Here is a 56,291-nt window from a genome sequence, read left to right as displayed (position 1 = left end):
GAGTTCGTCGGTGCCCTGGGCGCTGTCCTGGTTCCAGGGGGCGGTCCAGACGAGGCCGGTGGCCGGGTCGACGGCCACCCACGGGACGCCGCCGGGCAGCAGCGCGAGGGGCAGGCGTACGTAACGGCCCGTCCAGCTCAGGTCGTTGGCGGAGTACAGGGCGAGCAGCGGATTCCGGTAGCCGTTGCCGTCCTCGATCGGGGCGACGACGTAGCCCCCGTACACGTCGATGTCCCCGATGTGGTCGGAACCGTAGGCGCCGCTCAACGCACCAGGAATGGCAAGGGCGTTGGAGGCCGTCTCGTGGTTCCCCTCGACCGTCGCCTTGTCGAGGCTGTACGTGCCCGAGTAGTAGAAGTACGTGCCGTCGGTGGCGATGCCCTGCCCGCGCTCCAGGGCGGTGATGCCCGTCCAGGTGGAGTACGCGGGAAGGCGCTGCCAGGTCGTCGCGTACGCCGCCTGCGGCAGCAGCGCCAGGGTGGCCGCGACGGCCACCGTGCTTCCCGCTCGCCAGATCTTCATCAGCCCGAACCTCCATGTCGACCGCTGACAAGGCCAGTTGGCCATCGGCGGCATCCATTGGAGCAGCGGGGCGGCGGACAAGCCCACCGGTGGCGGGTGAACTCTGGCCGAAGGGCAGTCGAGGGCAAGGGCCTTGACTGGCAAGGGCCTTGACTGGCAAGGGCCTTGACGGGCAAGGGTGTTGGCGCCTCGACTGTCCGCCCGGTCACCGCACCGCCCGCTGCCCACGCGCCGCACGGCCCGCACCGCGGCCGATCCGGTGCCGGTCCACGGCGGGGCGTACCGGCGGATGGTCGTACGGACGAACGTCCCGGATCAGGCGCTGGCCACGGTCGTACTCACGCGCGCCGCGCCGCCCACACCGTGCGCTCGGTCCGCACGGTCAGGTCGTCGCGGCGCGCGATGCTGTCCGGGCCCTCGGCGTCGAGGAGCCGGTCGAGCGCGGCGAGGTCTTCCGGCGCCAGGGTCTCGGCGATGCCGCCGCGCATACGGGTCAGGCTGGTGAGCGCGTACCGGCCGACGGCCTCGGCGTGGGGCGGGCCGATGTTCACGGTCACGACGCGCTCGCCCACGACGGTCAGGCCCGCGGCGCTCAGCATGGGCCCCCAGTCGGCGCCGCGGTGCGGCACGTGCTCGGCGTGGTGGTGGTCGAGCGCGGCGTGGCAGCGCTCTTCGAGCCCCGGGCGCTCCGCGGGCGCGTCCTCGGGCAGGAAACGCGGGAAGCCCGCCAACTCGACGACAGCGAAGAGCCCGCCGGGCGCGAGCATGTCGCGGACCTGGCGCACCGTGCGCTCCGGGTCCGCCATGTGGTGCAGGGAGGCCGACGCCCAGACCAGGTCGGGCGTGCCGAGGTCGGGCCACCGCGTGTCGAGGTCCGCCTGGACCGTACGGACGCGCCCGGCGACCCCGGCCGCCTCCGCGTTGCGGCGCAGGCGGTGCAGGTGGTCGGCCGAGGTGTCGACCGCGATGACCTCGGCCTCGGGGAAGCGCCGGAGCAGGGCGAGGGTCCCGGCTCCGGTGCCGCAGCCGAGGTCCACGATGTGGCGGGGGGCGGCTTCGACGGGCAGCCACGCGGTGATCGAGGCGGTGTGCTCGGCGAGGACTTCCGCGTCGAGGTCGAGGATGTCCGCCTGGCTGTCGGCCTCGGCGTCGTGGTGTGAGGCGCTGGCCTTTGGGGTGCCGTGATCGTGGTCATGCGGGGCGTGACCGTGGGCGTCGTGGGCGTCGTGGGTCGCGTGGGGGGCTGCGTGAGTCATGGCGCCCACCGTATGAGGGCCGTGGGCGGGCGGCCCGGTCGCTTTCGGGAACGGCAAGATGGTGGGCGTCCGGGCTGCCGACGGCGCAAGTCGCGCGCCCTGGCCCGCGCGATTCGCGGGCTCCGGCCTGCGCGGGCCTCGACGTACCCGAGTCGCGGGCTCCGACGTACCCGATTCGCCGAACGGGCTCAGACCCCGTCCCCCTCGCCGCCGCTCTTCTCGTCGCCGCGCTGGTGCCCGCGCCGCGCGTCACGGTCGAAGATGCCCAGCAGCTCGCAGGGCCCGCCCTCCGCGCCGATGGCGTGCGGCAGCATCGTCGGGAATTCGGCCGACTGGTTGGTCTCCACGCGGAAGCGCCGATTGCCCAGGAGCAGCACGGCCGTGCCCGACAGGACGACGAGCCATTCGCGCCCGGGGTGGGCGCGCAGCCGGGAGGGGCTGTCCGGCGGCGGATTCGTCAGGCGCTGCCGTACGACCGTCATACCCGGGTCGGCCTTCACGGCCCAGCGCATCGTCTGGTGCGCGGAGTCGATCATCGGACTGGAGATGACGTCCTCCGTGGCCGTCTCGACGAGCTGGTCGAGCGTGGTGTCCATGGCGCGCGCGAGGGTCACGAGCTGGTCCAGCGCGAGGCGGCGCTGACCGTTCTCGATCCGGCTGAGCGTGGAGGGGCTGAGCCGGGCGCGGCCGGCCAGTTCGTCCAGCGACCAGCCCTGCGCCACCCGCAGCGCGCGAATCCGCTTGCGCACCAGGCTGTCGAGATCTTCATCGTCTTGCGTCATAGGCAACATGTTATGCCTCGCGCGCAAAGTCCGCTTAGCGTGGTCGTACCGGGCCCCGGACGGGGCTCCCGCTCATCGCAAGGGCGCAAGCCGACGCGTAGAGAGCCGACACGTATAGAGAGGTACGCCCATGCCCGCGACGCTTCCCGCGCACGTGAAAGATCCGGCCGATCCGGCCGGTGTGACCGATCCCGCCGATGGGGCCGACGCCTTCGCCCCGACCCTCGACGCCGTGGTGATTGGCGGCGGCGCCGCCGGGCTCAACGGCGCCCTCATGCTCGCCCGCTCCCGCCGCTCCGTCGCCGTGGTCGACAGCGGGACCCCCCGCAACGCGCCCGCGGACGGCGTCCACGGCCTCCTCGGCCTCGAAGGCATCCCCCCGGCGGAGCTGCTGCGCCGGGGCCGGGAGGAGGTACGGCGGTACGGCGGCAAGGTGCTGGTCGGCGAGGTGACCGCCGCCGAGGCCGTCCCCGGCGCCGACCCGCGTTTCACGGTCACCCTCGCCGACGGCGCCACCCTTCGCGCCCGCCGCCTCCTGGTCGCCACCGGCCTGCGCGACGTACTCCCCGACATCCCCGGCCTCGCCCGGCACTGGGGGCACGACCTCGTGCACTGCCCGTACTGCCACGGCTGGGAGGTGCGCGACGAGCCCGTTGGCGTACTCGCCGTCGGCCCCGCCTCCGTCCACCACGCCCTGCTCTTCCGGCAGTTGACCGACGACCTGGTCTACTTCACGCGCGGCACCGACCTGGACGACGAGACCCGTACGCGCTTCGCCGCCCGCGCGATCCGGGTCGAGGACACCCCGGTGGCGGCGGTCGAGTCGACCGGGTCCACGGAGGGCGCCGGGCTTACGCGGGCCTCCGGGTCCACGGAGAGCCTTGGGCCCACGGAGGGCTCCGGGTCCGCCGCGGGCGGGCACATCGCGGGCGTACGGCTGACCGACGGCCGGTTCGTACCGCGCCGCGTCCTGGCCGTCGCGACCCGCATGCGGGCCCGTACCGACGGACTGGCCGGGCTCGGTCTGCCGATGGAGGATCTGCCGGGCGGGATGGGCCGCCGCTTCGCCGCCACCGGCCCCGCGGGCACCACGTCGGTGCCGGGCGTGTGGGTCGCGGGCAACGCCACCGACCTGACGGCCCAGGTCGGCGCCTCCGCCGCCGCGGGCGCCCTGGCCGGTGCGCACATCAACGCCGACCTGGCCGCCGCCGACACCGAGGCGGCTCTCGCCGCGGCGGACGCGCCCTAGGAGCGCTCTGACGCGGCGGGGTCCGGCGCCGCCCGTACGTGCGCGCGCTCGCCCTGCTTGCCGACGAGGCTGAGGAATTCCACGGGCCCCGAGCCGGTGGAGCCGAACCAGTGCGGTGTACGGGTGTCGAACTCGGCCGCCTCGCCCGGCTTCAGCACGAGGTCGTGCTCGCCGAGCACCAGCCGGAGCGTGCCGTTGAGCACGTAGATCCAGTCGTAGCCCTCATGGGTGCGCAGGACGGGCTCCACGGGGCCGCGCGGCGGGGCGGGCAGGACGAATTTGTACGCCTGGATGCCGCCGGGCCTGCGGGTCAGCGGCAGCACGGTCGAGCCGTCCTTGCAGGCGATCGGGCGCAGGTTGAGGCGCGGGTTGCCGGTGCGGGGCGCGTCGACCAACTCGTCGATGGTGACGCCGTACACCCTTGCCAGCGGCAGCAGTTGCTCCAGCGTGGGGCGGCGCAGGCCCGCTTCCAGCCGCGACAGCGTGCTGACCGAGACGCCGGTCGCCGCCGCCAGATGCGTCAGCGTCAGGTCCCGGCCGAGCCGCAGATTCTTCAGGCGGGGGCCGACGGCGTCGAGGGTGCGGCCCACTTCGTCGTCGGTGCCGTCGGTGCCGTCGGTGCCGTCGGTGCCGTCGGTGCCGTCCGCGCCAGCCGTGCCGTTCGCGCTAGCCGTGCCGTCAGTGCCGCCCGCGCCAGCCGTGCCGTCCGTGTGATCCATGGAGCCCAGTTTGCCGATCGGCAAACAATTTTGCACATCGGGGCCGGTCGTGGTGACGATCGCTCCCGCGTTTCCCCTGTTGACCGTCCCTGGTGAAAGGTCCGTCCAGATGAGTACGGAGAGTCCGAACCGGCCCGCGCGGGTCAGTGCCGAAGCCGCAGCCGTGGGCGCGGGCGTTGACGTACCGGTCGACGTAACAGCCCCTGACGCGGCGGGTGTTGACGACCCGCGTCGGCGCCGCGCGATCCTGATCTCCGTCTGCGTCGCGCTGATGGCCGTCATCGCCTCGGTGTCCGGCCTCAACGTCGCGCAGCCGGACCTGGCCGTCGCGTTCGACGCCTCGCAGAGCACGATCCTGTGGATCATCAACATCTATACGTTGAGCCTGGCGGCGCTGCTGCTGCCGCTCGGCGCGGTCGGCGACCGATGGGGCCGAAAGCCCGTACTGCTCACGGGACTTGCCGTCTTCGGCGGCGCCAGCGTCGTCGCCGGTCTGGCGACATCGGCCGAGGTCATGATCGCGGCGCGGGTGCTGAGCGGTGTGGGCGCGGCGATGATCATGCCGGTGACGCTCGCCGTCATCACCTCCACCTTCCCGGCCGAGGAGCGCGGGCGGGCGATCGGGGTGTGGACCGGCGTCGCGGGCGGGGGCGGCATCCTGGGCATGTTCCTGTCGGCCGCGCTGGTCGACGTGGCGAGCTGGCGTTATCTCTTCGTCCTGCCCGTGGCGCTCGTGCTCGTGGCCGCCGTGATGACGGTGCGGTCCGTGCCCGACTCGCGCGACGCGGCGACGCACTCCTTCGACACGGTCGGGGCGCTGACCTCGGTGGTCGCGGTGGTCGGGCTGATCTTCGTACTCCAGGAAGGGCCCGAGCGGGGCTGGGCCGCGCCCGTGACCCTGCTCAGCCTGCTGGTCGGCGTCCTGGCCGCCGCCGGCTTCGTGGTCTGGGAGCTGCGGCGGCACGGCCCGCTGCTGGACGTCCGCCTCTTCCGCGAGCGCGGCCTGGCCGGCGGTTCCGTCGCGCTGCTGGCCGTCTTCGGCGTCCAGGCCGGGATCTTCGTCGTCCTCTTCCCGTTCCTCCAGGCCGTGTTGGGCTGGTCGGGCCTGCTGTCCACGCTGGCCCTCATGCCGATGGCCGTCCTGATGATGGCCACCTCGGGCCTCGCGCCGCGTCTCGCCGAACGGGTCGGCAGCCGTCGCACCATGGCCCTCGGCATCCTCCTCGGCGGCGCGGGCCTGGCCCTGATGGCCACCCTCGTCTCCGTGGACGGCGGCTACCTCTCCGTCCTGCCCGGCATGCTCGCCATGGGCATCGGCATGGGCCTCACCATGACCCCCGCCACCGAGGCCATCACCAGCTCACTGCCCAGCGAACGCCAAGGGGTCGCCTCCGCGCTCAACGACGTCACCCGCGAATTCGGCACCGCCCTCGGTGTCGCCCTCCTCGGCGCCCTCCTCTCCTCCGGCTACCGCGGCGCCATCGGCCCCCGCCTCGACGGCGTGCCCCCGGCCACCGCCGCCACCGCCCGCGAAGGCATCGCCAACGCCGTCGAAGCCGCCCATGCCACCGGCGGCCCCACCGCCCCCGCCCTCGTCCGCGCCGCCCAGCAGTCCTTCGTCGACGGCTGGCAACAAGCCATGTGGGCCGGCGTAGCCGTCATGACCCTCCTCCTCGCCTACCTCCTTCTTCCCGGCAACTCCCGCCCCGCCCGGACTCCGTGACCCCGGCCCGACCCGAACCAGGCTGCAAGACTGCTCAGTTCGGGTCGGTCTCCCACGCGCCCGTTCCCGACGGACCCGGTCTACGGGCCGAGTTGGTACAGCAGGTGTGCCCGGGCCGCCGGGTCGGGCACAGCCTCCGCCGCGGCACGGCGTACGTCGTTGGCCAGATACTCCGACAGCGCGAGGGCGGACAACGCACTGGCAGCGGAGGGATCACCGCGTTCAGCGGCCGACTTCGCCGCCCGTAAGCGGAACTCAGGTGTGACACTGTCCTCGTAAGCCAGATGCAGCAGGGCTTCCGCGCGTCCCGCGTCTCCTCGACGATCGGCTTCTCTGGCAGCCGTGAGTCTGGTCGAGTCGGTCAGCGCGCGGTCCCAGCACAGCGCTCGCCATACCTCCCGGACTTCGTGGCCCGGGTAGCCGGTCGTGGGTAACGCCTGCGCCGCTTGGAGCCGGAAGCTTTCGTGCGCGCCTCCGCGCGCGATCCGCTCCAGAGCCTCCGCGCCCAACCGCGGAAAGAAGTCGATCGCCGCCGTCGCGGCTTCCACCGCCATGGCACCGCTGGCTGGAGTCCATGAGTCGGCCAGTCGCACCAAGGCCTCCGCGCCAAGTTGCCGGTGGAACCGGCCTGCCGTCCGCCCCGCCGTGACACGGCCCCGGTCCGACAGGCTCGGGTCGGCGCACAGTCTCAAGAGGGAGCGCAGGGCGGTGTCCTGGCCGAACATGGGGAGCAGCCCTGCCGCCTCGATCCGCCAGGTCTCCTCCGTACCTTGGAGCTGACGATCGTCGACGAGACGGTACGCGGTGCTCACTCCCCGTCCCGCGTCGTACCCCATCAAGGCACGCGCGGCGGCAACGCGCCTCTCGCCACCGAGCCCCCATCTGCCGTTGGCCAGTTCTTCCAGGTAGTTCAGCCCTTCACCGAGGTGACACCGGGTGTAGGCCATGGCCACCCGTAGGGGGTCCGGGCCGTCGGCCGCGGGCCCTACCCTCGTCAACTGCCGGAAGAGCACAAGGCCCCGCGCGGGGTCGTGCCGGTCCACCGCTTCGGCCGCTTCGGCCCGGTGATCCCCCATCGTCTCGTCAGCGGCCAGTACTTCGTGGACGGCGACGGTGTTGTCGGGGGCGTACCGGCCCAGCGTCTTCGCCATGTGCAACCGCACACCGCTGTCCAGGCCGCGGTCCGTGACGACGGCGGACATCAGCCGCAGCCCGAGCGCCCGGTCGTACGCCGCCGCTGTCTCGGCCACCCGCGAGCGGGCGTTGCCGTCCCTGCGGTTCTTGCCGCCGAGCCGTTCCAGGGCGCTGACCAGCTCCTGCTTGTCCAGGAGCGCGAGTTGACGGCACGCCGCCTCCCACTCCTCGGCGGACTGCCCGCGGTCGAAGCGGATCACCACCTCGCGCAGTATCACCGCGGCGCGCCGTAGGATCCGGTCCGGTACGGGGATGCCGTTGGCGACGAGTTCCACGACGAAGCGGTGAGTGCCCCGATCCGGCCACCTCAGCAGCCTGGCCAGCGGCTTTTCCAGCCCCGCAGGGTCGGCTGCCGCCTGGAGACCGGCCAGGAAGACCTTGGTCTCCAGGTCCTCCCACGGCCAACGCCGCCGCTCCAGGTGTCGTCGCGGGCCCCCATGCCCGAACAGGTAGAGCGCGGCCAGATACTCCTCGATCGACGGGTGGAGAAAGCGCAGACTCCCCTCGCGCTGCTCCAGCAGGCCGCTGTGTTCCAGCACGCCGCGCAGGATCTGCCTCCAGGTGTGAGGCGTGACCGACGCGGGACGTGGCACCGCGGACAGAGCTGTCGCCCGGTCCAGCAGATCGCTGCCCGTGCCCCCGAACACCAGCCGGTCGTGAGCCAGCCGTTCCAGCAGCGGCAGCACCTCACGCAGCAGGTCCGTGACACCCTGCTGCGCCTCGGCGTCGCCCTCGTCGATGAGGCTGCGGTGCCGCTGCCGGGCATCCGCCGTATTGCGATGCTGGACGAGGATGTCGATAAACCGCTCGTACAACTCCGAGCGGTTGAAGGGCAGTTGTTTGCCGGGACCCTCGACATCCTCGGCGTAGACCACACACATCATGGTCGCGATCAGGGGAATCCGGGCGAACTCCCGGAGCCGCGGGTTGCGTTCTACCTCCCTGGTGAAGAGGGCGGCGGTCGCGACCGGGTCGGGCTTGCCCACCGCGCGGAACCACTTCTCGGCGAAGGCGGGCAACTCCTCAGGGAGGAAGGGCTCGATGGCGTATGTGGGGTGCTCGTCGTCACCGATCCGGTTCAGGATGCCGTCGGGCAGCGGACGGCTGGCCACCATCACCTGCCAGCCGGGCCGGTCGCGGAGCCTTCCGATGACGTGCAGTACGTCGATACGGCGCCAGGACGGCACCTCGTCCAGGCCGTCGATCAACACCAACCACCTTGTGCCAGCAGGTGGTTCGCGTCGGAACAGCGCGTTCAGTTCATCGGTGCCGAGAGTGGTGCCGCCCAGCTCACGCTGGACCGCGCGGGTGAGCCGGTCGGGAATGCCGCCGGGCTCCGTGATCAGGTCCTCGGCCCGTACCAGGATCGGTAGGACCGTCGGCACCCCCTCGGCGGCGCCGCCGCCTTCGAGCCACTGACGAGCGGAGTCGCCCGCGATGCTGCGCAGCAGACTGGACTTGCCCGCGCCCGGACCGCCGACGACCTGCACGCCGCGGTGGCGGCCGACGAGGCTCTCAGCGGTGACGCGTTCCGTCCCGGGCGGCTCAGTGTCCCCGCCGGCTGCCCGACCCCCGCGCCTGCTGGCCAGCTGTGTCAAATACACCTCGTTCAGCGGCGGTTCCACCAACGAAGGGAAACGGTACGGATGGCGTACGGAGATGTGTCCGGCGTCGTCGAGGTAGCTACGCAAGCGCATGTCCAACTCCCCCTCCCTGGGCAGGTCTTCCCCGGAGGTTGTGGACACGACGTCCACCAACTGCCCGGGGTCCAAGGTCACGTCGACCGATTCCTCAAGGAGGTGCGCGGCGTCTCCGAGCCGCGCGTGCCAGGCGTCGGCACGCAGCACCGCAAGATGGTCCAGCCCGTCGGTCGGATGGTGATGGCCCACGATGCCGATCACGCGGTCACGGCACCACACCGCTGCGCCCGACATGCCTGCCCACGGCGACCGGGTGGGATCCGCGAAGTGCGCCGGCGGCGCGACCCGCAGGTCGAGGGTGCCCTCCTTGCGGTTCGACAGCACGTCGCAGGTGCACTGGGCGTCATGGAATGCGTCCCGGAACGGCGCACCGCCCCACTCGTCACGCACCTTGAACAGCGGAAAGCCCATCACGGCGCACGTCAACCGCGCGCTACGTGCTGACACCCGGGCGTACTCCACCGGCGTGAAGGCCTCCTGGCCCTCCTTGCTCACCGACAGCACGGCTACGTCGACCTCCGCTTCCGCCCAATGGACTTCCGCGTTCAACACGCGCTCAGCGGCCAGGCCGGCATCGAGCCGCACCCGGACCGTGCTCGCCCCCGCGACCACATGCGCGGCCGTCAGTACCCGACCGGCCGCCACCACGTAGCCCGAACCCCTACGTCCCGCTGCCCCGTCCCGTGTCACGAGGATCTCGGCCACCCGGGCGGCGTCGAAACCGCCCGCCACCTCTGTCACCGCTCCCCGGGAATCTCATCCCCGGCAATCAGCGCCGCCCCACCACCGGCGAGCCGTGGCTGAAGTGTCAGCGTGATCTTCTGAACGTCCGAGCGGGCGACTTTTCCGTCGCCTCCGGCCTCGACCACCCAGAACCTGACCTTTCCCTGACCGCCTGCCTCCTTGCCGACGGTCACGGTCGCTTCCACCTCGACCGTCCCCAGCTCGAATCGCAGGCGTTCTCCTTCTCCGTCGGTCATCGCGGAGTCGAGTTCCCGCCGTAATTCCCGAATCATGGCCGACAGCTCGATCACACCGTCCCCCTCATCCACCGCCCCGACCCTTCATCGTAGGCACCGGCCGCCGATACGACCGTCAGTTCGGGAGAGCCGGCCGGTGAGGCTGGGAGGGTCACTGTTGCAAGCGGTGTGCTTGCAAAAGTTAGCGGGGTGGGGGAAGGTGGAGGCATGGCTTCGCTGAAGGTGGGCAACGTCGGGGAGTACCTGCGGGAGCAGCGTCGGGGGGCGCGGCTCAGCCTGCGGCAGTTGGCGGAGGCGGCCGGTGTGTCGAATCCGTATCTGAGCCAGATCGAGCGCGGGCTGCGGAAGCCTAGTGCGGAGATCCTGCAGCAGTTGGCGAAGGCGTTGCGGATCTCGGCGGAGACGCTTTACGTGCAGGCGGGGATGCTCGACGCGCGGGAGCGGGACGAGCTGGAGGTGCCGGCGGTGATCATGTCGGACCCGTCGATCGACGAGCGGCAGAAGCAGGTGCTCATCCAGATCTACGAGTCCTTCAGGAAAGAGAACGCCGCCGCGGAATCGGCCGCCAAGGCCGAGGAAGCCGCACGACAGGCCGAAGAAGAACAGAAGAACGCCGAAGAAGAGCGGAAGAACGTGGAGGCGGATTCGTCTCCGACACTCGTACGGGAGGAATCCGAGAAATGACCATCACCGACGACATCGTCAAGAGCCTGCGCAACCCGACCCCGCTGTACGCGGTCGCGGGTACGGCGGACCTCGCCGCGGCGAAGCTCCGCGAGGTGCCCGCGCTGCTGGAGAAGCTGAAGGACCAGGCGCCCGAGCGGATCGAGAAGATCCGCGGCACCGACCCCAAGGACGTGCAGCAGCGGGTCACCGCGCAGGCCAAGGACGCGTCGACCAAGGCGCAGACGCGGCTGAACGAGACGATCAGCGGCATCGACTTGGACCTGAAGAAGATCGGCGGGTCCGTGCAGGACCTGGCGCTCCAGGGCGTGGGCCGGGCCGCCGAGTACGCGGTCAAGGCGCGCGAGACGTACGACGAGCTGGCCGAGCGCGGCAAGGGCGCGGTCGCTCAGTGGCGCGGCGGCGCGGCCGACGAAATCATGGAGATCCCGCCGGCCGTGAAGCTCGCGGACATCCCGGCCGACGAGCCGCTGACCGAGTCGATCGGCGACCGGCTGGCCGCGAAGCCCGCCGACACGTCCGGCGACAAGCCGGCCGCCCGCAAGACCACGCCCCGCAAGCCGAGTGGCGCGAAGAAGGCGACCGACAAGTCCGCGGAGTGAGGCGAGGGCCGGGCACGCTTTGCGAGCCCGGCCCGTTGTTCGTGCAGGAGCCGGTACGGTTGGGCGGGCGACAAGCGGACGGTCGGCACGGTGCCGGCCGACAGCGACAAGGGCGGTGGACGGCGTGCTGATCACGGGGTTCTTCGGGGTGCTCGGCCTGGTGTCGTGGGCGCTCTTCCTCTTCGCGGCCTTCGCCTTCGTCGACGCGGCGATCCGCCGTGAGGACGCGTACCGGGCGGCGGACAAGAACACCAAGGCGTTCTGGCTGATCATCCTCGGCATCGCGGCCGTGGTGATGAAGCTGTTCTCGGTGCTGTCGTTCCTGCCGGTCATCGGCCTGGTCGCCGTGATCGTGTACATGGTGGACGTACGCCCCGCCGTACGGCAGATCACCGGACCGCGCCGTGGCGGCGGCCTGCGGCGACGCCGCGGCGGTGGCAGCAGCAGCGACGGCCCGTACGGCCCGTACAACGGCTGACGCGTACCCGCCGGGCGTATCCACCGGGGCACATACCCACCGGGCCGTATCCACCGGGCGGGCGGCTCCCCAGCGGACCGGCCTCAGATCCGCTTCGGCCGCTCCAGCAGCACGACCGCCACGTCGTCCGTCAGCTCCCCGCCGTTGAGCTCCCGCGCCTCCGTGAGCGTCGCGTCGAGCAGTTCCTCGCCGCGCAGGCCCTCGGCCAGCAGTCGGGCGGTCATCCGTACCATCCCGTCCTGCCCGAGCCGCTGCGTGCCCTGGCCGATCCGGCCCTCGATCAGGCCGTCGGTGTAGAGCATCAGGCTCCACTCGCCGCGCAGCCGTACCGGTATCCGCTGCCAGCGGGCATCCGGGAGCAGGCCGAGCGCCGGGCCGCCCTCCGTGTACGGCAGCAGTTCCGGCACGCTGCCGGGAGCGCCGGGGGTCGAGAGCAGCGGCGCCGGGTGTCCGGCCAGATGCAGATCGGCGCTGCGCGCGTCCGGCGCGATGTCGACGGTGCAGAGCGTCGCGAAGATCTCGTCGTCCGACCGCTCGTGTTCGAGCACCTGCTGGAGCGTACGCAGCAGCGCGTCGCCGCCGAGCCCGGCGAAGGTCAACGCACGCCAGGCGATGCGGAGTTGGACCCCGAGGGCGGCGGCGTCCGGGCCGTGGCCGCAGACGTCGCCGATCATCGCGTGGACGGTGCCGTCGGGGGCGCGGACGGTGTCGTAGAAGTCGCCGCCGAGCAGGGCGCGGCTGCGCCCCGGGCGGTAACGCGCCGCGAAACGCAGGCTCGCGCCGTCCAGCAGCGGGGTCGGCAGCAGGCCGCGCTCCAGCCGGGAGTTCTCCTGCGCGAGCAGCTTCGTCTCGGTGAGCTGCCGGTGCGCGAGGTCGGCGCGCTTGCGCTCGACGGCGTAGCGGACGGCGCGCGTGACGGTCCCGGCGTCGACCTCGTGCCGCGCGAGGTGGTCCTGGGCGCCGACCCGTACGGCCTCCGCGGCCCGCCCGTCGTCCGCGCCGTCGGTCAGGACGAGTACGGCGGTGCCGGGCGCGAGCCGCAGCACCTGCCGCAGGCCGTCCAGCACGTCGGGCAGGTCGAGGAGGATGCAGTGCACGTCGTCGGTGAGCAGACGGCCGGCCGCGGTGAGATTACGTGCCCGCAGGATACGGATCCGCGGCCCGCCGCCCTCCTGGAACCACGGCGCGGTGAAGGCGTCCGTCGCGTCCTCGCCGATCACCAGCAGCGTGAAGATCGCGGGACCGCTGCCCGGATCCTGCCGCTGCCGGGGCAGCGAGAGGGCGCCGGACTCCGTGTACGGCGCGGTGGACGCCGGTACGGGGACGGACGGCGGTACGGCGGTGGACGCCGGTACGGGAACGGACGGCGGTACGGGGACGGATCCCGGCACGGCGACCGATGTCGGTACGGACGGCGGTACGGAAAGGGGCGAGGGCCCGGCCGTGGAAGCCGTCCCCGAACCGGGTACGGCAGCGGGGCCCTCGGCCCCGCGCGTCTCGTCGGTGGCTGAGGGCCGATCGGTGCCGCGTTGGGCTGCGGACATCAAGCGACTCCTTCCCTCCCCCGAGGATCTCCGGAGACCCTAGTGGCTGGAGGCAAGGTGACGGGAGGGCAGAGAGTGAACCGTCAGCGTCATATGCGGCGGTCAGCAGGGGATTTCGCGGTGGATGTGTTGATCCGCACATGACCAAGGTCACGCGTGGCGGCCACAACCCCGCCCCCGCCACGACCCGCATCCGGACCGCCGCCCGTACGCGTACCCGCCGCCCGTACGCGTACCCGCCCACGTATCCCTCCGCGCCCCACGTCTCCCTTCGTCCAGACGTACGCGAACCGTCATCAACCCGGTCGTACGACCCCCAGGATCGGCATCGAACCGGCCCCCGCCACCACCACGTCCCGCCCCGGGCGCGGCGCGTGGACGATCGCGCCGCCGCCGACGTAGATGCCGACGTGGCTGGCGTCGGAGAAGTAGATGACGAGGTCGCCGGGGCGCATCCGGTCCACGGGCACATGGGGGAGGCGCGCCCACTGCTCCTGCGAGGTGCGCGGGATGGGACGGCCCGCCGCCGCCCACGCCTGGGAGGTGAGCCCGGAGCAGTCGTACGAGGAGGGGCCCGCCGCGCCCCACACGTACGGCTTCCCGATCTGCCGGGTCGCGAAGGCCACGGCGCGGCGGCCCGCGGCGGAGGACGCCGTGGACGCGGCGGTGACCAGGCGTTTCGCGTCACCGGTCGCCAGCCAGTCGCTCTGCGCGCGGTACGCCGCCTCGTCCTCGAGCCGCGCGAGCCGGACGCGCTCCTGTTCCTTGAGCGTGGCCAGCAGCGCGGTGGCCTCGGCGAGCCTGGCCCGTACGCGCTGCCGCGCCGCGGCCGCCGTCCGCTGCGCGTCGACCAGTTGCTGCCACCGCTCGGTGGCGGCGTGCGCGTAGCCGTCCAGCTTCCCGCGCGTGTCGGCCAGCGCGTCGATCGTGGCGCTCGCCGCGCGGGCGCCGCGGGCGGCGAGTCCCGCGTCCGACAGGAAGGTGTCGGGGTCCCCCGACATCGCCAGCCGCAGCGTGTCCGGCACCCCGCCGGCCCGGTACTGCGCGCGGGCCAGCGCCCCCGCCTGCGCGGTGAGCGTGCGCAGGCGGGTCTGCGTACGGTCGATGGCCACCGCCAGCGCCACCAGGTCGTGCTGCTGGGCCCGTACGCGTTCCCCGGCCGCGTTGTACGCGTCCGTCGCCGCCTCCGCCTGCCGGTACAGAGCGTCCACCTCGGCTCTGACCTGCGCCACGGTGCGCGGGGGTGCGGCCTGCGCCGGGGCCGTGGCCGTGGCGGTGGTCAGCGCGACCGTGGCGGTGAGCGCCGTGAGCGCCGTGAGCGCTGCCGCGCAGGCGCCGCTTCGGATTCCGCGGGTCATCCGAGCCTCCCTCACGTCACGGGCGCGGTGGCTGTTCGCGCGGCTCCTCGCGCCCTGAACGCAGGGCTTATCTGACGGGCCGTCACATCTTGGCGGATGGTGGCACGGCGAGCCGTAAAGGGGAAGGGCGAGAGGGCGTTACGCGTGCGGGGCGAGGGCGGGCCAGGCGACCGTGACCTCGCCCTGGCGCCACCGGGCGGGCCCGTCCACGACCGGCCAGCCGTCCGCGCGCAGCGAGGTGACGGCGCGGATCCAGCGCTGGCGCGCGCCCAGGGCGGACAGGGGAGCGGCCGAGGCCCAGGCCCGGTCGAAGGCGGTGAGGAACGCGTGCACAGATTCGCCGGGCACATTCCGGTGGATCAGCGCCTTCGGGAGGCGTTCGGCCAGGTCGGAGGGGCGGTCGAGGGAGCCGAGGCGGGTGGCGAAGGTGACGCTTCGGGGGCCTTCGGGGCCGAGCGCCACCCAGACGTGGCGGCGGCCGATCTCGTCGCAGGTGCCTTCCACGAGGAGGCCGCCGGGGGCGAGCCGGCCGCGCAGCCGGGTCCATACGGCGGCGACCTCGCTTTCGTCGTACTGGCGCAGGACGTTCGCCGCCCTGATCAGGACGGGGCGGCTTCCGTGGGGGAGGGGGACCTCGAAGCCGCCGTGTATGAAGCTCAGGTTGTCGCGCTCGTACGGTTTGGCTGCCGCGACGCGGGCCGGGTCGATCTCGACGCCGACGACCTGGACGTCTTCTCTTACCGCTTGGAGGCGGCTCAGGAGTTCCACCGCTGTCCAGGGGGCGGCGCCGTATCCGAGGTCGACGACGACGGGGTGGTCGGCTCGCCGCAGTTCCGCTTCCAGCGCGGTGGCGATCCACCGGTCCATCCGGCGCAGCCGGTTGGGCCCGGTGGTTCCTCTGGTCACCACCCCCACCATGCCGCGCATTCCTCGACTCTAGTCTTTCCCGCCCGCCCACCCGTGCGGGTGTTTTCTTCGTCTGCGGGTGCCGCTTGTGCCTGGTCGGTGCCGGTCCGGGGCACCTCCTCGAAATGCGGCTACCTGGCCCCGTGTATCCGGTGCCCTTCTTGTCACCGCATTTCTGCGGGGGCACCCCGGCCCGTCCCCTCCCGGTCCGTCGGCGTCCGCCTGTCCGGTGGGGGTTGCCGGGGGAGGGGGGTTCTTTCGGCGAGCCGCCCCGCGTCACCGCCCGGCCCCGGGGGTGCCCTCCAGCTAGTCCGCCGACCCCGCCCGCCCATGCCCTGACTCGCCGCCCCCACGGGTGGGCCACCCCCGCCAGGCTTACCTGCGCCCGCCCTCCTCCCGCCCCGGGTGGACGGTCGGTCGCGCAGGGGCCGCACCCCCTGCCACCCCTCCCTCCTCAGCCACAGCGGACAGGCGGGCGCCGGCGGACCGGAGGGGACGGTGCGGGGTGCCCCCGCAGGGGGACGAACGGGCAAGGGCAGAAGCAGGCGCAGGTGGCCGCAGGTTCGTCGCCCGAGGAGGTGCCCCGGGCCGGGACCGACCAGGCACAGGCGGCACCCGCAGACGAAGAAAGCACCCGCACGGGTGGGCGGGCGGGAAAAAAAGACAAAAAGACCAAGACACCACCCACCCCCCAAGGTCACGCTTCGGCAACAAGGAAATGGAACCGCCAGTTCCGGCGTTCCCCATGGTTGAACGCGGGGGTACGGCCTTCGGAAGGAACGCATGGTGACCCAGCAGACGTCGTCCCGGCTCGCCGCGCTGCGCGGTGCGCAGAAGCACAAGCACGCGCTGGGGATGAGGGGTCGCCGCACCGGAGGCCGCCGCGTACGCCGAGTCGCGATGCTGAGCGTGCACACGTCACCGCTGCACCAGCCGGGCACCGGCGACGCGGGCGGCATGAACGTCTACATCGTGGAGCTGGCCAAGCGCCTCGCCGACCTGAACGTGGAGGTCGAGATCTTCACGCGGGCCACCACGGGGGCGCTGCCCCCGGCGGTCGAGCTGGCCCCCGGTGTGCTGGTGCGGCACGTGGACGCGGGCCCGTACGAGGGCCTGGCCAAGGAAGAGCTGCCCGCGCAACTCTGCGCGTTCACGCACGGGGTGATGCAAGCGTGGGCGGGCCACCGCCCGGGTTACTACGACCTGGTGCACTCGCACTACTGGCTCTCGGGCCACGTCGGCTGGCTGGCGGCGCAGCGCTGGGGCGTGCCGCTGGTGCACGCCATGCACACCATGGCCAAGGTCAAGAATGCGGCGCTGGCCGAGGACGACTGTCCCGAGCCCGCCGCGCGGGTGATCGGCGAGACGCAGGTCGTGGCGGCGGCCGACCGCCTGATTGCCAACACCGCCGAGGAAGCCGACGAGTTGGTGCGGTACTACGAGGCGACCGCCTCGAAGGTCGCGGTCGTGCACCCCGGCGTGAATCTGGACCGCTTCCGCCCGGAGCCGGGCCGCGCGGCGGCCCGTCGGCGCCTCGGGCTGCCGCAGGACGCGGTGATCCCGCTCTTCGCGGGCCGGATACAGCCCCTGAAGGCCCCCGACGTGCTGATCCGCGCCGTCGCGGTGCTGCTGGACGAGGACCCGACGCTGCGCGACCGCCTCCTCGTGCCGATCGTCGGCGGCCCCAGCGGCAGCGGCCTTGCCAAGCCGGAGGCGCTGCACAAGCTGGCCGCGCGGCTCGGCGTGTCCGACGTCGTACGGTTCCAGCCGCCGGTGGACCAGGAGCGGCTCGCGGACTGGTACCGGGCGGCGACCGTCCTGGTCATGCCGTCGTACAACGAGTCCTTCGGGCTGGTCGCGATAGAGGCGCAGGCGTGCGGTACGCCGGTGGTCGCGGCGGCGGTCGGCGGGCTGCCGGTCGCGGTGGCGGACGACCGCACCGGCTTCCTCGTACCGGGGCACGACCCCCGGGACTACGCGCGGGTGCTGCGCCGTTTCATCGACAACCCGGCGCTCGGCGACTCGCTGGGCGCGGCGGCGGCCCGGCACGCGCGGGAGTTCGGCTGGGGGAAGGCCGCGGCCGACACCACCGAGGTGTACGCGGCTGCGCAGGCCGAACACCGCCGTCACCTACGATCGGCGCATGGCTGAGGAGACCCCGGTGGACGTCAACGGTGACACCGACGACGGAGCCCATGACGGTGCCCATGGCGGCGTGGCCCCCGACGCCCCGCGCGGCGACCTCCGGGCGCGAGCCGTCCGCGCGCTCGAACAGGCCCTGCGCGAAGCCGACTTGCCGTGGGAGTCGCCGCGCCCGGACACGTATGTCACCCAACTGCCGGGCACCCGCAAGCTCTCCACCACCTGCTCCTTCCTGGTCGGCGCCCACACCCTGTCGCTGAACGCCTTCGTCGTCCGCCACCCCGACGAGAACCAGGAAGCCTTCTACCGCTGGCTTTTGGAGCGCAACCTCCGCCTGTACGGGGTGAGTTACGCCATCGACCGGCTCGGTGACGTCTACCTCAACGGCCGCCTCCCGCTGGCCGCCGTCACGCCGGAAGAGGTCGACCGGCTGCTCGGCGCGGTCGTGGAGAACGCGGACGGCTCCTTCAACACGCTGCTGGAGCTGGGGTTCGCCACCTCCATCCGCAAGGAGTACGCGTGGCGGGTGTCGCGCGGCGAGTCCACCAGGAATCTGGACGCGTTCACTCACCTGACCGAAGGTCAGTCCTAAGAATCACCGCACGACCCCTTCCCCTTGGTCCGTACCACATGACACCCTCACGTCAGTCGTAGATCTGAACCACGTTCAGATACATGAGAGTGGCCTACGTGTGAAGGGTGGAAGCATGGCGATGAGCCGCAGGAAGCTGCTGACCGCGAGCGTCCAGGTCACCTCGGCGGCGGCAGCCGCGACGGCGCTCGGCGGCACGCCGTTCGGCGGTACGGCGTTCGGCGGTACGGCGAAGGCCGCCGACGCGGCCGTCGACCCGGCCGGGCAGGGGAGCCGCCAACCCCTCACCCTCTGGCGGGAGTTCACCGCGACCCCGTACACCCACCCGCAGATCCCGTACGTCGCCCGCGCCGGTTACGACGGCGGCTCCCGCCGCTTCCGCCGCCACCCCGTCCGCGCGAACGTCCTGCGCTACGGCGCCAAGGCGGACGGCTCGGCCGACGCGGCCCCCGCCATCAACCGCGCCCTGCGCGAGGTCGGCCGGGCGGGCGGCGGCACCGTCCACCTCCCGCCGGGCACGTACCGCATCGACGACGTCATCCGGCTCGGCTGGAGCAACACCACCCTGCGCGGCGCGGGCAGCGGACGCACCGTGCTGTACGCGACCAGGTCGCTGACCGACCTCATCGGCCCGTACGGCAGCCGGTACGGCGGCGACAAGTCGTCGTGGTCCTGGGCGGGCGGCCTGGTCTGGATGTGCCCGGCCGACCGCTACGCCTCCCTGACCGACGCGATCCGCGCCAAGGACTGGCCGTTCGAGGGCTGGACCGGCAACAAGCGTGACCAGTGGCGGACGCTCGCGACCGTCACCGAGGAGGCCGCTCAGGGCAGTTGGAGCGTTATCGTCGACAGTGCCAGCCAACTGCGGCCCGGCGCACGCGTGTTGCTGCAATACGCCGACGACCCCGCGCACGGCCTGCTCGACCACATGGCGGGCGACGTCGACGGCGCGGCCACGTACGACTGGTCCGACAAGAGCAAGCTGCTCTCGTACGTCCCCTACGAATGGCCGGCCCTGATCACCGAAGTCCGGGGACGGCGCGTCACCTTCGACCGGCCGCTGCCGCTGGACACCCGGCTGCTGTGGCGGCCGAGGATCACCACGATGGTCGAGCCGCTGGTCAACTCCGGTGTGGAGGGCCTGACCATCCGGATGACGCCCACACCGCAGTCGCCGCACCTGCTCGACAAGGGGTACAACGGGCTGGTCGCGCAGTGCACTTGGGACTGCTGGGTGGACGACGTGCACGCCGTCGATGTCGACAACGGCTTCCTGATGGTCGCGGCGAAGGCCACCACCTTCCGCCGTACCCGCGTCTCGGGGCGCGGCAGCCACCACCCGTACGCCTGCCGCGAGGGCTCGCACGACAACCTCGTCGAGGACTTCGCGATCGACCGGCGCACCGTGCCCGCCCCGTCCGGCACGCAGCTCCACGGCATCAACGCCGAGGGCCTGTCGTCGTACAACGTCTGGTCGCGCGGCCGGATGGAGATGGGCACCTTCGACACCCACCGCGGCCTGCCGTTCGCCTGCGTCCGTACCGACATCACCGTCTCCAACGACGGTCAGCACGGCGGCGACGCCTCCGCCGGACCGCTGTACGGCGCCCGCTTCACCCACTGGAACGTCACCGTCACCAACGGCCGCGCGGGCTGCGTCAAGATCGACGACATCGCGCCCTACAGCGCGACCGTCGGCATCTCCACGGTGACCCCCTTCGGCCAGATCGACGTCCCCGACTTCGCGGGCCCGCTGCACTCGCGCCTGGAGTCCTACGGCACTCCGGGGATCGACCCGCCGAACCTCTACGAGGCGCAGCGCGCTCTGCGGCTCCGCCGCTGACCGGGGCTTCCGGTCGAGCGCCTTCGTGGCCCTGTCGGCGTCCCGGCTGGTGTCCCGGTCGGCGAACGGCCCGCGGCGCTCAGCCGCCGACCTGTTCCGGGGCGTCGCGGGGAGCCGGGGTCTGGGCCTCGACTCCGGCCGCCACAGGGGCGGTGGGGAGGACCGGGGCGGCCGGACGGCCGCGCAGCAGCAGGTAGTAACCGGCGCCCGCGAGCGTGCCGAGGACGGCGCAGCCCAGCCAGACGGTGGTGCGGCCGAGCTGGTCGAGGGTGACGCCGCCGACCAGGGGACCGGCGAAGGCCGCGGCGGACCAGGACAGGGTGTACATGCCCTGGTAGCGGCCGCGGGCGGTGGCCGGGGCGAGGTCGGCGACCACCGACATCGAGGCGGGGGCGTGCACGATCTCGCCGAGGGTCCATACGACGACGGTCAGCGAGTAGAGGGCGACCGAGCCCGCGAGGACGGTCAGGCCGAAGCCCCACGCCATCAGCAGTGAACCGACGCCCAGCAGCGCCGCGTTGCCGTACCGCCGCACCAGCCGGGTGACGGGGATCTGGAGCAGCACGATCACCAGGCCGTTGATGGCGATGACGACACCGAACTGGCGGGCGGACAGGCCGTGCGCGCCCATGTCGACGGCGAGCGTGGAGTTGGCCTGGTTCATCACCGAGCCGAGCAGGAAGGTCAGGCCGACCAGGGCCATGAAGCGCTGGTCGCGCAGGACGTCGGAGAGCCGGATGTCGGTGGAGTCCGCAGCGCGCCGCGAAGTCGCCTTACGGGGACGGGATTTCGCCGTCGTCCCGCTCGCCGACGTCCCGCTCCCAGCCTTCCCGCTCCCAGCCTTCCCGCTCACCGCCTTCCCGCTCACCGTCCTCCCGTCCACGTACGTCACCTTCGCCGTCACCGGCAGCGTCTCCTGCGCCTTGACGTACACGACCACCGCGCACAGCACGGTCGTCAGCGCGTCGCCGACGAACAGCCACACGTATCCCTCGGAGGCGATGAAGCCCGCGGCGGCGGCCGAGACGCCGAAGCCGATGTTGATCGCCCAGTAGTTGAGGGAGAAGGCGCGCACCCGGTCCTTCGGGGGTACGAGGTCGGCGATCATCGCGGAGAGCGCGGGCCGGGAGGCGCTGCTGGTCAGGCCGACGAGGGTGGCGACGGCGGCGATGGCCAGCGGGTTGGTCACGAAGCCGAGCACCGCGGTGGTGGCGGCGGCGCCGAGCTGGGTGGCGAGCAGCGTGGGGCGGCGGCCGATCCGGTCGGCGAGGACCCCGCCGAGCACCGCGCCCCCGGCGCCGCCGAGCCCGAACAGGGCCGCGACCAGGCCCGCGTACGAGGCGGAGTAGCCGCGCTGCACGGTGAGATAGAGGGCGAGGAACGTCACGACGAAGCCGCCGAGGCGGTTCACCAGGGTGCTGGTCCACAGCCACCAGAACTGGCGGGGAAGACCGCTCACCGTCTCCCGTACCGCCCGACTGAACGCCGTCACCGCGACCCCTTTGTGTAATGACCTCTACCGGCTGGAGAATATTACAGAGGGCGGTCGGGTGGCGCCAGGGGATTTCTATTAGGCTCGGGCCCATGGCTGCTGCTCCGTACCAACTGATCCTGCTCCGCCACGGCGAGAGCGAGTGGAACGCGAAGAATCTGTTCACCGGCTGGGTGGACGTCAATCTCAACGACAAGGGTGAGAAGGAGGCGGTCCGGGGCGGCGAGCTGCTCAAGGACGCCGGTCTCCTCCCCGACGTGGTGCACACCTCCCTCCAGAAGCGCGCGATCCGCACCGCGCAGCTCTCCCTGGAGGCCGCCGACCGCCACTGGGTGCCCGTCCACCGCTCCTGGCGGCTCAACGAGCGGCACTACGGCGCGCTCCAGGGCAAGGACAAGGCGCAGACCCTCGCCGAATTCGGCGAGGAGCAGTTCATGCTGTGGCGCCGCTCGTACGACACCCCGCCGCCGCCCCTGGAGGACGGCGCCGAGTTCTCGCAGAGCGACGACGCGCGGTACGCGAGCATCCCGCCGGAGCTGCGTCCGCGCACCGAGTGCCTCAAGGACGTCGTCCTGCGCATGCTCCCGTACTGGTACGACGGCATCGTCCCCGACCTGCTCGCGGGCCGCACCGTCCTGGTCGCCGCGCACGGCAACTCCCTGCGCGCCCTGGTCAAGCACCTCGACGGCGTCTCCGACGCCGACATCGCCGGCCTCAACATCCCCACCGGCATCCCCCTCTCCTACCAGCTCGACGCCTCCTTCCGCCCCCTCAACCCGGGCGGCACCTACCTCGACCCCGACGCCGCGGCAGCCGCCATCGAGGCGGTCAAGAACCAGGGCAAGAAGTAGTCCTCTCGCACCGCCACGCCCTCCGTCCGCGGGTTTTCCCGCAGACGGGGGGCGTTGTCGTTCACGGGTCGACAGCGGGTCGGCGGCCGAGCAGCCCGTCGGCCGGCAGGACCTCGACGGAGCCCTCCGAGTCGTCACAAGGGCGGTCCGCGGGCGCGGCCGTCGTCGTTGGCCGGGCATGACGACGGCCCGCGTCCGTCAGGAAGCGCGGGCCGTCGTCCGTGTGAACGGTTGGTGCGACGGGACGGTACGGATCAGACGAGTCGGGACGGACGGGGCGTCAGCCGGTGCAGCCTCCGCACTGGCAGGCGCCGCCGGACTGACAGCCACAGCCGCACCCCGAGCCGCAGCCGCACGCGGCGACCAGCGGCAGCGGGGTCCGGAGCGGCCGCGGGGCGTGGTCGGAAGACGGCTGGTCGCGTACGGGAGTTGGCGTGACGGGGGATTCCTGCATCAGTACACCCTCCTCAGGCTTGCCTACCCACCAGTGAACTCCGCGCCGGCCGCGCCCTTCAATAGCGCACCCCCGGCGCACGAGCGCACTCCGGCCTCCCCCGAATGCCTTACGCGCCCTACGCGCGGCGACCGACCCGCGCGCCGCGAAAGCCCTCCGTGCCGCCACCGGCCCGCGCGCCGCGAAAGACCCCCGCCCCCGCGAAAGACCTCCGCGCCGCCACCGGCCCGCGACCCGCCGCCCAAGCCCCCGCCCCGCCGGACGGCGCTACGCGCCCTCCACCGCCGACGGCGTCTGCGGCGTCATCTCGTCCGCGTGCTCACCGGTGACCAGGTAGACGACGCGCTTGGCGACCGACACGGCGTGGTCGGCGAAGCGCTCGTAGTACCGGCCGACCAGCGTCACGTCCACGGCCGTCTCGATGCCGTGCTTCCAGCGGTCGTCCAGCAGGTGCTGGAAGAGCGTGCGGTGCAGCTCGTCCATGCGGTCGTCGTCCGCTTCGAGCTGGAGCGCGTCGTCCACGTCCTTGCTGACGATGACCTCGCCGGCCTTGGCGACCAGGCGCTGCGCGAGCTGGCCCATCTCCAGGATGGTGCTGTGCAGGTCGCGCGGCACGGCCGACTCGGGGAAGCGCAGGCGGGCCAGCTTGGCCACGTGGCGGGCGAGGTCGCCGGACCGCTCCAGGTCCGCGCTCATCCGCAGCGACGTGACCACGATCCGCAGGTCGGTGGCGACCGGCTGCTGCCGGGCCAGCAGGGTGATCGCCCGGTTCTCCAGCTCCCGCTGGATCTCGTCGACCTTCTCGTCGGCGGCGATGACGCTCTCCGCGACCTTCAGGTCCGCGTCGAGCAGCGCGGTGGTGGCGCGGCCGATCGCGGAGCCGACGAGCCGGGCCATCTCGACCAGACCGTCACCGATCGAGTCCAGCTCCTCGTGATATGCGTCCCGCATCGCTTTCCTTCCGTCCGAACAGAGGTTTCTCCTCCACGCTGCCACGCTGATGGGCGTACGCGTACCGACCGCACACCCTGAGTGAACCACTCCCCACGTGAAGGTGAACTCTTGGCAACGAGCATCCGAGAGGTAGCTTCCGGGGTTGTGGACCGCTTGCGCGACCCACCTAACCTGGGGCTATGGACGTGAACGCGGCAGTCGCCGCAGCCAGTGCGATAGCCGGTCTGCTGACCGGTGTGATCGCCGTGCTCGCGTTCCGCTGGAGCGAGCGGGAACAGGCCCGCCCCACCCGTACGGCCATGCGGCCCGACAACATGACCGGCGCGCTGCCGCCGGGCGTGGACACCGTCCTTTCGGTCCTGCGGTCCTCCGCCGTCGTCCTGGACGAGGGCGACACGGTGGTCAAGGCCAGCTCGGCGGCGTACGCCCTCGGGCTGGTACGCGGCGGCCGGCTGGCCGTCGACCAGATGCTGCAGATGGCCCGCGAGACCCGGCGGGACGGCGAGATACGGCAGGTGGAACTGGACCTGCCGCGCCGCGGTGTGAGCCGCGGCGAAGGTCTCGCGGTCTCGGCGCGGGTCGCCCCGCTGGGCTCCCGGCTGGTGCTGCTGCTGGTCGAGGACCTCACCGAGGCCCGGCGGATCGAGGCGGTCCGCCGTGACTTCGTGGCGAATGTCAGCCACGAACTGAAGACCCCCGTGGGGGCGCTCTCCCTGCTGTCGGAGGCCGTCATGGACGCCTCCGACGACCCCGAGGCGGTCATCCGCTTCGCGGGCCGCATGCAGATCGAGGCCACCCGGCTGACCAGCCTGGTCCAGGAGATCATCGACCTCTCCCGGGTCCAGGACGACGACCTGCTCGACGACGCCGAGCCGGTGGCCGTGGACGACCTCGTCGCCGAGGCCGTCGACCGCTGCCGTCACCAGGCCAACACCAAACAGATCACCATGGCTACCGGAACCACCCCTGACCTGCACATATGGGGAAACCGGGGCCAGCTCGCCGCCGCCCTCGGCAATCTCGTCGAGAACGCTGTCAACTACAGTCCGGCCCGTACGCGGGTCGGCATCGCGGGGCGCAGGATCAACGCACCCGGCGGGGATCTCATTGAGATCTCCGTCACCGACCAGGGCATCGGCCTCTCCGAGAAGGACCGCGACCGGGTCTTCGAGCGTTTCTACCGGGTCGACCCGGCGCGCTCGCGGGCCACCGGCGGCACCGGGCTCGGGCTGTCCATCGTCAAACACGTGGCCGCCTCGCACGGCGGGGAGGTCACCGTGTGGAGCGCCGAGGGTCAGGGCTCCACCTTCACACTGCGGCTTCCCGAAGCCGGGATCGCCCGCGACCGCGCACTGCCGCCCGGCACCGATCCCGTGGCCGAGGCGGACGCGGACCCCGACTCCGATCCCGACTCCGACCGCGACTCCGATCTCGATTCCGACCAGGAGTCGCTGGACGAGCCGTCGGACGAACAGCTCTTCCGCTCTCTCCCCGAACACATCCCCGCCCCGGAGGTCCTTCCGTGACACGCGTACTCGTCGTCGAGGACGAAGAGTCCTTCAGCGACGCGCTGTCGTACATGCTCCGCAAGGAGGGCTTCGAGGTCGCCATATCCGCGACCGGGCCCGACGCGCTGGACGAGTTCGAGCGCAATGGCGCCGACCTGGTGCTGCTCGACCTCATGCTGCCGGGCCTGCCCGGCACCGAGGTCTGCCGCCAGCTCCGGCTGAAGTCCAATGTCCCGGTCATCATGGTGACCGCCAAGGACAGTGAGATCGACAAGGTCGTCGGCCTGGAGATAGGCGCGGACGACTATGTGACCAAGCCGTTCTCCTCGCGGGAGCTGGTCGCCCGCATCCGCGCGGTGCTCCGCCGCCGCGGCGAGCCCGAGGAGATCTCCCCGGCCGCCCTGGAGGCCGGTCCGGTCCGGATGGACGTCGACCGGCACGTGGTCACCGTCTCCGGCGGCAAGGTCGACCTCCCGCTCAAGGAGTTCGACCTGCTGGAGATGCTGCTGCGCAACGCGGGCCGCGTCCTGACCCGTATGCAGCTCATCGACCGGGTCTGGGGCGCCGACTACGTCGGTGACACCAAGACCCTCGACGTGCACGTCAAGCGGCTGCGCGCCAAGATCGAGCCCGACCCGGGCGCGCCGCGCTATCTCGTGACGGTCCGCGGCCTGGGCTACAAGTTCGAGCCGTAAACCCGGGTCCGGGCGTTGGACCCGGGCCCTGACACAGCGCGCGGACGGCAGAGCGCGTCCCGGATTCGTATACGGGAAAGGCCCGGTGGCGAGTGTGCCACCGGGCCGTTTCAGGTTGTCCGAAAACCGACCTCAGGAGGTCGGGGTGGCGGTGCCCGTCGGGGTCGCGGTGTCCGTCGGCGTGGCCGAGCCGGTGGGCGTGGCAGAACCGGTCGGCGTGGTGCTCGGCGTCGGCGCCTGGGTGGTCGGCAGCGAGCTGGGACCGAACTGCTGGTAGTCGCCGGTGGCCGGGATCACGTTGAGCTGGATCGCGACGGGCCCGGAGGAGCTGAACTCGAACACGGCGTTCTGCACGTCGCCGTCCCGCAGCGCCTCGGTGCCGCTGTCCACGACGGCGGACGGGTTGCCCTTGCCGCCGAGGAGCACGGTGCCGTGGCCGGGGACGCTGACGGTCTGGCCGCCGTCCTTGTCCGCGAGCGTGACCCTGGTCGAGCCGAGCTGGACGGACTGGAGGGTCTGGGCGTCGTCGCCGTTGTTGAACAGGCGCGCGGAGACCGTCGCGGGTCCGTTGCCGGCGCTCTGGGTGAGCACCACGGCGTTCTGTACCTTGATCACGCCGTGGGTCACGGAGTCGCTGTCCGGTTGGACCTTCAGGGTCTGCGCGTCGTTCCCGGCCGCGCAGGCGGCGAGCGGGGCGAGCGAGAGCGCGAAAACGGCGGCAAGGGCGCCGCGACGGAAGCTGCGGACCACGGCGGCGGCATCTCCTAGATCAGGTTCGGAAGATCTTCCAGCGGCCTTAGATTACCGAGCCGTTGACACGCCCGCGCACCGGGTGGCCCCTGGGAGCCCGGCTCACCCGCGCGGTTCACCCGCCCGGTGGCGGGCCGGGTGCGCGTACCCATTGCATTCCGCATTCCCCCGACGTGATTACCCGACGTCGTTCATGATCGGCGCGGCCGGTTTTCCGCGAGTGTTCCGCCGTTGTTCCACGACTGTGCAAAATTGGATCATCTGCGGGCAGGTTCCCGAACGGAGTAGCGATGATCCACTCGTCCGGGAGCGACAAATAGGGACGTACTGCCCCTTGTTCGGCGGCGGTAGAGCCTGTAACGGCGGCGTTTCAGCCTCCCCGTATACCTGCTCCCACCTGCGGATACCTCGCGCGGGAGGCATGCTCCAGCACGTCCCGGGGGCCGTTGTCAAGCCCTGAGATATGCTCTGACCTGCGAAAACGCCATTCAGATGAGGGCGTTCCCGTGTTACCCTGGATAGCCACGGAAGGGGTACCTGTCACATGACGTTCAAGGTTGGCGACACCGTGGTCTATCCCCATCACGGGGCCGCGCTGATCGAGGCAATCGAAATTCGCCAGATCAAAGGCGTGGACAAGACCTACTTGGTGCTCAAGGTCGCCCAGGGCGACTTGACGGTACGTGTGCCCGCGGACAATGCGGAGTTCGTCGGCGTACGCGACGTGGTCGGTCAGGAGGGTCTGGACCGGGTCTTCGAGGTGCTGCGCGCGCCGTACACCGAGGAGCCCACCAACTGGTCCCGGCGATACAAGGCAAATCTGGAGAAGCTCGCTTCCGGCGATGTCATCAAGGTCGCAGAAGTGGTCCGCGACCTGTGGCGTCGTGAGCGCGAGCGCGGCCTGTCGGCCGGCGAGAAGCGCATGCTCGCCAAGGCCCGGCAGATCCTGGTCAGCGAACTCGCTCTGGCGGAGAACACCAACGAGGACAAGGCCGAGGCGCTGCTCGACGAGGTTCTCGCGTCCTAAGATCCTCGCGCGCGCCCACCACGTGCCATCGAGGTTCTCGTTTCTCGTCTCAATCGGCGTGGCCACGCCGACCGTGACGTACGGCGACGCACTGCCCCCGGAAACACCACCCGAGGGAATTACCGCGGCACCCGGTCGGGCATGACGACCGGGTGCTGCGGCATGCTTGTGCCCGCGTACGGAGACATACGGCCGGAGACATACGGCACCGCTCACCAGGCGGTACCGGGCGTGGCACATCCCCGCGGACTTCACGGAAGGGGTCCGCGGTGAGCGCTTGCCCGGCACTGTCCCCAACCTCGGCTGGGGGTACTCCCAGGCGATACCCACCTCATACAAGGACACAAACCTGCGTACCGCAGCAGTCATTCCCGCCGCCGGCCGTGGACTTCGGCTCGGCCCTGGCGCGCCCAAGGCCCTGCGCACCCTCGGCGGGGTGCCCATCCTGGTGCACGCCGTCCGCGCGATGGCCCGCGCCCGCGCCGTCGACGTGATCGTGGTCGTCGCCCCGCCCGAGGGCGTCCCCGAGGTCAGGGCGCTGCTCGACGCCCACGGCCTGCCCGAGTCCACCGACATACGGGTCGTCCCCGGCGGTGACGTACGGCAGGAGTCGGTACGGCTCGGCCTCGCCGCGCTCCCCGACGACGTGGACGTCGTCCTCGTGCACGACGCGGCCCGCCCGCTGGTGCCGGTGGAGACCGTGGACGGCGTGGTCGAGGCGGTACGCGGCGGCGCCCCCGCCGTCGTCCCCGCGCTGCCGCTGGCCGACACCGTCAAGAGCGTCGACGCGGTCACCCATCTGGTCACCGGCACCCCGGAGCGCGCCCTGCTGCGCGCCGTCCAGACCCCGCAAGGCTTCGACCGCGGCACGCTCGCCAAGGCGCACGCCACCGTCACCCGCGATGTCACCGACGACGCGAGCATGGTCGAACAGCTCGGCGTACCGGTGCTGGTCGTGCCGGGCCACGAAGAGGCGTTCAAGGTCACCCGCCCGCTGGACCTCGTACTCGCCGAGGCCGTACTCGCCCGCAGGAGGGCCACCGATGGCTACTGACGGCCCGCTCGGGCACGGGGTGTCCGGGTCCGATCTGCCCGGTTCCGGTCTGCCCGGCGGCGATCCGTCCGGGTCCCGTCTGCCCGGCGGCGGCCTGTCCGGGTCCGGTCTGCCCGGCTCCGGCCTGCCGCCCGGCTACGTGCTTCCCCAGGTCGGCATCGGCACCGACATCCACGCCTTCGAGGAAGGGCGCGAGCTGTGGTGCGCCGGACTCCTCTGGGAGGGGGAGGGGCCGGGGCTCGCCGGGCACTCCGACGCCGACGTCGTCGCCCACGCGGCCTGCAACGCCCTGTTCTCCGCCGCCGGGCTCGGTGACCTCGGCGCCCACTTCGGCACCGACCGGCCCGAATGGGCGGGCGCCTCCGGGACCGCCCTGCTCACCGAGGCCGCCCGGATCGTGCGCGACGCGGGCTTCGTCATCGGCAACGTGGCGGTCCAGGTCGTCGGCAAACGCCCCAAGATCGGCCGCCGCCGCGACGAGGCCCAGAAGGTCCTGACCTCGGCGGTCGGCGCCCCCGTCTCGGTGAGCGCCGCCACCAGCGACGGCCTGGGCTTCCCCGGCCGCGGCGACGGCCTCGCCGCCGTCGCGACGGCACTGGTGGTCCGCGCTCACCCGCACGAGTGAGCGAGGAAAACCCACGGGCGGGTGGGGGAATTCTCCGCCCGTCCGGCACGTTGCGTAGCCGGAAGATCACCGCCCCGGCATGTGAAAGGACCCGCTCATGGCCGCCCTCCCGGACTCCGCCCGCGCCCTGATCGACGGCAAGAATTTCGCGACCATCGCCACCCTCCAGCCCGACGGCCAGGCCCAGTTGTCCGTCGTGTGGGTGACGCGTGACGGTGACGACGTGCTCGTCTCCACCAAGGAAGGCCGTCGCAAGCACCTCAATCTGCTCAAGGACCCCCGCACCACCGTGCTGGTGACCCCGGTCGACAACCCGTACAAGTACCTGGAGATCCGGGGCACGGCGACCCTCACCCGTGAGGGCGGCGACGACCTGATCAACGCGCTGAGCCGGAAGTACACCGGTGAGGAGTACGGCAACGACGAGCCAGGGGACGTGCGTGTCGTCGTACGGGTGAGCGCGGACCGGATCGTCGAGCACGGCTGAGCCGCGCGGGGCCGCCGTCCGTACAGCCGGGCCGCCGTCCAGCCGGGCGGGGCCGGGGCGCGGGGGTCGCCGTACAGCCGATTGTCACCGTTGTGTGTGCCCTGTGTCAGACCGCACAAGGCACCCGCTCCGGGCCACTACCCTTGTGGAGTGACTATTCGCCTGTACGACACCAACGCGCGCCAGGTCCGTGACTTCGTCCCGCTCACGCCGGGCTGCGTCTCGATCTACCTGTGTGGCGCCACCGTGCAGGCGGCCCCGCACATCGGGCACATCAGGTCCGGGCTCAACTTCGACATCATCCAGCGCTGGTTCCGCTACCGGGGCTACGACGTCACGTTCATCCGCAATGTGACGGACATCGACGACAAGATCCTCGCCAAGGAGGCCGACCAGGGCCGCCCGTGGTGGGCGATCGGGTACGAGAACGAGCGCGCCTTCACCGCGGGCTACGACGCGCTGGGCTGCCAGCCGCCCACGTACGAGCCGCGCGCCACCGGCCACGTACCGGAGATGATCGAGATGATGCGCGGCCTCATCGAGCGCGGGCACGCGTACGAGGCCGACGGGAACGTGTACTTCGACGTGCGCTCGTTCCCCGAGTACCTGGAGCTGTCCAACCAGGAGCTGGACAATCTGCGCCAGCCCGAGGGCGAGGGCGAGACCGGCAAGCGGGACCAGCGGGACTTCGCGATGTGGAAGTCGACCAAGCCCGGCGAGCCGTCGTGGGAGACGCCGTGGGGCCGCGGCCGTCCCGGCTGGCACCTGGAGTGCTCGGCGATGGCCCACAAGTACCTGGGCAGCGTCTTCGACATCCACGGCGGCGGGATCGACCTGATCTTCCCGCACCACGACAACGAGATCGCGCAGGCCAAGGCGTACGGCGACGAGTTCGCCCGCTACTGGGTGCACAACGCCTGGGTCACCATGAGCGGCGAGAAGATGAGCAAGTCGCTCGGCAACTCGGTGCTGGTCTCCGAGATGGTGCAGCGCTGGCGGCCGATCGTGCTGCGCTACTACCTGGGCACCCCGCACTACCGGTCGATGATCGAGTACAGCGAGGAGGCGCTGCGCGAGGCGGAGTCCGCCTTCGCGCGGATCGAGGGCTTCGTGCAGCGGGTCATCGAGAAAGCCGGGCCGGTCGAGCCTGCCGCCGAGGTGCCGCCCGCCTTCGCCGAGGCGATGGACGACGACCTGGGAGTGCCGCAGGCGCTCGCCGTGATCCACACCACCGTCCGGCAGGGCAACAGCGCGCTGACGGCGGACGACAAGGAGACCGCGGTCGCGCGTCTGGCCGAGGTCCGTGCGATGCTCGGAGTGCTGGGCCTCGACCCGCTCGACGCGCACTGGACGGGCGCCGACCGCGGCGACGACCTGCACGGCGTCGTGGACTCCCTGGTCCGGCTGGTCCTCGAACAGCGGCAGTCGGCCCGCGCCCGCAAGGACTACGCGACCGCCGACGCGATCCGCGACCAGCTCGTACAGGCGGGTCTGGAGATCGAGGACACACCGACGGGCTCGCGCTGGACGCTGCGCGGCTGACCGATCCCGCGGCCGACCGCCTCAGCGGCCGACTGCCTCCGTGGCGGACCGCCTCCTGGCGGATCGCCTCCGCGGCTCCGGCCGACGGGCCCGACCCGTCGCCCCGACCCGACCCGACCCGTATATCCGTACGCCGGACCCATGTCCGGCGAGCATGACCGAAGCGAAGTGAGAGTGCCCCATGGCCGGGAACAGCCAGCGCAGGAACCGCCGTACATCCAACAAAAAGGGCGCCACGGTCGGCAGCGGCGGGCAGCGGCGCAGGGGCCTTGAGGGCAAGGGCCCGACGCCGCCCGCGGAGGCGCGCAAGGGCCACAAGAAGAACCGCGTCGCCAATGCCGCGGCCAAGCGGGCCGTCTCCTCGCAGTCCCGGCGCCCGTCGGGCCGCGGCTCCAAGTCGACCTCCGAGCTGGTCGTCGGCCGCAATCCGGTGGTGGAGGCGCTGCGCGCCGACATCCCGGCCACAGCTGTGTACGTCCAGCAGTTCATCGAGAACGACGACCGGGTACGGGAGGCGCTGCGGCTGGCCACCGACCGCGGCGTACCGCTGCTCGAAGCCCCGCGCCCCGAGCTCGACCGGCTCACCGCGGGCCTGAACCACCAGGGCCTGGTGCTCCAGATCCCGCCGTACGAGTACGCGCACCCGGACGATCTGGCCGCCGCCGCGCACGACGCGGGCGAGGACCCGCTGATCGTCGCGCTCGACGGTGTCACCGACCCCCGTAACCTCGGCGCCGTCGTCCGCTCGGTGGCGGCCTTCGGCGGGCACGGCGTCGTCGTGCCCGAGCGGCGCGCGGCCGGAATGACGGCCGGTGCGTGGAAGACGTCCGCGGGTACGGCGGCGCGGGTGTCGGTGGCGCGCGCCACCAACCTCACCCGCACCCTGGAGTCGTACCAGAAGGCCGGGCTCACCGTCGTCGGCCTGGCCGCGGACGGCGACCTCGAACTGCACGAGCTGGACGCCCTGTCGGGGCCCGTCGTCATCGTCGCGGGCAGCGAGGGCAAGGGGCTGTCGCGGCTCGTCAGCGAGACGTGCGACCTGCTGGTGCGGATTCCGATGCCGGGCGGCGCGGCGGAGTCGCTGAACGCCGGTGTGGCGGCGGGTGTTGTGCTGTACGAGGCGTCGCGGCGCAGGGCCTGAGCGGTGGTCGTGGCGCAGGGCCTGAGCCGTGGTCGTGGCGCCGGGACTGTGGCGGGTCGTGGCGCCGGGGCTGAAAAGCTTGCGCGGCGCAGGCTCTGAGCCGCCCTGTGACCCTTCCTGAGGCGTTCTCGGACGCGTCTTCGAATCGTCATCGCCGGGGCGCTGACCGGGCGTTGACGGGTCTCGGACATCGTGGGGGCGCGGAGGCAGTGTCCTAAACGTCCGTCACTCGGTTAGATGAGTGTGGACACCAGAACACCCCGCACTCCTACGGGGGGAGGGTTGCCCGGCTTCGACGAGCCCGCTCCGTTGAGCATGGCCAGGGTGCCGAGCGATCCCGCCCAGGTCATCGTCAATCACGCGAGCTTCCGGGTGCAGCTCGGCGCGACCCCGGGCCGTGCCCTCAGCCTCGACGACACCGCGCAGATCCCCGTCGTGACGCAAGCGCGGCCCGGCGCGGCCGGGCGGCGGAAGCTGTCGCCGGTGGTGTGGTCGGGCCGCTCCACGCCGGGCGACCCGGCGGCCGGGGAACTGCTCCAGGCGGTCCGCCGCGCGGGCGTGGCCGGCGGCGCGAACTCCTCCGGCGCGGCCACCCAGGTGCTGCCGCGGATCGACGACACCACGGCGGCGCCCCCCGTGCCGACCGTCGTGGGCCAGCGCGGCGCGCAGTCGCCGACCGGCCTGCTCAGCGGCGTACGCCCGGCGACCGGCGCGTACGACGAGGGCGCGGACGGCGGTTCCGACGAGCAGCGGGTGGGCTACGTCGGCGACTCCTCGTCCGTCGACGGCGCCGAGCGCAGGCCGCGTACCCGCAACGGCGAACCGGCCAAGCACGCCTGGTACCCCGACCGCCGGATGAACCTCGGCATCGTGCTGCTCCCGCTGCGGATCTTCCTCGGCTTCGTGTCGATCTACGCGGGCATGGGCAAGCTCTGCGACCCCGTCTACTTCGACGGCGGCAAGCGCGGCTCGATGGTCACCTGGCTCAACTCCCTGCACCCGTGGGCCCTCGCGGAGCCGCTGCGCGACGCCGCGCTCAACCACCCGGTGGGCGCTGGCCTGAGCATCGCCTTCCTCCAGGTGGTCGTCGGCGTTCTGACCGTCTGCGGTCTGTGGCAGCGTGTCGCGGCCTTCTTCGGCGCGGGCCTGTCGATCGCGCTACTGGTGACGGTGAGCTGGCGGACGGTCCCGGTGTACGACGCCCCGGACTTCATCTACCTCGCCGCGTGGAGCCCGCTGATCATCGCGGGCGCGCCGGTGTACTCCATCGACGGTCACCTCGCCGGGGACGCCTGGCGGCGGCTCGGCCCGCGCGTCACGGTGTGGGACCTGCGCCGCCGGGTGCTGCGGCGCGGCACGGTGCTCGCCACCGTGATCGCCGGTCTGACGCTGCTGATCGGCTCGGTGCTCGGCGCCGCCGTCCGCGCGTCGAGCACGCACGACGACAGGCCGCAGCGGCCGACGGTCATTCCGACCAACAATCTGCCCGGCTCCCCGCTGCCCGAGGTCTCGGGCGGCAGCGGGCCGCAGGGCGCGTCGCCGAAGCCGTCGGCGTCGCCGAAGTCCAAGAAGAAGGGCGAGGACAAGAAGAAGGCCAAGGGGCAGCCGACGTCCAAGGCACCGACGTCCTCGTCGTCCACGTCCTCCTCGTCGACCGGCGGCGGCCACTCCGCGGGCTCCCGCCCGACCAGCGGCTCGACGTCCTCCTCCAGCGGCGGTTCCTCCGGCGGGACTTCGCAGGCCCCGCCGCCCGCCCCGCCCTCCCAGCCGGAGGCTCCCGCCCCGTCCGCCCCGGCCCCCAAGCCCACCCAGGGCGCCATCGGCGGCCTCCTCGGCCTCCACGTCCTCGGAGACCCCTCCTCCCCGTCCCCCACCCGCACCTCCTGACCCTTCCCCACCCCCAGGACCGCGCCCCCGCCCCAGAGGGCGCGGTCCTCACGCCGCGCCGATCCCCCCGGGAAAGGACCTCACGAGACGTCGTCCAGACCATGCTCGGCCACAAGTCCGCGACCCTCACCCTCGACGTCTACGGCCACCTCTTCCCCGACCGCCTGGACGAGGTCTCCAAGAAGATGCACAAACGCCGGGCCATGATCCTCGCCAGAGGACGCGCTACCGGCCTGACAACGGCCGGACTCCCGTTGGATGTCGTCCCCCCGCTTCCGAGCGGGGGCGGCGTCAACGGCTGCACGCCCGGTCACGGGTGAGCGTTCTCATGGCCGGCACTCGTGGTGGCGTCGCTCTGGACGGCCGGGCAGGATGCACGTCCATGAATGCTCCTCTGCGCGTCGTCCTGCCTGGCCAGGCGCGGAACGTCGTGGCCGATGATCCGGCCGGTCTGCTCTTCGTCATCGGCTACGGCGCGAATCCCATGGAGACCGTCCTCACCGCCGTCAGCCAGACGGGACGTGCGGAGTGGCAGCGCTCGTTCCCGGGAACCGGTCACCCGTGGGTGCGGGCCACCGGCCGTGGAACCGTCTGGGTGTCCCGCCCTGAATCGACCTGGCGGCTTCTGGATGAGATCGACGCGGACGGCCGGACCGTCAACTCCGTGGTCCCGCCCAGCCGGCCCGGCGAGGACATCGGCACCTTCGCCCTGTTGCCCGACGGCTTCTGCATCCTGTGGACTGCGGCGCGCGGACCCCTTCGCCGCGAGGGGCCCATGAGTGAACCGCGGATCTCCCGCCACCGCGAAGACGGCACCCGCGTATGGTCGACCCCGATCCGCTTCGGCGACATCTCGTATCCCGGAATAGTCGAGATCAGCGAGGACTCCGGCTGGCAGGCGCGGCAGAAACCCGCGTGGGCGCCAGGTGAGGTCAGCGTGGCTTACCACGAGCCGCTGATGATTGCCGGGGACAGCGTGGCCGCGTCATTCGAAGACCTAAGAAGCGGACTCGGCCGCACGTTCTTTCTCGATCTACGCACGGGCAAGACATCGGCCGCGACGGCAGCCGCGCCCGGCGGGCACAAAGCGATCGACGGGGACCGGGGCTTCCTCATCGGCGCCCAGGGTTACGGAGCCCTGGAGACAACGCGTTGGACCTCCGAAGGCGCCCGCGTCGCCACCTGGCCTAGCCACGGAACGCTCGCGATCGGTGCTGACGGCGTCGTCTCCATTGTCGAAATGGAGAACCGGCTGCCTTCTCACTCCAGATATCAGCGACTTGCGCCGGACGACACCTTGACCAGCGGCCCGGGCCTGCCCGGCTACTACACCGCACCCGCCGCAGTGGACCAGGAAGGAACCACCGTCTACTGGCGCAACGACCAACTGACCGCCATCGACGCCGGCCTGAAGGCCCACACACTTGCAGAACTTCCTGGCACCGGCGTCACCAGCCGCGTCCTCATTCTGGACAACGGCATGGTCGCCCTCACCCTCGGCAAGGAACTGCACCTCGTACCGACACCGCTCGCCCCGCTCGCCGCAAGCACATGGCCCTGCGCCGACCACAACCTCCAAGGCAACCCCGTCGCTCAAGCGGTGTGACCGTGGGGAGTTGCGGGACAGCCTTGAGTCAGTCGTCTCGGCCCAGGAAGGCGTCCAGAGCGTCGGTCGCGCGCCGCTCGGCGGATCTCGTCGGGCGAGCCGCCCAGCTCCTCGATGTCCTCGGCGTTCAGGACGAGCTGGCCGCCGTACCCCCGGTACTCCGGCTTCAGCGACGCGCGCACCAGCGTCTCGACCCGGTCCACGAGCTTGTCGTACCGCCGCTTCGCCAGCTCGTCCTTGGGAGGCACCGCCTGCCGCCTCCCCCGCCCCGTCCGGGACGCGATGTGTGCTGAATGTGTGCCGGACAGGAAGCGCCCCACCGCCCACAAGGACGGTAGGGCCGCTAACCAGCACAAACAGAGAGCCCCCTGTCGGATTCGAACCGACGACCTTCGCTTTACAAGAGCGGTGCTCTGGCCAGCTGAGCTAAGGAGGCGCAGGAGAAGTGTAGCGGGCACGGATCGGGGGGTGGGAGGGAAAGTGGGGGGCGGGGGCTGGTGACAAGGGGCGGGGGGCAAGGTAGCGTCACGGGAAGGTTCACACAGTGTGGACTGGACCAATCCTTCCTTTACTCGGATCGTCCGGCACGTTCCTGCCGGTGAAGGGACTGTAATCAGTCATGGCAACTGTCACGTTCGACAAGGCGACCCGCATCTACCCCGGTGGCGACAAGCCCGCGGTGGACGGCCTGGAGATCGAGGTCGGGGACGGCGAGTTCCTGGTTCTCGTCGGGCCCTCGGGTTGCGGCAAGTCGACCTCCCTGCGCATGCTCGCGGGTCTCGAGGACGTCAACGCGGGTGCGATCCGGATCGGTGAGCGGGACGTCACGCACCTGCCGCCGAAGGACCGGGACATCGCGATGGTGTTCCAGAACTACGCGCTGTACCCGCACATGACCGTCGCGGACAACATGGGCTTCGCCCTGAAGATCGCGGGCGTCAACAAGGCCGAGATCCGCAAGCGGGTCGAGGAAGCCGCGAAGATCCTGGACCTCACCGAGTACCTGGCGCGCAAGCCGAAGGCGCTCTCCGGCGGTCAGCGCCAGCGTGTCGCGATGGGCCGCGCGATCGTCCGTGAGCCGCAGGTGTTCCTCATGGACGAGCCGCTGTCGAACCTCGACGCCAAGCTCCGCGTCCAGACCCGTACGCAGATCGCGAGCCTCCAGCGCCGCCTGGGCGTCACGACCGTGTACGTGACGCACGACCAGGTCGAGGCCATGACCATGGGCGACCGCGTGGCGGTCCTCAAGGACGGCATCCTCCAGCAGGTCGACAGCCCGCGGAACATGTACGACCGCCCCGCGAACCTCTTCGTGGCCGGCTTCATCGGCTCCCCGGCGATGAACCTCATCGAGGTGCCGATCACCGACGGCGGCGTGAAGTTCGGCAACGCGGTCGTGAACGTCGAGCGCGAAGCGGTGCAGGCCGCGTCGGACAAGGGCGACCGTACGGTCACCGTCGGCGTCCGTCCCGAGCACTTCGACATCGTCTCCGAGAACGACAGCTCCAAGGCGCTGACGAAGGAGGGCCCGGCGGGTCTCGCCGTCACCGTCAACGTCGTCGAGGAGCTGGGCGCCGACGGTTACGTGTACGGCTCGGCCAAGGTCGGCGACGAGGACAAGGACGTCGTCATCCGCGTCGGCGGCCGCGCGATCCCCGAGAAGGGCTCCGTGCTGCACGTCGTGCCGCGCGCCGGTGAGACGCACGTCTTCGCCACCTCCTCCGGCGAGCGCCTGACCGACAACCGCTGATCCACCGGTTCCTCCACGCCGACGGCCCGCCGGTACGTGACTCCTCACGTACCGGCGGGCCGTCGCCGTGTGCCACCGTTACGTGAGCCGCCGCTACCTGAGCCGCGCCGCCGCGCCGCCGCGTCGCCCCCACCCCCGCCATCCGTACACGTTGTCGACAAATACATACGCATATCCGGCCTTTCGGGTGTGTTCGTCAACACCCGAACACCCTCTCCGAGATTTTCACTCCCTCGTCAGGGTGACTAAATGTCGCCAAATCATCACCAGTCGCTACGATCCGATGCGTGAACCAGGTAGCTCGCCGTCTCGGCAAGACATTCGCGCTCGTTCTTCCGGTCGTTCTCGTGCTGTCGGGAACGCTCGCCGTCACCCGCGTCCCGTGGGCGGACTCCTCCTCCGACTCGCAGGTGCTCACCGCATCCGCGAAGACGAAGGAGCAGGTTGCCGCGCAGGATGCCTCCAAGGCACCGCAGGAGGTGCTGCGCCGCCGTCTGTTGGACGAACTCCAGGAGAAGGACCCCGGCGCCGCTCTGACCCAGTTGCAGGTCGAGATGGCGCGTCAGCCGTCGCTCGCACGGTACTGCGCGTCGATCGCTCGGTCGCTGGGGCGCGCCGCCGTCGCCAAGTACGACGGCGCCACTCAGCGCGCCCAGGCGTGGTCGCGCCCGGTGTGCGACACCGCCTTCGCGACGGGCGTCGCCTCGGTCGGCTGACATCGCTGTTGACGGCGGCCTCTCCGGCCGCCTGCCACCACCGGCACGCGCGAGGAACCCCTTGCGGCGTACGGCCCGCCCGGTGCGGGACGTACGCCGCCTTCGCATAGGGTGCGCTGCATGACGCGCGCCGACGACCGTTCCCCCTCGACCGCCCACGACGCCTCGCGCGCCGAGGCCACGCGCCACGCCGCCGCGCCGGATGACGCCTCGCGCCACGACGCCGCGCCGGTCACCCAGGCCGTGCTCCTGGCCGGCGGCCAGGGCTCGCGGCTGCGGCCGTACACCGACGACCGCCCCAAGCCGATGGTGGAGATCCCCGGCACCGGGACGCCGATCATCGGGCACCAGCTCGCGTGGCTCGCCGCCGAGGGCGTCACCGACGCCGTCGTGTCCTGCGGCCACCTCGCCGAGGTGCTCCAGGAGTGGCTGGACGGCACCCCGCAGCCGCTGAACGTGACCACGGTCGTCGAGCGCGAACCGCTGGGCCGCGGCGGCGGGTTGAAGTACGCGGCGGCCTCGCTGCCCCGGCCCGACGAAGCCTGGTACGCCACCAACGGCGACATCTGGACCCGCTTCTCGCTCCGCGAGATGGCCGCCTTCCACCGTGAGCGCGACGCGATCGCGACCCTCGCGCTGGCCCGCCCCCGTATCCCGTGGGGCGCCGTCGAGACCAACGAGTTCGGCCAGGTGCTGGACTTCATCGAGGCCCCGCCCTCGCCCTTCCTCATCAACGCGGGCGTGTACGTCTTCGCGCCCGGCTTCACCGCCCAGCTCCCGGACCGGGGCGACCACGAGCGCACCACCTTCCCGCGGCTGGCCCGCGAGCGGAGGCTGGCCGGTTTCCCGATCCCCCAGGGGGCCTACTGGCGGGCCATCGACACCGCCAAGGACCTCACGGAGGCGGCCAAGGAGCTCAGCGCCCGCCCCGTGCAGCCGCCCGCCGCCGTCTGACCCCCCGCCCCGTGCAGCCGCCCGCCGCGTAGGACTGCCCGCCCCGTGCAGCCGCCCGCCGCCGTCTGACCGCCCGCCCCGCCTCCGCCCTGGGCATTGCGGGGTGTGAAGGGTGGTGCCAGGGTGGCGCAATGTCGAAATCACTGTCGCGATCCCTCTCGCGCCGCACGGCGTTAAAAGTGGCCGGTACCGGCCTGCTCGGAGTCGGCGCGGGCGTCGCGCTGAGCGAGTCACTGGCATCGGCCGACGTCCCGGCCTCCCAACGGTTCGACCTGTCGCAACCGTCGTACGAGCGGTTCCGCGGGGTGTCGCTGCACGAGACGCACCACGCGATGCAGGGCATGGCCTACGACAACGTCAACCGGCGCCTGTACATCGCGCAGATCCAGAACGGCAGCGACGGCGACGACCTGTGCGTCAACCAGTTGAGCATCAGCGGCGAGCTGACCGGCCACATGCACGTCAGCAACGCGGGGCACGGTGTGTCGATCGGGGTGGAGCCGGTCGGCACCGCGTCCTACATCTGGATGGAGTGCGACTCCGACCAGCACAGTGACGCCGGTCGCGGCACGGGGCTCGCCCGCTTCAAATTCGTCAACGGCGGTACCCCGTCGTCGGTGAAGAAGTTCCTCACCGGCAGCAAGACGATCTCCTGCGCCACCGACCCGGTCAACAAACGGCTGTTGGTCCGCCGCAGCGAGAGCGGCGGCATGCACTACAGCCTGTTCTCGCTCGCCGACGCCGCCGCGGGCAAGTTCTCCAGCCCGCTGGCGCACTTCGCCCAACCCACCCTCGGCAACGGCTCCGTGACCTTCCAGGGCTACACGTTCCTCGACAACTACCTCTACACGCTGGACGGCACAGGGCACGAGGACCCCGCCGACATCAACTCCTACGTGACGGCCACCGACATGAACACCGGCAAGGTCGTCCAGCGCTCCTTCACCGCGGCAGGCAAGACCCTCTTCTACCGCGAGCCCGAGGGGATGATGGTCTACCGGACCGTCAACGACAACCCGCGCCTGTGCTTCGGCTTCGCCTCCCGCCCCTCCATGACGAGCTCCACCCGCTACGCGAGCGTCTACTACAAGGACGTCCTGATCTGACGTTCCCCACCCGCTGGGGCCGGGCCGCACATCGCGCGGCCCGGACCCGGCGGAGGCTGAGGGACCCGGATCAGTGGGTGAAGGTGAACCAGTTGATGTTGAGGAAGTCGGCGGAGGAGCCGGACGAGAAGACGAGATAGACGTCGTGGGTGCCGGTGACGGAGGCGGTGACGTTGGCGGGGACGGTCTGCCAGTTCTGCCAGCCGCCGTTGTTGCCGAAGTCGATCTCGGCGATCTTGGTCCCGGTGGTGCTGCCGAGGCGGACCTGGAGGGCGCCGCTGACGCCGGGGTCGGCGCCGGAGGCGAGGCGGGCGGTGAACTGCAGGGGCGAGGACGAACCGAAGTCGAGGGCCGCGTACTTGAGCCAGTCGCCGTTGGAGATGTAGCCGACGTCCTGGCCGCCGCCGGAGTCGATGCACGCCTCGGTCTGGGTGCCGCTCTGGGCGCTGTAGGACTCCGCCTGGACGGTCGAATAGGCGCCCGTGCCGCCACCGCCGGGCGGCGGGGTGGTGCCGGAGCCCGCGCCGGGACCGAGCGAGACCGTCCAGGAGGTCGGCGCGCCGTCCTGGATGTGACCGTCGACGGGAGCGGCGCCGGTGGGACCGACGTCGTCGTACGGGAAGGCGTATCCGACGTTGGCGTACTTGTGGACGAGCCGCGCGTAGTGGTTGGTCGTCGCGTCCGTGTAGTACGCGGAGGGCGCGACGCCGTCGGGCTGGTTGTTGCCGCCGCCGACCAGCAGCGAGCTGCGGTTGAGGGCGGCGGCCAGCCGGGCGGCGACCGCGCCGCGGGCGTCGCCGCCGGAGTTGTAGAGCGGGCCGCTGGCGCAGCCGAAGATGTCGACGGCGCTGGGCTTGGTGAACGGCACGCCGTTGGTGTTCAGACCCGAGAAGACGAGGGTGTTGCCGGAGACGGTGCCCGAGTACGAGCCGATGCCGCCCTGCCCGTTGATGGTCAGCGTGTGCGACTGGTAGTAACTCCACACGCTGTTCAGGTAGTTGTTCCAGTACCCGCCGAAGTCGGTCGGCGAGTGCGAGGGCGCCAGGATGCGCAGCGCGGCGCCCGAGGAGTCGGTGGCGACCAGCTTGTCCCACGGCGCCCCGTCGGCGGCGTGCTGCGCCTGGAGCCCGGAGGCGATGGAGGCCAGCGCGCCCGAGGGCAGCGGGCTGACCGACTGCGAACCGCCGCTGCCGGTCGTCGCCATGGAGACGGGCAGCGCCACCATGTCGACGTAGCTGATGTTCGCGTACAGGTTGGCGCTGTTGTACGTGAACTCGCAGAAGGTCCAGTTGGTCAGCCAGTTGGGGTCGCTGCTGGTGAAACCGGGCTGTACGAGACCGGGTACGCCGCCGTTGCCGCCGGGCGGGTTGACGTAGAACTGGATCTTCTTGCCGACCGAGAACCAGACCCGGCCGCCGATCACGTAGTCCTGGAGCGTGAAGGTGGTGGCCGCCGAGCCCGAGGCGCCCAACTGGAGGGAGAAGTCGGCGATCGGGGTCAGGACGGATGAGGGGCTGGGCAGCCGCTGGAAGCGCCCGGACGAGGTGACGAAGCCGGGCCAGCCGGAGCTGTCGGAGCCGCTGATGTAGGCGTAGACCGTGCCGTTGCCCGAGTTGTTCTTCAGCGAGACGGGCAGTGACGGACCGGCCGCCGCGGCCCGCGACGTCAGGCCGCGCGCCCACAGCGGGGAACTCGCGGCGGCGGCGCCCGCGCCGACCGCGGTGACGAAGGATCGTCTGGAGACCACGTACTCCTCCTTGGAGGTGGCAGGCGGGCCGCCGCCGTCGGTGCGTCGGGGCGGCGGCTCGCGTGGGGGGACTGCCTGGAAGAACGTCAGGACCTGGGGCCGGGAGTGCCGTAGGCCGTCGGGGCCTCAGGTCGTCAAGAGCTGAAATACCGTCAGGACGGCAGATGCCAGACCTGGTTGGCCGCGCCCGTGCAGTCCCAGATCTCCACCTGGGTGCCCGCGGTGGTCGACCAACCGGTGTCGTCCAGGCACCTGTTGGACTGCGGGTTGTACAACGACCCGTTGGACTGCGGTATCCACACCTGCGAACCGGTGTTGTTGCAGTCGTAGAGATCGACCGGCGTCCCGTTGGCCGTGCCGCCGCCGTTGACGTCGAGGCACTTGCCCAGGACGTGCAGGGTGCTGCCCGCCTCCACGACGGTCCACTGCTGCGCGGCCGTGCCGTTGCACGTGTAGACCTGGACGGGGTTGTAGTTGGCGGTACTCGACGCGCGGTCGTCCAGGCACAGGCCGCCGTAGCCGGTGATGGCCTTGCCGCCGGACGGCGGCGGGGTCGTACCGCCGCCGGTCGTCGTGTACGCGGCCACGTATCCGACGCTCATCGTCCCGCCGGACGTCGTCGCCGAACTCGGCGAGGTGCAGCCGCAGACGCCGTTGGGGAAACCGCCGCCCATCGCGAGGTCGAAGATGATGTTCAGGTTGTGGTCGTACGCCGCCTGCCAGGTGGCCGCGCCGACCTGGCCCTCGCTGACGCTGAAGTACGAGGCGCCGTCGAGGTAGAAGGTGATCGACTCGTTGGACGTGTTCGTCCGGTCGAGGATCATCGAGTACGTGTGGAAGCCGCTCTGGCAGCCGGAACACGCGCGCAGGCCGCTGCCGATGCCGTTGCCCTCGTTGCAGACACCGCCGGGGTACGTGCCGCAGTGGATCGTGCCCGCCACCTGGGACAGGGCGTTGACGTCCTCCATGATGTCGATCTCGCCGTTCTCGGGCCACTGGCCGGGGCCGAGCATCCAGAACGCGGGCCAGTAGCCGAGGCCGTTGGCCGGGCTGGGCTGCTGGATCGACGCCGTGACCTGCAACTTGCCGCCCGCCGGGGCGCCCGCGACCGCGGTGGGCGTGTGGATGCGGCCCGACGTCCAGTTGGTGCCGCTGCCGAGCGCGGTGATGTTGAGGTGACCGTTGCCGTCCAGGTGGACGTTGCTGGTCGAGTTGGTCATCGTCTCGATCTCGCCGGTCCCGAAGTTCGCACCGGGGCCGGTGTCGTACGTCCACTTCGACCCGTTCGGCGCGCTGCCCGCCGCGCCGGCGAAGTCGTCGCTGAAGACGGTGGTCCAGCCGGACGGCGCGCCCGGCACGGTGACCGCGTCCGCGGACGGGGTGCCGACGGCGAACACGGCGAGCGCGCCGAGCGCTGTGGCGAGGGCGAGTTGACGCCACGCGCGGAAGGCGCGGAATGCGGCGGGTCCGGAGAAGGCGCGGAATGCGGCGGGTCCGGAGAAGGCGCGGGCGCGCGAGGCCGGCTGCGGGGATCTGCTGTGGGGGGATGAGCGGTGGGTCACGGAGAGCTCCTGACGGTCCGTCAATCGGCGGACGGGAAGAGTTGCCAGGGAACACGCGGAGGCGGGAGCGGTGCCGCGGATACGGCGGCGGATGCGGTGGTACGGCGGGGTGTGACGGGTGCGGCGGATGCAGCGGGGGTGCAACGGGCGCGGCGGTGAACCGGTCGCGGCGCGGAGGCGGGGCGTCCGGTGGTGTAGACAACTGAGCGAAGTTGATTGAACCCGTGTACATGCGCTGCCGTCAAGATGTGGTGAGAGCGCTCTCTGGGCTGCCGCCCAGGGGTGGGGGGACCGAGGCCGGCCGCGGTGGCCGGAACGCTGCCCGCGGGGCGGCCCGGCGCCGGGCCGGGCCCCAACGGCCGCGGACGGGCAGGCTGTTGGCTTCCGGTGGGTCGGTGATCTCGCGGGAGTCCGCGCACCGGGGGGCGACCGACCGGCAGGGGGTTCACCGACGGCTCGGTCCGCCGGTTCACCGACGGCTCGGTCCGCGCCGGGCGGTTCGCGGCACCCGACTCGCGGATACGGGCCGCCCCGGTCGGGCGCTGCTGGTCAGCGGGGGTGTGGCTATCGTCGGAGTGTGCGCTTTGTGACGTTTAACGTGCTGCATGGGCAGGCGATGACCGGGGGGCGACCGGTGGCGTTCGGGGTGGGGGAGGCGGCGGGGGAGCCGTTGGGCGCGGCCGTGGCGGCGCTGGACGCCGACGTCGTGGCACTCCAGGAGGTCGACCGCGCCCAGGAACGGTCCGGGCGGATCGACCAGGCGCGGGTCGCGGCCGACGCGATGGGCGCCGCGCACTGGCGCTTCGCCTCCGCCGTCCACGGCCGGTCCGTCCCGGGCGAGGGATGGGTCCTCGACCCGAAAGCGCCGGACCTCCGGGTCTACGGTCCGCCGGGTGCGGGTGCGGGTGCGGGTGCGGGTGCGGATACGGATACGGATACGGACGCGGGCGCGGCTGGCGGGGTGGAGGCGTACGGCGATGCGCCCGCGCACGGGGTCGCCCTGCTCACCCGGCTGCCGGTACGGCACTGGCGGGCCCGGCGGCTCGCACCCGCGCCCTTCGCGCTGCCGCTGCGGGTGGCCGGACGGCCGGGGCTCGTATGGGTACGGGACCAGCCGCGGGCCGTGCTGGCCGCCGTACTGGAGGGCAACGCCGGACCGTTCACGGCCGTCGCCCTGCACCTGTCCTTCGTGCCCGGCTGGAACGCCCGCCAACTCGCCGCCGTACGCCGCTGGATCGCCGACCTGCCCCGCCCCTACCTGCTTCTGGGCGACTTCAACCTGACCGGCGCCGTACCGAGGACCGTCCTCGCCGCCACCGGCCGCGAGCGCTGGCACGACCTCGCCCGCACCCCCACCTACCCCGCCCACCGCCCCCTCGTCCAGTTCGACCACATCCTGGCCCACGGCGTCCCGCCCTCCTCGGTCCGCCCCGCCCTGACCTCGGCGACCGCCCCCCTGACCCCCCTCTCCGACCACCGCCCCCTGGTGGCGGACGTGCAGTGGTGACCCCCGCCCCCTGAAGCGCCCCCGCCGTCCACCCGCGCGGCAACGGGCTGCCGTTCGTTACGGCTGAGGCGCGCTCGCGGCGGCGAGCCGTCCGCAGGACGTCAGCCGTCCATTTGGTGGAAGCGGGACTCGGCGAAGGTGAAGGCGGTGTCGCGGACACCGAAGGGGTGCTGGAAGGCGTGGTTGAGCTGGGCGGTGAGGCAGATGGCGAAGGCGATGGCGGCGCCCACGAAGCAGAGGGCCACGAGATGGCGGGCGGTGGCGGTGAGGCCGAGGACCGGGGGGAAGGCGATGAGGAAGCCGCCGGCGACCAGCATGGCGAGCCAGGTGATCCGGGGCATGCCCGCTTTGACCTCGGCGGCGCGGTCGGTGCGCGTTTCGTAGACCGTGGCCAGCGCCGTCGTGGCGGCGGACTTCGCCGTCTGGTGGCCGGGCGCGGCGGTGCCGACGGCCGCGCGCACCTGGTCGAGGGCATGCCACGCCTCGGGGCTGGTGTGCCCGTGGGCGAGTTCGGGGAACTCCACGGTCCTGACGTCGGAGGTGTACTGCCGCAGCAGCGCCCGCACCTTGACGCGGTCGGGGCTCGCGAGACCGCCCGCCGCCCAGTACGTGTCACCCAGCGCCCTGGCCTCGTCGTACGTACGGGACCGCGCGGTGCTCAGCGCGGACCAGCTGCCGGCGACCTGGAAACCGGTCAGCAGGATGAAGGAACTGAGCAGGACACCGCCGATGAGCGACAGCGCCTGACCGTTGAACTCGACGCTCGCCAGCCGCTGTTCCTGGCCGAGGAAGTGGCCCAGCAGGACGGCGAAGGCGACACCGCCGAGGACGGACAGCAGCGAGACGACGTACATGGACATACGACTCCTGGGGCTTCGGTACGGCGGTGCTCAGGTCTCAGGTGGTTCGGTGCGCGCGGGTGCGCGCCTGCTCTGGGCGAGGCGACCTCTGGGCGACGTGACTTCTGGACGAGGTGACCTCTGGGCGACGTGACCTCTGACGACGCGACCGCTCCGGACGACCCGAGGTCAGCGGCGACGTGCGACGAAGCGCGGCAGGGCCGCGAGGGCTGCGGGCAACAGGACGGCCAGCATCGACAGCAGCCACCAGCGCGACACGCTCTCGTCGGGGCCGGGCGACGGCGGCGGCTGCGCGTCGAAGGGCGGTTCGGCGCCCGTGCCGCGCGGCTTCGCGTCGTCGTCCCCGGCCGACGACGGTGTCGGTGACAAGGGCGCGGCCGGGCGTACGCCGGACGCGGCGGCCGTACGGTGCCGGGCGGACGCGGCGTCGGCGGGCGCTGCGGACGGGGGAGGAACGGGCGCGGAGCCCGCGGGGGACGGTGTCGGGCGGCCCGCGCCATTCGTGGGCGGCGTCACGGGCGGCGGTACGGCTACGGGGCCCGAGGCCGTCGGGACCGCGGTGGGGGTGCACGTGGGGGAGGGGGAGGAGGTGGGGGTCGGGGACGACGTCGGCGTGGGTGTCGGCGTGCCCCCGCCGGACGGCGGCCTGGGGCCGCAGGGTTCACCGACCTTCACGGTGAGGCGGCCCACCGGGAGCCGTAAGGAGACATCCAGATGCAGCAGTCGGCCGATGATCCTGCCGTCGACGCACACCGCCACGGTCACCGGCTGGTGCCCGCCGCTCCCGGCTTCCCCGCCGCTGCCGGTTTCCGTCGCGGCCGACGCCCGGCCCGCCCCGGCCACGACGCCTGCCAAGACAGCGACGGCGAAGACGGCGACGGCGACCGGTGTGACGGCTCGTACCGCCACGGCCGCCGCGCGGCACGCGGAGCCCTCCACCGGCACGGTCAGCACCTCGCTTCCCCAGGAGTCGCCCGGTGGCGCGCAGTGCTGTACCGGTTTCCGCTGGTATCAGCATGAAGATATGGGGACGCGGAGGGTCATGTCATTCGAACAGCCCAATATGGCCAAAAATGGGCACGCGGCATGTGCCGCCCGGCGGCGCGGCCGTCACCAGGCCGCGCACCGCCGGAGGCAGGGGCGCCGGATCACGAACCCGACCGGATCACGAACCCGACCGGATCACGAACTCGACCGGACCACGAACCCCGGTCGCGGAAGCCCCCGGTGACGGAGACCCCCGGTCACGCGGGGCCGGTCAGAGGTCGAACTCCGCCGGGTTGAGGCCCACCGCGAAGCACGCCTCGCGCACGACGGCCTGCTCGGTCTTGTCGAAGTCGCCGTCGGCGCCGCCGATGACGATGCCGATCTGGATGACGGCACGCGCCTCCGTCGGCTTCTTCTGCACCTTGGCGATCTCCTGGAGGATCGCCACCTTGCCGAGGGCGAAGTCGGCGGTGAGCTTGGTCAGGTAGTCCTCGAAACGGCGCTGGAGGTCGGGCGCCGGGAAATTCTGCAACACGTCGTTGCTCGCGATCAGCGACGCGACGCGCTGCCGCTCGGACGGGTCGACGGAGCCGTCGGCGGCGGCCACGAGCGCGCACATCGCCATGCTGGCATCGCGGAAGGCCCCGCTCTTCAGGTCGTTCTTCTTCGCGTTGAGCTGGGTCTGCATCGTCTTGGTGGAGTCTTTCAAGCGGTCCCACAGGGCCATGAGCGGGTCTCTCCTCGGGCGGGGTTCGGTACGTGGTCCGTACGCGATCTGAGAACTCTCGGGGAGCGTAAAGGAGTTCCCAAGCCGGAAAGACGGCACCCGGCGAGCGCGTGTGCGGGCCGTACGCCGTCCCCCGCCCGAGGGCCCGGCTACGGGATCAGGACGACCTTGCCCATCGTCGCCCGCGACTCCAGCGCCCGGTGCGCCCCGGCGGCGTCCGCGAGCGGGAAACGCTGTACGGCGGGCCGCAGCCGGCCGTCGGCGGCGGCCTCCAACGCCTCGGTCTCCAGCGCGCGCATCCCTTCCGGGGTGCCGGTGAACTTCTGGAGGGCCGGGCCCACGACGACCCGCGAGGTGATGCCGCGCTCGGCGAGTTCGCTGTCGGCGAAACGCAGCGGTTCGCCCGAGGACCAGCCGTAGACGAGGTGCCGGCCGCCGGGCGCCAGCAGGCCGACCGCGGCGCGCGCGAGGCCGCCGCCCACGGAGTCGAGGACGACGGTCGCGCCCGCGCCCCCGAGGAAGGCCCGCACCTCCCGCGTCCATTCCGGCCGCCCGTAGTCGACGGCGAGGCCCGCGCCCAGCGAGCGGACCCGTTCGGTCTTCTCCGCGCCGCCCGCCGCGCCGACGACGGTCGCGCCGAGCTGCCGCGCGTACTGCACCACCAGCGTCCCGATGCCGCCCGCGGCGGCCAGCACCACCACGGTGTCGGCCGCCCGCAGTTCCGCCAGCCGCAGGATGCCCACCGTCGTACGGCCCGTGCCGATCATCGCGACGGCCGCGGCGGCGTCCAGGCCGTCGGGGAGCGCGTGCAGCCGGGCGGCGTCGGTGACCGCGGCCCCCGCGTACCCGCCGGGCACCATACCCAGGTGCGCGACGACGCGGCGGCCGAGCCACGCCGGGTCGGTGCCGTCCCCGAGCGCGTCCACGGTGCCCGCCACCTCCCGGCCCGGAATCGTCGGCAGTTCGGGCGCGGGCATCGGGCCGCCCTCGTACTTCCCGGCCCGCAGTGTGGTGTCCACCAGGTGCACTCCGGCCGCCTCGACCGCGATCCGCACCTGCCCCGCGCCCGGCACGGGGTCCGGCGCCTCCTCGTACCGCAGATTCTCCGGAGGGCCGAAGGCGTGCAGTCGTACGGCGTGCATGGCGGGTCTCCTGTCGGGGTACGGGCGCGGCGCGTGCGGACCCCAGCCAACAACCTCAAGCGGACTTGAGGTCAAGCGGCGCCCTCACTTCCGTGACCGCCTCACACCATCCGCGTCACGCCCGTCCCGCACCCGCCTTACACCCACCTCACACCCGCCTCACACCCGCGGGAAACGGCTCAGCAGATCCCAGATCACCGGATTTCCGTCCAGGCCCTCGTGCATATCCGTGAGGTCGGCGACCACATCGTGCAGGAAATCCCGCGCCTCCCGCCGTAGTTCCGCGTGGTGCAAGGACAACGGCGGCTCGTCCTCGACCCAGTCGGCCGTCACGTCCACATAGCCGAAACGCCGTACGAACCTCAGCCGGTCCGCCGACTCCGTGAAGTCGAACTCCGCATATTGCGGCCGCGCCGCCCTGCTCCCCGCCGGGTCCCGGTCCAGTTCCTCCACGATGTCGCACAACGCCCAGGCGAAGTCCAGCACCGGCACCCATCCCCAGCCTGTGGACAACTCCCGCTCGCCCTCGGCCACATACACATCCCCGCAGAACAGATCGTGCCGCAGGGTCCGCACATCCGCCGTCCGGTAATCCATCTGCGGCGGGTCGGGAAAGCGGCGCGAAAGGGCGTATCCGAGGTCGATCACCCACCGATGGTGTCACCCGCGCGAGCAGGCCCGTACACCCGGACAGGCGGACACCCGGACAGGCCGACACCCGCACAGGCGGACACGGGAGAACCTGCGCCCGGACGCGCGAACGGCCCCCGGTCCCCGGAAGCGTCCGGGGCGGGGGCCGTGCGGTGGGCGGCTCTGACGGTGACCCGTGTGTTAGAGGGTCACACCGAAGTCGGTCGCGATGCCGACGAGGCCGGAGGCGTAACCCTGGCCGACGGCGCGGAACTTCCACTCGGCGCCGTTGCGGTACAGCTCGCCGAAGACCATGGCGGTCTCGGTGGCCGCGTCCTCGCTCAGGTCGTAGCGGGCGATCTCGGCGCCGCCGGCCTGGTTGACGATGCGGATGTACGCGTTGCGGACCTGGCCGAAGTTCTGGCTGCGGGCCTCGGCGTCGTAGATCGAGACGGGGAAGACGATCTTGTCGATGTCGGCGGGCAGGCCCGCGAGGTTGACGTTGATCGCCTCGTCGTCGCCGTCGCCCTCACCGGTGCGGTTGTCGCCGGTGTGGACGATGGTCTGGTCCGGGGTCTGCTTGTTGTTGAAGAAGACGAAGTGGCCGTCGGAGTAGACCTTGCCGTCCACCTTCACGGCGATGGCGCTGGCGTCGAGGTCGAAGTCGGTGCCGGTGGTTGTCCGCACGTCCCAGCCGAGGCCGACAGTCACGGCCGTCAGGCCGGGCGCCTCTTTGGTCAGTGAGACGTTGCCGCCCTTGGACAGGCTTACAGCCATGAGGAGTCCCCTTTTGTGGTCTGTCATAGGTACTCCGACGAAACTACCGTCATTCCCCAGAACGCGGTCACAGGATCGTACGGTTCAGTAATCCTGCAACTGTGCTGTTGCGCAGCCGCCGAAACTGTTGCGCCGCTGTCGAAAACCCCGTGACGCGCGGGCCCCGGACGCGGGATCATGGGACACATGTCCGGGCCACTTCTCATTCGCGGTTCGGTCTCCGTGCCGGAGGCCGAGCTTCTGTGGCGTTTCTCGCGTTCCTCGGGGCCGGGCGGTCAGCATGTGAACACCTCCGACTCGCAAGTCGAGTTGCGCTTCGACCTCGCGCGTACGGAGTCGCTGCCGCCGGTGTGGAAGGAACGCGCGCTGGAACGGCTCGCGGGACGGCTGACCGGCGGCGTACTGACGGTCAAGGCGTCCGAGCACCGCTCGCAGTGGCGCAACAGGGAGACGGCGCTCACCCGCCTCGCCGCGCTGCTGGCGCAGGCCACGGCGCCGCCGCCCAAGGCGCGCCGCGCCACGAAGATCCCGCGCGGGATCAACGAGCGGCGGCTGCGCGTGAAGAAGCAGCGCAGTCAGACCAAGCGGGGCCGCAGCGGCGGCGGCTGGGACTGAGCGGACCGCCTCGGGTAACCGGGTATTCGGGTATACGGCGTACCGCTCGGCGCGGGCGGGAGCCCACGGCTCAGCGCAGGTAGCGGTACCGGCCGCGGAAGTACGTCAGCGGCCCGCCGTCGGCGCTCGGCGTCCTGGCCGTCAGCACCCGCCCCACCACCAGGGTGTGGTCACCGGCGGGTACCCGCTGCTGCGTCTCGCACTCGAGTATCGCGAGCGCGCCGCCGAGCACGGGAGCGCCGGAGTGTTCGCCCCGGTAGTACGAGATGTCCTCGAAGAGCAGCCGGTCGCTGATCCGGCCGCGCATCGCGAAGCGGCCCGCGATGTGCCGCTGGCTCTCGCTGAGGACCGAGGCGGCCCAGCGCGGCTGCCGCTCCAGCAGGTCGTCCATCCGCGAGCCCTCGCGGACACTCACCATCACCAGCGGCGGTTCGAGCGAGACGGAGAGGAAGGCGGTGGCGGTCATGCCGACGTCCTCGCCGCGCGGCTCGTCCTCCGAGTCGTGTGCGGTGATGAGGACGACGCCCGCCGCCAGGCGGGACATCGCGGCGCGGAAGTCGTCGAGGTCGACGGTCTCGGATAGGCCCATGGTGGTCCCAGGATGCCGTCCGGGTGAAGGTTCAAGCACATCCATCACGTTACGGGGCGGTAGGAATCGCGCGCATCGGGCTCCGGTCGGAGGTGGGCCGTGGCCGGTCCTAGGACCAGGGCTCTACGTTGTGTGTTCAACCGCTTACATGATGATGTGACTTGAGTCACAAGGGCGAGGAATTGTTGACCCTGTGTACCTGGGGCACAGCTCGCTGTGATTCAGTGGCCCGTGTAATCCGTTGATTTGAAATTATCAGGAGTTGCTGTCGAGGGCGCGGAGAGAGGCATGGACACCGAGTCGGAGCCGTATGTCCGTCTCGCGACCCTGCGTCAGCTGCACCAGGTCGTCGCGGACCTCAACACGGCGCGGAGTCTCGCGGACACCCTTCAGGCCGTCGCGGAAGGCGTGGTCAAAGGGCTGAACTACGAGCTGGCCGCCGTCAATCTGGTACGCCCCGACGGCGATCTCATCGTGGCCGCCTTCGCGGGCAGCGCCGCGGCCGAGGCCCTCATGGCCGGACGCATCGGCTCGCGCACCTCCTGGGAGCGCCGCCTCACCATGGGCGAGCGCTGGGGCACCCTGCGCTTCATCCCGCACACCGAGGGCTGGGTCCTCATCGACGACGACGTGCCCCAGTGGCACACCGAGGGCCCGCTGCCCCGCTTCGCCGACGAATGGCACCCCGGCGACCGCCTCTACGCCCCCATGTACTCCTCGCAGACCGTCGGCAGCGAGCTGATCGGCGTCATATCCGTCGACAAGCCCACCAGCGGCAGGCACCCCGGCCCCTGGGGCTGCGAAGCCCTCCAGATGTACGCGTTCCAGGCCGGCATAGCCATCAGCAACGCCCGGCTGCGCGCCAACATGCAGCGCGCCCTCGTCCGGCTCGAACGCGACCAGCAGGCACTGCGCGCCAGCGAGGAGAGCTTCCGGCAGGCCTTCGAGTACGCCCCCAGCGGCATGGCCATCGCCGAGATGGGCGGCGACCAGCACGGCAAGCTGCTGCGCGCCAACGACGCCCTGTGCCGCCTCCTGGGCCGCTCCGCCTCCACCATGCGCCGCTACTCCTTCTCCGACCTCGTCCACCCCGAGGACGTCGGCCTGCTGCTGCGCACCTCCGCCGAGGGCGGCCGGGCCGAACTGCGGCTCGCGCGGCGCGACGGCAGCTACGTCTGGGCCTCGCTGCGCAATTCGGTCGTCGCCGACACCGCCGACGGGCCGCGCTTCCTGCTCACCCACGTCGAGGACATCGAGGAGCGCAAGGGCCGCGAGCTGCAACTCGCCCACCGCGCCAGCCACGACTCGCTCACCGGCCTGCCCAACAGCGCCGAACTGCGCGCCCGGCTCTCCGCCCGGCTCTGTTCGCGGCCCCAGGACCGCGACGCCCACGACCTCTCCGACGCCCTCGGGGTCCCCGGCGACGGGCCCGACGAGTTCGCCTTCAGCTACGGCTACGGACCCGAGGAGCTCGCCGCGCCCCTCGGCGCCCTCGGCTACGACTCGCACACCCACGTCACCGCGCCCGACGAGAGCGACCCCGAGAACGCGGGCAAGGGCCTCGCCGTCCTCTTCTGCGACCTCGACGGCTTCAAGTCCATCAACGACCGCTTCGGGCACCACACCGGTGACGCCGTCCTCATCGAGGTCGCCCGCCGCCTCACCGGCGCCGTCCGCGACGGCGACACCGTCGCCCGCCTCGGCGGCGACGAGTTCGTCGTCCTCGCCGACGGGCTGGCGCCCGCCGACGCCGCCGACCTCTCCGTCCGCCTCCGCAACGCCATCATCCCGCCCATCCGCGTCGACGGGCGCGCCGTCCGCGTCGGCGCCAGCTTCGGCATCGGCTGGGCCGGGTGCGGGATGACCGCCGAGGAAGTCCTCCACTCGGCCGACCAGCGCATGTACGTCGAGAAACGCTCGCGCTCCCGCACGGGCCACCGCCGCGCCGGCTGACCCCTCCCCGCGCGGGTCGCGGCTCTTCGCGGCCCGGCCCCGGGCGGTTCCGTTGCGCCGGGGGAGGAACCGCGCGCTCAGCCACGGTGCTCCCGCAGGTCACCACCGGCCCCGGCGGGGCAGTCCGGTGGTCTGCGGACCACCGGCCGGCGGGGGCCGGCGGCGCGCTCTCCCCGCGCCCCGGACGGGGCGGGCCCTCCCGCGGAGAGGCGGGGCACGGGCGGCGGGACGTAGAGGTGAGTGGGGGGACCCGGCCCGGAGGGTCCACCTTGGGGAGTAGGGGAGATCGCTCCAGCGGCTGACCCCGGCACGGGTTCCGTTGCCTACGCTGGGTTATGTGCAGCGCATCTACGACTTTCTCCGCAGACACCCGACGTGGGTCGACGGCTTCTGGGCCCTCGTCCTGCTCGTGGTCTGCGCTGTGTGGGTGCTGGAAGTCCCCGACCTGAGGTTCCCCGAGCGGCTGCTGGCGGTGCCGCTGTCCGGCGCGCTGGCGGTCGTGGTGGCGCTGCGCCGCCGTGCGCCGGAGAAGATGCTGCTGCTGGCCATCGGGGTCGGCCTGACCCAGTTGGCGCTGGGCGTGCAGACCAATCCCGGCGACGCGGCGATGCTGGCGATCATCTACACGTGCGCGTCCAACGGCGAGCGCTGGTCGTCCCGGCTGGCCCTGCTGGCGGGCCTCGCGGCGGCGCCGCTGTCGATGCTGCGCTGGCCGCCGCACGACGAGTACTCGACGGTCTGGACGACGCTGCTCCAGACCTTCTTCCTGACGGTGATCTTCGCCCTGTCGTGGGTGGTAGGCGACCGCCTCCGTACCCGCCGCGCGTACTACGCGGAGCTGGAGGAGCGGGCGGCCCGGCTGCACCGGGAGCGCGAGGCGCAGTCCAAGGCGGCGGTGGCGGCCGAGCGGGCCCGTATCGCCCGCGAGCTGCACGACGTCGTGGCGCACAACGTCTCGGTGATGGTCGTCCAGGCGGACGGCGCCGCGTATGTGCTGGACGCCGCGCCCGACCAGGCCAAGCAGGCGCTGTCGACCATCTCCACCACCGGCAGACAGGCCCTCGCCGAGATGCGGCGGCTGCTCGGGCTGCTGCGCGCGGGCGACGACGCGGGCGGCGAGTACGTGCCGCAGCCCGGCGTCGACCAGCTCGCCGATCTGATCGACCAGGTGCGCGGCGCGGGCCTGCCGGTCAGATTCGAGGTCGCGGGCGACGCCAGACCGCTGTCCAGCGGCGTCGAGCTGACCGCGTACCGCATCGTGCAGGAGGCGCTGACGAACGTCCGCAAGCACGGCGGGGACGGCGCCAGCGCCAGCGTCATGCTGGGCTTCGGCGACGCGGCGCTCGACCTGCTGATCGAGGACGACGGGCGCGGCGCCCGGCACGAGCTGTACCAGCAGGGCGGCCGGGACGGCCTGGGCCAGGGCCTGATCGGCATGCGGGAGCGGATAGGCATGGTCGGCGGCACGCTGGACGCGGGTCCGCGCCCCGGCGGGGGCTTCCGGATCAGCGCGGTGCTGCCGCTGAGAACCGGTTAGCCGGACGACCACCACGGCCGGGACCGGCGAGGACCGGCGGCCGTGACCACGGAGAACAACCGAGAGGCAGGACACATGGCGATCCGCGTCATGCTCGTCGACGACCAGGTGCTGCTGCGCACCGGGTTCCGGATGGTGCTCGCCGCCCAGCCGGACATGGAGGTCGTGGCCGAGGCGGGCGACGGCGCCGAAGCGCTGGAGGTGCTGCGGCACACGCGGGTCGACGTCGTGCTGATGGACGTCCGCATGCCGCGGATGGACGGGGTCGAGGCGACCCGGCACATCTGCGGGGGCGACCGCGGCGAGGCGGTCCGCCGGGAGGGCGAGGGCCCGCGGGTCCTCATCCTGACCACCTTCGACCTGGACGAGTACGCCTTCGCCGCGCTCAAGGCGGGCGCCAGCGGCTTCATGCTCAAGGACGTGCCGCCGGACGAACTGCTCGGCGCGATCCGGGCCGTGCACAGCGGCGACGCCGTGGTGGCGCCCAGCACCACCCGGCGGCTGCTCGACCGCTTCACCCCGATGCTGCCGTCCGCGGCGGCCGAGGAGCACAAGGAGGTCGACAAGCTGACCGAGCGCGAGCGCGAGGTGCTGCTGCTGGTCGCCCAGGGCCTGTCCAACGGCGAGATCGCCCGCAAGCTGGTCCTGTCGGAGGCCACGGTCAAGACGCACGTCGGCCGCATCCTCACCAAGCTGGGCCTGCGCGACCGCGTCCAGGCCGTCGTCCTGGCCTACGAGACGGGCCTGGTGCGGGCCGGCGGCTGAGGCGGCCGGACCCCTGAAGC

51 protein-coding genes and 1 tRNA gene (1 of these 52 running past the window's edge) are annotated in these 56,291 nt (G+C 71.7%); 29 read left to right on the top strand and 23 right to left on the bottom strand.

From position 1 onward, the window contains the following. The 3 genes from ACIO6U_RS32075 to ACIO6U_RS32065 form a co-directional block, all read right to left on the bottom strand. On the bottom strand, positions 1 to 522 hold the 5' portion of the coding sequence (locus ACIO6U_RS32075; protein ID WP_401724437.1) for a hypothetical protein. Its footprint begins 351 nt before the window's first position; 522 of the gene's 873 nt are visible here — the first part of the coding sequence; it begins with the start codon at positions 520 to 522; the stop codon falls past the left edge of the window. Positions 523 to 860: 338 nt separating this feature from the next. Beyond that, the gene (locus tag ACIO6U_RS32070) at positions 861 to 1,778 is read right to left on the bottom strand and encodes a class I SAM-dependent methyltransferase (protein ID WP_401724435.1); all 918 of its coding nucleotides are present in this window, start codon (positions 1,776 to 1,778) and stop codon (positions 861 to 863) included. A gap of 188 nt (positions 1,779 to 1,966) precedes the next feature. Continuing rightward, positions 1,967 to 2,569, bottom strand: coding sequence for a helix-turn-helix domain-containing protein (locus ACIO6U_RS32065; protein ID WP_401313763.1), 603 nt, complete (start codon positions 2,567 to 2,569; stop codon positions 1,967 to 1,969). 265 nt (positions 2,570 to 2,834) lie between these two features. Between ACIO6U_RS32065 and ACIO6U_RS32060 the strand changes: the two genes are divergently transcribed. Next, entirely contained in the window at positions 2,835 to 3,809 is a 975-nt protein-coding gene (locus ACIO6U_RS32060; protein WP_401724567.1) for an NAD(P)/FAD-dependent oxidoreductase, read from the top strand. Here the strand turns inward: ACIO6U_RS32060 and ACIO6U_RS32055 are convergent. Continuing rightward, positions 3,806 to 4,528 carry a helix-turn-helix domain-containing protein gene (locus ACIO6U_RS32055; protein WP_401724432.1) on the bottom strand — a complete coding sequence of 241 codons (723 nt, stop codon included), beginning with the start codon at positions 4,526 to 4,528 and terminating at the stop codon, positions 3,806 to 3,808. The genes ACIO6U_RS32060 and ACIO6U_RS32055 overlap by 4 nt on opposite strands. A gap of 109 nt (positions 4,529 to 4,637) precedes the next feature. Here ACIO6U_RS32055 and ACIO6U_RS32050 point away from each other — a divergent pair, with 109 nt between their 5' ends. After that, positions 4,638 to 6,251 carry an MFS transporter gene (locus tag ACIO6U_RS32050; RefSeq protein ID WP_401724429.1) on the top strand — a complete coding sequence of 538 codons (1,614 nt, stop codon included), beginning with the start codon at positions 4,638 to 4,640 and terminating at the stop codon, positions 6,249 to 6,251. Positions 6,252 to 6,331: 80 nt separating this feature from the next. Here ACIO6U_RS32050 and ACIO6U_RS32045 read toward each other — a convergent pair whose 3' ends face one another. After that, on the bottom strand, positions 6,332 to 9,886 hold the full coding sequence (locus ACIO6U_RS32045; protein ID WP_401724426.1) for a trypsin-like peptidase domain-containing protein: 3,555 nt from the start codon (positions 9,884 to 9,886) through the stop codon (positions 6,332 to 6,334). Beyond that, the gene (locus tag ACIO6U_RS32040) at positions 9,883 to 10,179 is read right to left on the bottom strand and encodes a trypco2 family protein (protein ID WP_401724423.1); all 297 of its coding nucleotides are present in this window, start codon (positions 10,177 to 10,179) and stop codon (positions 9,883 to 9,885) included. The genes ACIO6U_RS32045 and ACIO6U_RS32040 overlap by 4 nt, the downstream gene beginning before the upstream one ends. 153 nt (positions 10,180 to 10,332) lie before the next feature. Here ACIO6U_RS32040 and ACIO6U_RS32035 point away from each other — a divergent pair, with 153 nt between their 5' ends. From ACIO6U_RS32035 to ACIO6U_RS32025, 3 genes are all read left to right on the top strand, one after another. After that, on the top strand, positions 10,333 to 10,809 hold the full coding sequence (locus tag ACIO6U_RS32035; RefSeq protein ID WP_355342047.1) for a helix-turn-helix transcriptional regulator: 477 nt from the start codon (positions 10,333 to 10,335) through the stop codon (positions 10,807 to 10,809). Next, positions 10,806 to 11,411, top strand: coding sequence for a hypothetical protein (locus ACIO6U_RS32030; RefSeq protein WP_355342050.1), 606 nt, complete (start codon positions 10,806 to 10,808; stop codon positions 11,409 to 11,411). Before ACIO6U_RS32035 ends, ACIO6U_RS32030 begins: the two co-directional genes overlap by 4 nt. A 124-nt stretch (positions 11,412 to 11,535) precedes the next feature. Continuing rightward, a complete protein-coding gene (locus ACIO6U_RS32025) occupies positions 11,536 to 11,889 on the top strand; it encodes a DUF2516 family protein (RefSeq protein WP_355342053.1) in 354 nt (117 codons plus the stop codon). 83 nt (positions 11,890 to 11,972) lie between these two features. On the opposite strand, the gene ACIO6U_RS32020 is transcribed toward ACIO6U_RS32025, so the two are convergent. The 3 genes from ACIO6U_RS32020 to ACIO6U_RS32010 all read right to left on the bottom strand — a co-directional run bounded on the left by ACIO6U_RS32020 (position 11,973) and on the right by ACIO6U_RS32010 (position 15,718). Next, the gene (locus ACIO6U_RS32020) at positions 11,973 to 13,433 is read right to left on the bottom strand and encodes a PP2C family protein-serine/threonine phosphatase (protein ID WP_401724418.1); all 1,461 of its coding nucleotides are present in this window, start codon (positions 13,431 to 13,433) and stop codon (positions 11,973 to 11,975) included. Between the two features lie 296 nt (positions 13,434 to 13,729). Beyond that, positions 13,730 to 14,791, bottom strand: coding sequence for an NlpC/P60 family protein (locus ACIO6U_RS32015; RefSeq protein WP_401724415.1), 1,062 nt, complete (start codon positions 14,789 to 14,791; stop codon positions 13,730 to 13,732). Positions 14,792 to 14,929: 138 nt separating this feature from the next. Then, positions 14,930 to 15,718 (bottom strand): class I SAM-dependent methyltransferase, encoded by a 789-nt coding sequence (locus ACIO6U_RS32010; RefSeq protein ID WP_391049681.1) that lies wholly within the window; start codon positions 15,716 to 15,718, stop codon positions 14,930 to 14,932. An 834-nt stretch (positions 15,719 to 16,552) separates the two neighbouring features. Here ACIO6U_RS32010 and mshA point away from each other — a divergent pair. The 3 genes from mshA (at position 16,553) to ACIO6U_RS31995 (ending at position 20,274) form a co-directional block, all read left to right on the top strand. After that, on the top strand, positions 16,553 to 17,848 hold the full coding sequence (gene mshA, locus ACIO6U_RS32005) for a D-inositol-3-phosphate glycosyltransferase (protein ID WP_391164089.1): 1,296 nt from the start codon (positions 16,553 to 16,555) through the stop codon (positions 17,846 to 17,848). Continuing rightward, positions 17,841 to 18,431, top strand: a complete 591-nt coding sequence (locus tag ACIO6U_RS32000) for a YbjN domain-containing protein (protein ID WP_355342065.1) — start codon at positions 17,841 to 17,843, stop codon at positions 18,429 to 18,431. The genes mshA and ACIO6U_RS32000 overlap by 8 nt, the downstream gene beginning before the upstream one ends. Positions 18,432 to 18,552: 121 nt before the next feature. Continuing rightward, positions 18,553 to 20,274, top strand: coding sequence for a glycosyl hydrolase family 28-related protein (locus ACIO6U_RS31995; protein WP_401724412.1), 1,722 nt, complete (start codon positions 18,553 to 18,555; stop codon positions 20,272 to 20,274). Between the two features lie 79 nt (positions 20,275 to 20,353). Here ACIO6U_RS31995 and ACIO6U_RS31990 read toward each other — a convergent pair whose 3' ends face one another. Next, positions 20,354 to 21,766, bottom strand: a complete 1,413-nt coding sequence (locus tag ACIO6U_RS31990) for an MDR family MFS transporter (protein ID WP_401724410.1) — start codon at positions 21,764 to 21,766, stop codon at positions 20,354 to 20,356. A gap of 92 nt (positions 21,767 to 21,858) precedes the next feature. On the opposite strand from ACIO6U_RS31990, the gene ACIO6U_RS31985 reads away from it, so the two are divergent. Continuing rightward, positions 21,859 to 22,617, top strand: a complete 759-nt coding sequence (locus ACIO6U_RS31985) for a phosphoglyceromutase (RefSeq protein ID WP_401313784.1) — start codon at positions 21,859 to 21,861, stop codon at positions 22,615 to 22,617. A gap of 721 nt (positions 22,618 to 23,338) precedes the next feature. On the opposite strand, the gene phoU is transcribed toward ACIO6U_RS31985, so the two are convergent. Beyond that, on the bottom strand, positions 23,339 to 24,022 hold the full coding sequence (gene phoU, locus ACIO6U_RS31980; protein WP_355342077.1) for a phosphate signaling complex protein PhoU: 684 nt from the start codon (positions 24,020 to 24,022) through the stop codon (positions 23,339 to 23,341). A gap of 182 nt (positions 24,023 to 24,204) precedes the next feature. On the opposite strand from phoU, the gene ACIO6U_RS31975 reads away from it, so the two are divergent. Beyond that, positions 24,205 to 25,551 (top strand): ATP-binding protein, encoded by a 1,347-nt coding sequence (locus ACIO6U_RS31975; RefSeq protein ID WP_355342080.1) that lies wholly within the window; start codon positions 24,205 to 24,207, stop codon positions 25,549 to 25,551. Beyond that, positions 25,548 to 26,228: a response regulator transcription factor gene (locus ACIO6U_RS31970; protein ID WP_093716893.1), complete on the top strand. Its 681-nt coding sequence runs from the start codon at positions 25,548 to 25,550 to the stop codon at positions 26,226 to 26,228. The genes ACIO6U_RS31975 and ACIO6U_RS31970 overlap by 4 nt, the downstream gene beginning before the upstream one ends. Before the next feature lie 132 nt (positions 26,229 to 26,360). On the opposite strand, the gene ACIO6U_RS31965 is transcribed toward ACIO6U_RS31970, so the two are convergent. Beyond that, positions 26,361 to 26,978: a DUF461 domain-containing protein gene (locus ACIO6U_RS31965; protein WP_355342083.1), complete on the bottom strand. Its 618-nt coding sequence runs from the start codon at positions 26,976 to 26,978 to the stop codon at positions 26,361 to 26,363. Between the two features lie 544 nt (positions 26,979 to 27,522). Between ACIO6U_RS31965 and ACIO6U_RS31960 the strand changes: the two genes are divergently transcribed. The 9 genes from ACIO6U_RS31960 to ACIO6U_RS31920 all read left to right on the top strand — a co-directional run bounded on the left by ACIO6U_RS31960 (position 27,523) and on the right by ACIO6U_RS31920 (position 36,347). After that, positions 27,523 to 28,005, top strand: coding sequence for a CarD family transcriptional regulator (locus ACIO6U_RS31960; protein ID WP_033174074.1), 483 nt, complete (start codon positions 27,523 to 27,525; stop codon positions 28,003 to 28,005). A 322-nt stretch (positions 28,006 to 28,327) separates the two neighbouring features. Then, on the top strand, positions 28,328 to 29,059 hold the full coding sequence (ispD, locus tag ACIO6U_RS31955) for a 2-C-methyl-D-erythritol 4-phosphate cytidylyltransferase (RefSeq protein WP_391164090.1): 732 nt from the start codon (positions 28,328 to 28,330) through the stop codon (positions 29,057 to 29,059). Positions 29,060 to 29,168: 109 nt separating this feature from the next. Then, positions 29,169 to 29,684: a 2-C-methyl-D-erythritol 2,4-cyclodiphosphate synthase gene (gene ispF / locus ACIO6U_RS31950; RefSeq protein ID WP_401724563.1), complete on the top strand. Its 516-nt coding sequence runs from the start codon at positions 29,169 to 29,171 to the stop codon at positions 29,682 to 29,684. Between the two features lie 97 nt (positions 29,685 to 29,781). Beyond that, a complete protein-coding gene (locus ACIO6U_RS31945) occupies positions 29,782 to 30,171 on the top strand; it encodes a PPOX class F420-dependent oxidoreductase (RefSeq protein WP_355342090.1) in 390 nt (129 codons plus the stop codon). A gap of 150 nt (positions 30,172 to 30,321) precedes the next feature. Beyond that, the gene (cysS, locus tag ACIO6U_RS31940) at positions 30,322 to 31,713 is read left to right on the top strand and encodes a cysteine--tRNA ligase (protein ID WP_355342093.1); all 1,392 of its coding nucleotides are present in this window, start codon (positions 30,322 to 30,324) and stop codon (positions 31,711 to 31,713) included. Between the two features lie 181 nt (positions 31,714 to 31,894). Next, positions 31,895 to 32,854 (top strand): 23S rRNA (guanosine(2251)-2'-O)-methyltransferase RlmB, encoded by a 960-nt coding sequence (rlmB, locus tag ACIO6U_RS31935; protein ID WP_355342096.1) that lies wholly within the window; start codon positions 31,895 to 31,897, stop codon positions 32,852 to 32,854. Positions 32,855 to 33,169: 315 nt separating this feature from the next. Continuing rightward, positions 33,170 to 34,741, top strand: a complete 1,572-nt coding sequence (locus tag ACIO6U_RS31930) for a DoxX family membrane protein (protein ID WP_391164092.1) — start codon at positions 33,170 to 33,172, stop codon at positions 34,739 to 34,741. A 101-nt stretch (positions 34,742 to 34,842) separates the two neighbouring features. Next, a complete protein-coding gene (locus ACIO6U_RS31925) occupies positions 34,843 to 35,061 on the top strand; it encodes a hypothetical protein (protein ID WP_391164057.1) in 219 nt (72 codons plus the stop codon). A 62-nt stretch (positions 35,062 to 35,123) separates the two neighbouring features. Beyond that, entirely contained in the window at positions 35,124 to 36,347 is a 1,224-nt protein-coding gene (locus ACIO6U_RS31920; RefSeq protein WP_401724401.1) for a hypothetical protein, read from the top strand. On the opposite strand, the gene ACIO6U_RS31915 is transcribed toward ACIO6U_RS31920, so the two are convergent. Both ACIO6U_RS31915 and ACIO6U_RS31910 read right to left on the bottom strand, forming a co-directional pair. Beyond that, complete coding sequence (locus ACIO6U_RS31915; protein ID WP_401724399.1) at positions 36,335 to 36,595, bottom strand: hypothetical protein; 261 nt, start codon at positions 36,593 to 36,595, stop codon at positions 36,335 to 36,337. The two genes, ACIO6U_RS31920 and ACIO6U_RS31915, sit on opposite strands and share 13 nt — an antisense overlap. 114 nt (positions 36,596 to 36,709) lie before the next feature. Then, positions 36,710 to 36,783: transfer RNA gene (locus ACIO6U_RS31910), tRNA-Thr, on the bottom strand. Positions 36,784 to 36,966: 183 nt separating this feature from the next. On the opposite strand from ACIO6U_RS31910, the gene ACIO6U_RS31905 reads away from it, so the two are divergent. The 4 genes from ACIO6U_RS31905 to ACIO6U_RS31890 all read left to right on the top strand — a co-directional run bounded on the left by ACIO6U_RS31905 (position 36,967) and on the right by ACIO6U_RS31890 (position 40,873). Beyond that, a complete protein-coding gene (locus tag ACIO6U_RS31905; RefSeq protein WP_355342187.1) occupies positions 36,967 to 38,097 on the top strand; it encodes a sn-glycerol-3-phosphate ABC transporter ATP-binding protein UgpC in 1,131 nt (376 codons plus the stop codon). A gap of 287 nt (positions 38,098 to 38,384) precedes the next feature. Next, positions 38,385 to 38,813 (top strand): hypothetical protein, encoded by a 429-nt coding sequence (locus tag ACIO6U_RS31900; RefSeq protein WP_188280613.1) that lies wholly within the window; start codon positions 38,385 to 38,387, stop codon positions 38,811 to 38,813. A gap of 111 nt (positions 38,814 to 38,924) precedes the next feature. After that, positions 38,925 to 39,767, top strand: a complete 843-nt coding sequence (locus tag ACIO6U_RS31895; protein ID WP_401724395.1) for an NDP-sugar synthase — start codon at positions 38,925 to 38,927, stop codon at positions 39,765 to 39,767. A gap of 179 nt (positions 39,768 to 39,946) precedes the next feature. Then, positions 39,947 to 40,873 (top strand): teichoic acid biosynthesis protein C, encoded by a 927-nt coding sequence (locus ACIO6U_RS31890; RefSeq protein ID WP_401724392.1) that lies wholly within the window; start codon positions 39,947 to 39,949, stop codon positions 40,871 to 40,873. 70 nt (positions 40,874 to 40,943) lie between these two features. Here the strand turns inward: ACIO6U_RS31890 and ACIO6U_RS31885 are convergent, their stop codons facing one another. Both ACIO6U_RS31885 and ACIO6U_RS31880 read right to left on the bottom strand, forming a co-directional pair. Further along, the gene (locus ACIO6U_RS31885) at positions 40,944 to 42,620 is read right to left on the bottom strand and encodes a beta-1,3-glucanase family protein (RefSeq protein ID WP_401724389.1); all 1,677 of its coding nucleotides are present in this window, start codon (positions 42,618 to 42,620) and stop codon (positions 40,944 to 40,946) included. A 152-nt stretch (positions 42,621 to 42,772) separates the two neighbouring features. Next, positions 42,773 to 44,182: a ricin-type beta-trefoil lectin domain protein gene (locus ACIO6U_RS31880; protein ID WP_401724386.1), complete on the bottom strand. Its 1,410-nt coding sequence runs from the start codon at positions 44,180 to 44,182 to the stop codon at positions 42,773 to 42,775. Positions 44,183 to 44,768: 586 nt separating this feature from the next. Between ACIO6U_RS31880 and ACIO6U_RS31875 the strand changes: the two genes are divergently transcribed. Then, positions 44,769 to 45,689 (top strand): endonuclease/exonuclease/phosphatase family protein, encoded by a 921-nt coding sequence (locus tag ACIO6U_RS31875; RefSeq protein WP_401724384.1) that lies wholly within the window; start codon positions 44,769 to 44,771, stop codon positions 45,687 to 45,689. 101 nt (positions 45,690 to 45,790) lie between these two features. On the opposite strand, the gene ACIO6U_RS31870 is transcribed toward ACIO6U_RS31875, so the two are convergent. From ACIO6U_RS31870 to ACIO6U_RS31845, 6 genes are all read right to left on the bottom strand, one after another. Continuing rightward, complete coding sequence (locus tag ACIO6U_RS31870; protein WP_401724381.1) at positions 45,791 to 46,549, bottom strand: hypothetical protein; 759 nt, start codon at positions 46,547 to 46,549, stop codon at positions 45,791 to 45,793. A 168-nt stretch (positions 46,550 to 46,717) separates the two neighbouring features. Next, a complete protein-coding gene (locus tag ACIO6U_RS31865) occupies positions 46,718 to 47,503 on the bottom strand; it encodes a hypothetical protein (RefSeq protein ID WP_401724378.1) in 786 nt (261 codons plus the stop codon). Positions 47,504 to 47,807: 304 nt separating this feature from the next. Then, entirely contained in the window at positions 47,808 to 48,263 is a 456-nt protein-coding gene (locus ACIO6U_RS31860; protein ID WP_355342211.1) for a TerB family tellurite resistance protein, read from the bottom strand. 149 nt (positions 48,264 to 48,412) lie between these two features. Next, positions 48,413 to 49,405, bottom strand: a complete 993-nt coding sequence (locus ACIO6U_RS31855) for a zinc-binding dehydrogenase (protein WP_391049650.1) — start codon at positions 49,403 to 49,405, stop codon at positions 48,413 to 48,415. 159 nt (positions 49,406 to 49,564) lie between these two features. Next, entirely contained in the window at positions 49,565 to 50,053 is a 489-nt protein-coding gene (locus tag ACIO6U_RS31850; protein WP_391049648.1) for a hypothetical protein, read from the bottom strand. 183 nt (positions 50,054 to 50,236) lie between these two features. Continuing rightward, on the bottom strand, positions 50,237 to 50,812 hold the full coding sequence (locus ACIO6U_RS31845) for a TerD family protein (protein ID WP_355342220.1): 576 nt from the start codon (positions 50,810 to 50,812) through the stop codon (positions 50,237 to 50,239). A 177-nt stretch (positions 50,813 to 50,989) separates the two neighbouring features. On the opposite strand from ACIO6U_RS31845, the gene arfB reads away from it, so the two are divergent. After that, positions 50,990 to 51,427 (top strand): alternative ribosome rescue aminoacyl-tRNA hydrolase ArfB, encoded by a 438-nt coding sequence (gene arfB, locus ACIO6U_RS31840; RefSeq protein WP_355342223.1) that lies wholly within the window; start codon positions 50,990 to 50,992, stop codon positions 51,425 to 51,427. A 70-nt stretch (positions 51,428 to 51,497) separates the two neighbouring features. On the opposite strand, the gene ACIO6U_RS31835 is transcribed toward arfB, so the two are convergent. After that, complete coding sequence (locus tag ACIO6U_RS31835) at positions 51,498 to 52,016, bottom strand: flavin reductase family protein (RefSeq protein WP_355342226.1); 519 nt, start codon at positions 52,014 to 52,016, stop codon at positions 51,498 to 51,500. A 288-nt stretch (positions 52,017 to 52,304) separates the two neighbouring features. On the opposite strand from ACIO6U_RS31835, the gene cdgB reads away from it, so the two are divergent. The 3 genes from cdgB (at position 52,305) to ACIO6U_RS31820 (ending at position 56,271) form a co-directional block, all read left to right on the top strand. Then, entirely contained in the window at positions 52,305 to 53,969 is a 1,665-nt protein-coding gene (gene cdgB, locus ACIO6U_RS31830) for a diguanylate cyclase CdgB (protein ID WP_401724372.1), read from the top strand. A 337-nt stretch (positions 53,970 to 54,306) separates the two neighbouring features. After that, the gene (locus tag ACIO6U_RS31825; RefSeq protein ID WP_391049646.1) at positions 54,307 to 55,506 is read left to right on the top strand and encodes a histidine kinase; all 1,200 of its coding nucleotides are present in this window, start codon (positions 54,307 to 54,309) and stop codon (positions 55,504 to 55,506) included. Between the two features lie 75 nt (positions 55,507 to 55,581). Continuing rightward, positions 55,582 to 56,271, top strand: coding sequence for a response regulator transcription factor (locus ACIO6U_RS31820; protein ID WP_355342358.1), 690 nt, complete (start codon positions 55,582 to 55,584; stop codon positions 56,269 to 56,271). The last annotated feature ends 20 nt before the right edge of the window (positions 56,272 to 56,291 follow it).

The organism is Streptomyces sp. NPDC087422, from assembly GCF_044744145.1.
Taxonomy (GTDB): Bacteria; Actinomycetota; Actinomycetes; order Streptomycetales; family Streptomycetaceae; genus Actinacidiphila.
The sequence above is the reverse complement of the archived record's forward strand: the minus strand, read 5'-3'. Positions and strand labels throughout refer to the sequence as shown.

Excerpts from the sequence above, each read along its gene's own strand:
- ACIO6U_RS31845 (WP_355342220.1), bottom strand. The coding sequence starts at position 50,812 with ATGGCTGTAAGCCTGTCCAAGGGCGGCAACGTCTCACTGACCAAAGAG.
- rlmB (WP_355342096.1), top strand. The coding sequence starts at position 31,895 with ATGGCCGGGAACAGCCAGCGCAGGAACCGCCGTACATCCAACAAAAAG.
- ACIO6U_RS31905 (WP_355342187.1), top strand. The coding sequence starts at position 36,967 with ATGGCAACTGTCACGTTCGACAAGGCGACCCGCATCTACCCCGGTGGC.
- ACIO6U_RS31995 (WP_401724412.1), top strand. The coding sequence starts at position 18,553 with ATGAGCCGCAGGAAGCTGCTGACCGCGAGCGTCCAGGTCACCTCGGCG.
- ACIO6U_RS31860 (WP_355342211.1), bottom strand. The coding sequence starts at position 48,263 with ATGGCCCTGTGGGACCGCTTGAAAGACTCCACCAAGACGATGCAGACC.
- ACIO6U_RS32035 (WP_355342047.1), top strand. The coding sequence starts at position 10,333 with ATGGCTTCGCTGAAGGTGGGCAACGTCGGGGAGTACCTGCGGGAGCAG.
- ACIO6U_RS32065 (WP_401313763.1), bottom strand. The coding sequence starts at position 2,569 with ATGTTGCCTATGACGCAAGACGATGAAGATCTCGACAGCCTGGTGCGC.
- ACIO6U_RS31920 (WP_401724401.1), top strand. The coding sequence starts at position 35,124 with ATGAATGCTCCTCTGCGCGTCGTCCTGCCTGGCCAGGCGCGGAACGTC.
- ACIO6U_RS31925 (WP_391164057.1), top strand. The coding sequence starts at position 34,843 with ATGCTCGGCCACAAGTCCGCGACCCTCACCCTCGACGTCTACGGCCAC.
- ACIO6U_RS31930 (WP_391164092.1), top strand. The coding sequence starts at position 33,170 with ATGGCCAGGGTGCCGAGCGATCCCGCCCAGGTCATCGTCAATCACGCG.
- ACIO6U_RS32030 (WP_355342050.1), top strand. The coding sequence starts at position 10,806 with ATGACCATCACCGACGACATCGTCAAGAGCCTGCGCAACCCGACCCCG.
- ACIO6U_RS31985 (WP_401313784.1), top strand. The coding sequence starts at position 21,859 with ATGGCTGCTGCTCCGTACCAACTGATCCTGCTCCGCCACGGCGAGAGC.
- ACIO6U_RS32010 (WP_391049681.1), bottom strand. The coding sequence starts at position 15,718 with ATGCGCGGCATGGTGGGGGTGGTGACCAGAGGAACCACCGGGCCCAAC.
- ACIO6U_RS31945 (WP_355342090.1), top strand. The coding sequence starts at position 29,782 with ATGGCCGCCCTCCCGGACTCCGCCCGCGCCCTGATCGACGGCAAGAAT.
- ACIO6U_RS31960 (WP_033174074.1), top strand. The coding sequence starts at position 27,523 with ATGACGTTCAAGGTTGGCGACACCGTGGTCTATCCCCATCACGGGGCC.
- cdgB (WP_401724372.1), top strand. The coding sequence starts at position 52,305 with ATGGACACCGAGTCGGAGCCGTATGTCCGTCTCGCGACCCTGCGTCAG.
- ACIO6U_RS32015 (WP_401724415.1), bottom strand. The coding sequence starts at position 14,791 with ATGACCCGCGGAATCCGAAGCGGCGCCTGCGCGGCAGCGCTCACGGCG.
- ACIO6U_RS32070 (WP_401724435.1), bottom strand. The coding sequence starts at position 1,778 with ATGACTCACGCAGCCCCCCACGCGACCCACGACGCCCACGACGCCCAC.
- arfB (WP_355342223.1), top strand. The coding sequence starts at position 50,990 with ATGGGACACATGTCCGGGCCACTTCTCATTCGCGGTTCGGTCTCCGTG.
- phoU (WP_355342077.1), bottom strand. The coding sequence starts at position 24,022 with ATGCGGGACGCATATCACGAGGAGCTGGACTCGATCGGTGACGGTCTG.
- ACIO6U_RS32050 (WP_401724429.1), top strand. The coding sequence starts at position 4,638 with ATGAGTACGGAGAGTCCGAACCGGCCCGCGCGGGTCAGTGCCGAAGCC.
- ACIO6U_RS31870 (WP_401724381.1), bottom strand. The coding sequence starts at position 46,549 with ATGTCCATGTACGTCGTCTCGCTGCTGTCCGTCCTCGGCGGTGTCGCC.
- ACIO6U_RS31855 (WP_391049650.1), bottom strand. The coding sequence starts at position 49,405 with ATGCACGCCGTACGACTGCACGCCTTCGGCCCTCCGGAGAATCTGCGG.
- ACIO6U_RS31975 (WP_355342080.1), top strand. The coding sequence starts at position 24,205 with ATGGACGTGAACGCGGCAGTCGCCGCAGCCAGTGCGATAGCCGGTCTG.
- ACIO6U_RS31820 (WP_355342358.1), top strand. The coding sequence starts at position 55,582 with ATGGCGATCCGCGTCATGCTCGTCGACGACCAGGTGCTGCTGCGCACC.
- ACIO6U_RS32055 (WP_401724432.1), bottom strand. The coding sequence starts at position 4,528 with ATGGATCACACGGACGGCACGGCTGGCGCGGGCGGCACTGACGGCACG.
- mshA (WP_391164089.1), top strand. The coding sequence starts at position 16,553 with ATGAGGGGTCGCCGCACCGGAGGCCGCCGCGTACGCCGAGTCGCGATG.
- ACIO6U_RS32000 (WP_355342065.1), top strand. The coding sequence starts at position 17,841 with ATGGCTGAGGAGACCCCGGTGGACGTCAACGGTGACACCGACGACGGA.
- ACIO6U_RS32020 (WP_401724418.1), bottom strand. The coding sequence starts at position 13,433 with ATGTCCGCAGCCCAACGCGGCACCGATCGGCCCTCAGCCACCGACGAG.
- ACIO6U_RS31835 (WP_355342226.1), bottom strand. The coding sequence starts at position 52,016 with ATGGGCCTATCCGAGACCGTCGACCTCGACGACTTCCGCGCCGCGATG.
- ACIO6U_RS32060 (WP_401724567.1), top strand. The coding sequence starts at position 2,835 with ATGCTCGCCCGCTCCCGCCGCTCCGTCGCCGTGGTCGACAGCGGGACC.